This is a genomic window from Variovorax sp. ISS6 (genome assembly GCF_056523145.1).
Genome location: NZ_JAWRZC010000001.1, coordinates 6,461,272 through 6,516,972 on the forward strand (window position 1 = coordinate 6,461,272; position 55,701 = coordinate 6,516,972).

Genomic DNA, 55,701 nt, shown 5'->3' on the forward strand with positions numbered 1-55,701 from the left:
GTCCTTCCACAGCCGGCGGATCTCGGCGGTCATCGCCGCGCCCGCGCGGTTCACGAGCTGGTTGCGCGTGGCCTGGTCGCCGCGTTCGTGCAGCGCATGCAGCTCGCGCGGATCGAGACCGGCGGCGCGGCACAGGGTGCCGAAGCTGCGCTGCGCGCTCGAGAGGTGGTCGCGCGCCTCGCTCGAGAGGTAGTCGGCGATGTTCTGGCGGCCCTGCAGCGCGGGGTACTCGTCGACGAACACGAAGCGCGGCAGCCGCGCGAGGATCCAGTCCTTGGCGCGCGCGAGCGCGGGCCCGTCGCTGACGATCGACAGCGACAGCTCCTCGAGCTCGGTCACCATCTGCGCGGGCTTGTCGGCCAGCTCGGCACCGGCCGCGGCCAATGCCTGGCGCAGCGCGGCCAGGGCGAGCTGCGCGCCCTCGGACCACTTGAGCAGGTCGGGGTTGAGGATCATCGCGCCATCGAAGGCATCGGCCGCCTGCTCGAGCGGCGCGCGCAGTTCGTCGGCCAGCTTCTCGGCCGCGGCCTTCACGGCCGGCACGATCTTGCGGATCTTGCCCTTGGCATCGCCGACATCGATCGACAGGTCGCCCAGGCCCTCGAGGCCGGCCCAGCGCGCCGGGCCATAGCCGCGGCCCGCGGTCACGTGGCTCACACCGGACGCGCGCGGCAGCAGGCGCACCAGCTCGGCCTGCTCCTGCGGCTCGAGGCGCCAGCGCGTGTGGACCACGGGCGTGTCGGCCGTGCATTCGCTCAGGCGGCGATGGCGCGGAAAGTTCTTGATCGGGCTCAGCGCGCTCACCGGCCCCTCGGCCGGGTTCAGGCTGTGCAGCGCGCGCAGCAGGTTGGATTTGCCGGTGTCGTTGCGGCCGAGGATCGTGGTGATCCGGGAGAGTTCGATGGGACCGCTGTCGTTGATCGAGCGAAAGTGGGTGATCTGGAAGGACGCCAGGCGCATGCGGGAAAGTCGATTCACAAAAAAGCAGGGCCGGGGAATGTAGTGCACTCCCGGCCCCTTTCCGATCGGCGCGCGAAAAAAATCGGCGCGCGATGCCTTGCTTGCGACTCAGCTCATTCGGCCGCGCGCCGCAGCGTGTCGACCACGGGCCGGCGCAGCACCTCGCGCAGCCCCCACCAGCCCGCGCCCAGCGCGAGCACCGCACCGGCGAGCGCGCCGGCCACCGGCACGATCGGCGAGGCGGTCCAGGTGAACTCGAACACGAAGCGCGCCAGGCCCCAGCCGATCACCGAGGCCACGATGCTCGCGAGGAAGCCCGCGAGCAAGCCCACGCCCGCGAGTTCGGCGCGCTGCACCTGGCGCAGCAGGCTGGCGCGCGCGCCCACCGCGCGCATCACGGCGAATTCGCGCGCGCGCTCCTCGCGCGTGGCGGTGACGGCCGCGAACAACACCACCAGCCCGGCCGCGAGCGTGAAGCCGAACAGGAACTCGACCGCGCGGATCACCTGGTCGAGCACCGTCTGCACCTGGTTGATGGTGGCGCTCATGTCGACGTTGGTCACGTTCGGGAAGGCGCGCACCAGCGCGTTGTCGAAGCCCCGGGTCTCGGGTGCGCGGAAGGCGCCCATGTAGGTGGTGGGCACGTCGGCCAGCGTGGGCACGGTGTACATCACGAAGAAGTTGGCATGCAGCGAGCCCCAGTCGACCTTGCGCAGCGAGGTGATGCGCGCGTCGTTCTGCATGCCGCCGATGTCGAAGCGCAGGCTGTCGCCGAGCTTCAGGCCCAGGGTCTCGGCCAGGCCCTCCTCCACGCTCACCTCGCCCTGCGCGCCGGACGTCCAGCGGCCGGCCACGATGCTGTTGTGCGCGGGCGCCTCGGCGCTGTTGCTGAGGTTGAACTCGCGGTCCACCAGCCGCTTGGCGCGGTCCTCGGTGTAGTCGTCGGGCGTCACGGGCTTGTCGTTGATCGCGATCAGGCGGCCGCGGATCATCGGGTACCAGTCGAACTTGTCGACGCCGCCGCCGCGCAGCGCCTTCTGGAAGGCCTCGCTCTGGTCGGGCATCACGTTGATGACGAAGCGGTTGGGCGCATCGGGCGGCGTGGCCTTGCGCCAGCTCGCCACCAGGTCGGTGCGCAGCAGCACCAGCAGCACCAGCGCCAGCAGACCGACCGCGAGCGCGCTGACCTGCACCACCGCATAGGCCGGCCGCGCCGAGATCTGGCGCGTGGCCAGCACCAGCCAGCGCGGCGCCGTGGTTTCGTTGACGCTGCGCCGCAGCAGCTTGACCGCGAGCCAGCTCAAGAGCGCGAACACCGCCACCGCGCCCGCGAAGCCGCCGACCGCGATCAGGCCCAGCTTGATGTCGCTGCTGGCCGCCATCAGCAGCGCCGCGAAGCCCGCCACGCCGATGCCCAGCACCGCCAGCGAAGCCGGCTTGAGCCCGCCCACGTCGCGCCGGATCACGCGCAGCGGCGGCACGCGCGCGAGCTGCAGCACCGGCGGCAGCCCGAAGGCGAACAGCAGCGTGAGACCCATGCCCAGGCCGAAGGCCGCGGGCCACAGCGTGGCCGAGGGCAGCGCGGTCTCGACCAGGCCCGCCAGCAGCAGCACGAACACGTAGTGCACGCCGAAGCCGATCGCCACGCCGAGCGCGCTGGCCACCAGCCCGACCACCGCGAACTCGAAGGCATAGGCCCAGGCGATGGTGCGCTGGCTCTGGCCCAGCACGCGCAGCATCGCGCAGTCGTCGAGGTGGTTGGCCGCGAAGCCGCGCGCGGCCAGCGCCACCGCCACCGCCGACAGCAGCGCCGCCAGCAGCGCCACCAGGCTCAGGAATTTCTCGGCGCGGTCCAGCGTCTGGCGCATCTCGGGCCGGCCGCTCTCGAAGGAGTCGAGCCGCACGCCGCGCAGCTCGCCTTTCTTGATCTGCGCCTCGGACCAGTCGACGAAGCGCTTGACCGCCGCATCGGGCCCCGCCACCGCGAGCCGGTAGCCCACGCGGCTGGCCGGCTGCACGAGGCCGGTGCGCGGCACGTCGGCCTGGTTGAGCATCACGCGCGGCGAGAAGCTCATGAAGCCCGCGCCGCGATCGGGCTCGAGCGTGATGACGCGGCCCACGCGCAGGCCGGTGTCGCCCAAGAGCAGCGTGTCGCCGACCTTGAGCGCGAGCGAGTCCAGCAGCGAGGCATCGACCCAGACCTCGCCCGGCGCCGGCACGTCGCGCGTGACCGCGCCCGGCGCGCCGAGAGCGGTGGCGGTCTGCACATTGCCGCGCAGCGGATAGCCCTCGGCCACCGCCTTCAGCGCCACCAGCTTGCTCGCGCCGCCCTGCGCGTCGTCGGCCCGCGCCATGGTCGGAAATCCGTAGGTGCCGGCGGACTGCAGCCCCAGCGAGCGCGCCTGCGCCACGAAGGCCTCGGGCGTCGGGTTGTCGCTGACGATCACCGCGTCGCCGCCCAGCAGCTGGCGCGCATCGCGCTTCAGGCCGCCCTGCAACCGGTCGGCGAAGAAGCCGACGGCCGTGAGCGCGGCCACGGCCAGCAGCACGGCGACGATCAACAGGCGCAGCTCGCCGGCGCGCAGGTCGCGCCAGAGCGTGCGCCAACCCAGGCGGAGGGAGGCGTTCATGGCCGCGACGATAGCCGAGCGACCCGGCGGGCCGCGCATCCGAGGGTTATTGCGGCCCTCTCCTACCCGCCGCGGCCTTGATCGCGGACAGTTGCTGAAGCATGATGCAACAAACATCCAGCCTCCACGGACCGGCAATGGCGCCAGGTCCGGGCCGGCCGGAACAAGAAGAATCCATCGCCGGACCCCCTTCCCCCAAGGAGTCTCGATGACACGATGTCAGCGTCTGCCCACTCTCGCCCTGTGCCTCGCGCTCGGCGTGCTGCTGGCCGCCTGCGATCCCAAGCCGAGCGCGAGTGCCGCCTCCGGCGGCGCCGGCTCCGGTGCCAGTCCCACGGGCGTCACGCCTGCCGCGTCGGGCGATGCGGTCGATGCCTCCTCCGCCCACAAGGGCCCGTCCGAAGGCGGCGCGGCCATCGGCGGCATGAGCGGCCAGGGCGGCGGCTCGTCCGGGGGTGCCCCGCCCCCGACGGGCGGCGACGGCGCCGCGCCCAAATAAGAAGTTCCGTTCCGTTCCCAGCCCCACAGAAGAAGACCACGATGAAACGACAACCCACTTCAGCGCCGCCGGAGGTTCCGTCATGGACATGAACCGCCGGCAATTCTTCCGCGTGAGCAGCGCGGGGCTGGTCGGCTCCAGCATCGTGGCGCTCGGCTTCTCGCCGACCGCCGCGCTGGCCGAGGCCCGCAACTTCAAGCTCGCGCGCACCACCGAGACGCGCAACACCTGCCCCTACTGCTCGGTGGGCTGCGGGCTCATCATGTACAGCCTGGGCGACAAGGCGAAGAACGTGGTGTCCGACATCCTCCACATCGAGGGCGATGCCGACCACCCCGTGAACCGCGGCACGCTGTGCCCCAAGGGCGCGGGCCTGCTGGACTTCGTGCACAGCCCCATGCGCCTGAAGTACCCCGAGGTGCGCGAGCCCGGCGGCACCGAGTGGAAGCGCATCGGCTGGGGCGAGGCGCTGGACCGCATCGCCAAGCTGCTCAAGGCCGACCGCGACGCCAACTTCCAGACCACCAACGCCGACGGCAAGACCGTCAACCGATGGACCAGCTCCGGCATGCTCTGTGCCTCGGCCTCGTCCAACGAAACCGGCTACATCACGCACAAGGCATTCCGCTCGACCGGAATGCTGGTGTTCGACAACCAGGCACGCGTCTGACACGGACCGACGGTGGCCAGTCTGGCCCCGACGTTCGGCAGAGGCGCGATGACCAACCATTGGCAGGACATCCAGAACGCGGACGTCGTGCTGATCATGGGCGGCAATGCCGCGGAGGCGCATCCGTGCGGCTTCAAGTGGGTCATCGAAGCCAAGAAACAGAACAAGGCCCGCCTGGTGGTGGTCGACCCGCGCTTCACGCGCTCGGCCGCGATGGCCGACTACTACGCGCCGGTGCGCGCGGGGTCCGACATCGCCTTCCTCGCCGGGGTCATCAACTACCTGCTGAGCAACGACAAGATCCAGACCGAGTACGTCCGCAACTACACCAACGCGACCTTCATCGTCGGGCCCGACTACAAGTTCGAGGACGGCCTGTTCAGCGGCTACAACGCCGAGAAGCGCAACTACGACCCGAAGTCGTGGGGCTACGCGCTCGACGAGGCCGGCATGGCCAAGGTCGACATGAGCATGCAGGACCCGAACTGCGTGCTGCAGGTGATGAAGCGACACTACTCGCGCTACACGCCTGAACTGGTGAGCCGCATCACGGGCACGCCGCAGGACAAGTTCCTCAAGGTCTGCGAGTACATCGCGAGCACCAGCGTGCCCACGCGCACCATGACCATCATGTACGCGCTGGGCTGGACGCAGCACAGCCAGGGCTCGCAGATGATCCGCACCGGCGCCATCGTGCAGCTGCTGCTGGGCAACATCGGCGTGCCGGGCGGCGGCATGAACGCGCTGCGCGGCCACAGCAACATCCAGGGCCTGACCGACCTGGGGCTGCTGTCGAACTCGCTGCCGGGCTACATGTCGCTCGCGCGTGACAGCGAGCAGAACCTGCCCGACTACTACAAGACCCGCGCGCTCAAGGCGCTGCGGCCCAACCAGATGAGCTTCTGGCAGAACTACCCCAAGTTCTTCGTCAGCATGCAGAAATCGTGGTGGGGCGACGCGGCCACGGCCGACAACGAGTGGGCTTTCCACTACCTGCCGAAGATCGACAAGCTCTACGACGTGCTGCAGGCCTTCGAGCTCATGAACCAGGGCAAGCTCAACGGCTACATCTGCCAGGGCTTCAACCCGGTGGGCTCGTTCCCCGACAAGAAGAAGATCGTCGACGGGCTCTCGAAGCTCAAGTTCCTGGTCACCATCGATCCGCTGCAGACCGAGACCAGCGAGTTCTGGCGCAACTTCGGCGAGTTCAACGACGTCAAGACCACAGACATCCAGACCACGGTGTTCCGCCTGCCTTCCACCTGCTTCGCGGAGGAGGACGGCTCGCTCACCAACTCCAGCCGCTGGCTGCAGTGGCACTGGAAGGGCGCGGAGCCGCCGGGCGAGGCCAAGGGAGACATCGAGATCGTGGCGGGCATCTTCAACCGCATGCGCCAGGCCTACATCAAGGACGGCGGCGCCTTCCCCGATCCGATCGTCAAGCTGACCTGGCCCTACAAGATTCCGCACTCGCCGTCCGCGCAGGAACTGGCGATGGAATACAACGGCCGCGCGCTGACCGACCTGCTCGATCCGAAGGACCCGACCAAGCCGCCGACGGCCAAGGCCGGCGAGCAGCTCGCGGGCTTCGGCCTGCTGCGCGACGACGGCAGCACCGCCAGCGGCTGCTGGATCTACGCGGGCGCCTGGACCCAGGCCGGCAACCAGATGGCGCGGCGCGACAACGCCGATCCCTTCGGCATCGGCATGGTGCAGAACTGGGCCTGGGCCTGGCCCGCGAACCGGCGCATCCTCTACAACGGTGCCTCCACCGACCCGGCCACCGGCAAGCCCTGGATCGCCAAGCGGCCGCTGGTCGCCTGGAACGGCAAGCAGTGGACCGGCGCCGACGTGCCCGACATCCGACCCGACGCCAACCCGATGGAGGCCGACGCGGTGCGGCCCTTCATCATGACGGCCGAGGGCGTGGCGCGGCTGTTCGCGCCCACCGGCATGGCCGAGGGCCCGCTGCCCGAGCACTACGAGCCCTTCGAGTCGCCGCTGGTCAACAACCTGCTGCACCCGAACAACGAGAAGGCGCGCGCCAACCCGGCCGCGCGCATCTTCAAGGGCGACCTCGAGCGACTCGGCGTGCCGAAGGACTTCCCGTACGTGGCCACCAGCTACCGGCTCACCGAGCACTTCCACTACTGGACCAAGAACGTGCGCACCTCGGCCATCATCCAGCCGCAGCAGTTCGTCGAGATCGGCGAGGAGCTCGCGAAGGAGAAGGGCATCGGCCATGGCGACATGGTCAAGGTGTCGAGCAAGCGCGGCTTCATCAAGGCCGTGGCCGTCGTCACCAAGCGCATCGTCGGGCTGCAGGTCGACGGCCGCACGGTCCACACCGTGGGGTTGCCGAACCACTGGGGCTTCGTCGGCATCGCGAAGCCCGGGTATCTGGTGAACACGCTGACCCCGTTCGTGGGCGATGCGAACACGCAGACGCCCGAGTACAAGTCCTTCACAGTGAACATCGAGAAGGCCTGACCGATGTCCTCTCTTCAAACCCTAGACATCCTCGCCCGCTCGGCCACCACCACGCCCTCGCCCGAGGTCCGCAACCGCCCGCAGGTGCAGCAGGTCGCGAAGCTGATCGACGTGTCGACCTGCATCGGCTGCAAGGCCTGCCAGGTCGCGTGCATGCAGTGGAACGACCTGCGCGACGAGGTCGGCACCACGCACGGCACCTACGACAACCCGGTCGACCTCACGCCCTCCTCATGGACGGTGATGAAGTTCTCCGAGGTCGAGCCCGAGGCCGGCAAGCTCGAGTGGCTGATCCGCAAGGACGGCTGCATGCACTGCGACGACCCCGGCTGCCTGAAGTCGTGCCCCTCGCCGGGCGCGATCGTCAAGTACGCCAACGGCATCGTCGACTTCATCAGCGAGCATTGCGTGGGCTGCGGCAACTGCGTCACCGGCTGCCCCTTCGACGTGCCGCGCATCAGCAAGGCCGACAACAAGGCCTACAAGTGCTCGCTGTGCTCCGACCGCGTGGGCGTGGGCCTCGAACCCGCCTGCGTGAAGGCCTGCCCCACGGGCGCGCTGCACTTCGGCACCAAGGACGACATGCACGAGTACGCGTCGGAGCGCATCGTCGACCTCAAGGAGCGCGGCTTCTCGAACGCCGGCGTCTACGACCCGGCCGGCGTGGGCGGCACGCACGTCATGTACGTGCTGCAGCATGCCGACCGGCCCGGCCTCTACGCCAACCTGCCGAAGGATCCGCAGATCAGCCCGCTGGTCTCGCTGTGGAAGGGCGTGGCCAAGCCGCTCGCCATGGTGGCGATGATCGGCGCCGTGGTCGGCAGCTTCTTCCACTACATGAAGACCGGCCCGATCGAGCCCAAGGAAGACCATCCGGACGCCGACCTCGACGGCAAGCCCGACGAGGTGGTGGTGATCGAGGAACCGCCGGCATCGGCCCGAGTAGAGACCCGAGGAGAGACGCGATGACCCGCTACTACCTTCGCCGCTACCGCGATGCCACGCGCATGAACCACTGGTTCGTGGCGATCATGTTCTTCGCGGCCGCGCTCTCGGGGCTGGCCTTCTTCCACCCGGCGCTGTTCTTCCTCACCAACCTGTTCGGCGGCGGGCCGTGGACGCGCATCCTGCATCCCTTCCTCGGCGTGCTGATGGTGCTGGGCTTCGCGTTCCTGTTCTTCACGATGTGGCGCGAGAACATCCTCGACCGCGGCGACCGCGAATGGATCGCCAACGCGCCGAAGATGCTCAAGGGCGACAAGTCGAGCATGCCGCCGGTGGGCAAGTACAACGCGGGCCAGAAGCTGGTGTTCTGGGCCTTCGGCATCAGCCTGCTCCTGCTGCTGGTCACGGGCTTCATGTTCTGGAGCCCGTGGTTCGTCCACTTCTTCCCGATCCTCTTGCGGCGCATCGCGGTGGTGGTGCATGCGGCCTCGGCCGTGGTGCTGATCCTCTCGGTGATCACGCACATCTATGCCGCGATCTGGGTCAAGGGCACCCTGCGCGCGATGACGCGCGGCACCGTCACCGAAGGCTGGGCCAAGCTCAACCATCCGCTGTGGCATCGCAAGATGACGCGCGGCGAATGAGCATCCGCCCTGCATTGCGATCCGGGCGATTCGCTGTAGAGTCGTCCGGATGAGCAGCAGCCCACCGATCCGCACCACGCGCGTCCTCGAGCCCGAGCAGATCGCCATGCAGGCGGGGCGGCAGATGCCCTTCCTGCGGCTGCCGGTGCGCGCCGCGGCCTTCTCCGACCGCCAGCTGCGGCTGCGCCAGCTCGCGGCCTCGCACCCGATGCGCGAGTACCTGATCTTCATCGCCGACCTCGCGCAGGCCCAGCACCAGGTGCTGCAGGACCACGCGCCGGTCGCGCTGCCCGAGGCCGAGGCGCTCGAGGCCGCGTCGCGCGCGCTCAAGCCGCCGCTGCCGGCCTTCGGCTGGCCGCGCGATCCGGTCTGGCGCGCCGAGCTGCGCCGCCTGCTCGGCCTGTTCCGCGCGCGGCTGTCCGACGGCCCGGCGCGCGACACGCTCGACCGCGTGGTGGCCGCCGACGACGACTGGCTCGAGCAGCAGGCCGACCGGCTGTCGCGCCGCATCATGTTCGGCCTCGACCTCGCGGCCGCGCCGCTGATCGCGGCCGGCCTGCAGGTCTACTGGACACAGCTCGTGCTGCAGGTGGCGCAACGGCATGGCGAGAACATCTTCGGCCGCACCGATCCCGGCAACCTCTGCCCCTGCTGCGGCAGCGCGCCCACCGCGAGCATCACGCGCATCGGCGCCGACGAGGCGGGCTTCCGCTACCTGCACTGCGCGCTGTGCGGCACCGAGTGGCACTACGTGCGCATCAAGTGCACGCACTGCGAGAGCACCAAGGGCATCCACTTCGAATCGCTGACGCCCGAGCCCGGAATTGCACTGCCCGCCACCGGCGCGCGCGAGGGCGCGGTCAAGGCCGAGTGCTGCGACACCTGCGGCCACTACCTCAAGCAGATCGCGATGGAAAAAGACCCCGAGGTCGAACCGGTGGCCGACGACCTCGCGAGCGTCACGCTCGACCTGCTGGTGTCGGAGAACGGTCACCAGCGCAGCGGCCACAACCTGATGCTGCTGTTCGGCGACCCTGAAATCCCCGACGACGGCGGAGGCGGCTGATGGCAGCGCCCGAAGAGTCCGTGGTCCACGGCTCGACGGCAAGGCCCCAGGATCTGCCTTCTGTCGATCGACTGCTGCGCGCTCCCGCCGCGCAAGCCCTCGTGGCCGAGCATGGCCACACGCTGGTGGCTGGCGAGGCTCGCGCCTTGCTCGATGCCTTGCGCGCACGCGCCCTGGCCGGCCAGTTGCCCGCCGCCGAGGTGCAGGCCGGCGCGCTCGACACCACGCTCGCGCGGCGCATCGCGCAACGCCTCGCGCCGCGCATGCGCAGCGTGCTCAACCTCACCGGCACCGTCATCCACACCAACCTCGGCCGCGCGCTGCTGGCCGATGCCGCGCTGCAGCGGCTGCTCGAGGTCATGACCTCGCCCAACAACCTCGAGTACGACCTCGCCACCGGCAGCCGCGGCGACCGCGATTCGCTGGTGGAGGACCTGCTGCGCACCATCACCGGCGCCGAGGCCGCGACCGTGGTCAACAACAACGCGGCCGCGGTGCTGCTGACCATCGCGGCGCTGGCGCGCGAGCGCGAGGTGATCGTCTCGCGCGGCGAACTGGTCGAGATCGGCGGCGCCTTCCGCATGCCCGACGTGATGGCCAGCGCGGGCGCGCAGATGGTCGAGGTCGGCACCACCAACCGCACCCATCCGCAGGACTACGAGCGCGCCATCAACGCGCGCACCGCGCTCGTGATGAAGGTCCATACCAGCAACTACGCGGTGCAGGGCTTCACCGCCGCGGTCGACGAGGCCACGCTGGCCGGCATCGCGCATGCGCGCGGCGTGCCGCTGGCCACCGACCTCGGCAGCGGCTCGCTGGTCGACCTCGCGCACTACGGCCTGCCGCGCGAGCCGCTGCCGCAGGAGATGCTCGCGGCCGGCTGCGACGTGGTCACCTTCTCGGGCGACAAGCTGCTCGGCGGCCCGCAGGCCGGCCTCATCGTCGGCAGCAAGGAGGCCGTGGGCCGCATCCGCAAGTTCCCGATGAAGCGCGCGCTGCGCATGAGCAAGCTGCCGCTGGCCGCGCTCGAGGCCACGCTGTCGCTCTACCTGCGGCCCGAGCGCCTCGCGCAGGACCTGCCGACGCTGCGCCTGCTCACGCGCCCGGCCGATGCGATCCGCGAGCTGGCGCAGGCGCTGCTGCCCGCCGTGCACGAGGCCGTGGCGCCGCGCTTCACGGTCGAGGTGGTGCCGCTGCTCGGGCAGATCGGCTCGGGCTCGCTGCCCGTCGAACGCCTGCCCTCGGCCGGCCTCGCGCTGGCGCCGGCCGGGACCGCGAAGAAAGGCCTCGGCACCGCGCTCGATGCGCTCGCCACCGCGCTGCGCGGCCTGCCCCTGCCGGTGATCGGCCGCATCGCCGAGGACCGGCTGCTGCTCGACCTGCGCTGCCTGGAAGACAGCGCCCCCTTCTCGGCCCAGCTCGCCCTGTTGCGCGAGCGGCTCCAGTGATTTACCTCAACCCCGACCTCAGGAGAATGCGATGAACCCGCTCGACGCGCTCGCCGATATCGACAAGGAAGTCCTCCAGCCGCTGGCCCCCCGCACCGATGCCGAGGCACGGTTCCCGCGCGAGGCGATCGCGGCGCTCGGCAAGGCCGGCCTGCTCGGCCTGGTCTCGGCCACCGCGGTGGGCGGCCAGGGCCTGGGCCTGAAGGAAGCCGCGCAGGTGGTCGCGCAGCTCGCGCAGACCTGCCCTTCCACCGCAATGGTGGTCTGCATGCACTACTGCGCCACCGCGGTGCTCGAGCAGCAGGGCCCCGAGGCCGTGCGCAAGGCGGTCGCCGAAGGCCGCCACCTGAGCACCCTGGCCTTCTCCGAGGCCGACTCGCGCAGCCATTTCTGGGCCCCCACCGGCACCGCGCGCGCCGACGGCGACGGCGTGCTGCTCGATGCGCGCAAGAGCTGGGTCACCTCGGCCTTCGAGGCCGACAGCTATGTGTGGTCGAGCAAGCCGCTCGCGGCCGAGGGCGCGAGCACGCTGTGGCTGGTCGGCGCCAGGGCCGAGGGGCTGAGCCAGCCCGGACGCTTTGACGGCCTGGGCCTGCGCGGCAACGCCTCCACGCCGATCGCGGCGAAGGGCGTGCGCGTCGCCGCGAGCGATCGCCTCGGCGAGGACGGCAAGGGCTTCGACACCATGATGGGCGTGGTGCTGCCCTGGTTCTCGGTGCTCAGCGCCGCCTGCTCCGTGGGCCTGATGAACGGCGCCCTGGCGCGCGCCATCGGCCACGTGAGCCAGACGAAGCACGTGCACCTCGACAGCTCGCTGGCCGACCTGCCCACCATCCGCGCCTACCTCGCGCGCGCCCGCATCCAGGCCGACATGGCGCAGGCCCTGCTCGACGACACCATCGCCGCCATCGGCGCGGGCCGTGCCGACACCATGCTGCGCGTGCTCGAGGTCAAGGCGGCCGCGGCCGAGTCCGCGCTGACGGTGACCGACACCGCGATGCGCGTGTGCGGTGGCGCGGCCTTCCGCAAGGAGGCGGGCATCGAACGGCTGTTCCGCGATGCGCGCGCCTCGAGCGTGATGGCGCCGACCTCCGACGTGCTCTACGACTTCATCGGCAAGGCCATCACCGGCCTGCCGCTGTTCTGAGGAGGCGCCCGTGTCCGAACCGACGCTGATCATGGGCGCCGTGGCCTACGCGCCCAAGGTCGTCACCATCTGGGAAGGCTTCAAGGCCTTCTTCGCGCAGCACGGCCTGGCCTTCGACTACGTGCTGTATTCGAACTACGAGCGCCAGGTCGAGGCGCAGTTCGACGGCAGCATCCACCTGGCCTGGAACTCGCCGCTGGCCTGGGTGCGCGCCGAGCGCATCGCGCGCGCACGCGGCCGGCAGGTGCGCGCCGTGGCCATGCGCGACACCGACTGCGACCTGCGCTCGGCCATCGTGGTGCGCGCCGACAGCCCGGTGCAGTCGCTCGACCAGCTGCGCGGCAAGACCATCGGCTTCGGCGCGGCCGATTCGCCGCAGGCCACGCTGATCCCGCTCGACCACCTGCGCGGCGCGGGCCTCGTGCAATCGCGCGACTTCCAGGCCCGCCTGTTCGACGTGCTGGGCGGCAAGCATGGCGACCACATCGGCGGCGAACGCGACGCGGCCGTGGCGCTGCGCGCCGGCGAGATCGACGCCTGCTGCCTGATCGACGGCAACCTGCTGGCCTTCGGCCTCGACGGCACCCTGCCCGCGGGCAGCACGCGCGTGCTGGCGCGCACCGGCGCCTACGACCACTGCAACTTCACCACCAGTCCCGATGCGCCCGCCGCGCTCATCGAGCGCTTCGTGTCGCTGCTGATGGCGATGCGCTGGGACGACCCGCAGGTGCGCCCGCTGCTCGAACTCGAGGGCCTGCGCGAATGGCGCGCGGGCCGCACCAGCGGCTATGCGCTGCTCGAGCGCGCGGTCGACGACGAGCGTTTCTACGACGGCGATGGCCGCATCACCGCCACCGGCTATCGATATTGAGTCGCTGGGCCTCGACCAGGGCGCCCTGCTGCTCATCCGCCGCGCGCTGGCCGAGCGGCCCGTGGGCGGCGAGCTGCACGTGCGCGGCACGGCGCCGGCCTGGGAGCTGCACCTGGAGGCCTGGTGCCGCGGCCAGGGCCATCCGCTGCGCTTCGAGCAGGACGACCAGGGCATGACGCTCGCCCGCATCACGCGCGGCCCGCATGCCGAGGGCCGCTGGCGCGGCGCGCAGCCCACCGGCCATGCGCGCGGCGACACCGAGGCCGAGGCCCTGCCGGGCTGGGGCCTGGCCGCGCGCGGCGCGACGGTCGAGGCCGGCAGCCCCGATTTCTTCTTCTCGCTGCACCAGCGCCACGAGCTCTGGGCCGCCACCGCGGGCGAGCTCTACGCGCAGGCCGCGGCGGCCCAGTGGGACCCGGCCACCGCCATCGACTGGGCGGCGCCGTTCGAACTGCCGCCGGCCATCGAGGCCGCGGTGGTGCAGGTGATGACCTACCTGATCGAGAACGAGAACGCCGCGCTGCTGGTGCCCGCGCGCCACCTGGGCCAAATCCATCCGCACTTCCGCGAGGTGTTGCAGCTGCTGGCGCTGCAGTGCGCCGACGAGGCGCGGCACATCGAGGTCTTCACGCGGCGCGCCACGCTGCGCGGCCACGAGCCCGCGCTGTCGACGGCCGGCGGCCAGGCCTCGTTGCGCACGCTGTTCGAGGCGCCCGACTTCTCGATCGCCACCTTCCTGCTGGCCGTGCTCGGCGAGGGCAGCTTCGTCAACCTGCTCAACTTCCTGCAGGCGCATGCGCCCGACCCGGTGACGCGGCAGATCGCGCGGCTCGCCGCGCGCGACGAGGCGCGCCACGTGGCCTTCGGCATGGCGCACCTCGAGTACCGGCTGTCGGTGCAGCCCGAGTTCCAGGCCCGGCTGCGCAATGCGATCGAGTTGCGCTACGACGCGCTGGCGGCCACCGCGGGCCTCAACGAGGAGGTGTTCGACGCGCTGGTGCTGCTGGCCGCGGGCGCGCTGTCGCCGGCCGCCATCGCACACGGCCACGCGGCCGTGCAGCAGCTGCAGCGCGACATGGCGGCGGGCCGGCGCGCGCGCCTCGCGCGGCTGGGCTTCGCGCGCGACGAGGCCGAGCGGCTGTCCGAACTGCACACGCGCAATTTCATGTGATGCTCGCGCCATGATCATCGGAACCGCAGGCCACATCGACCACGGCAAGACCTCGCTGGTGCGCGCGCTGACCGGCGTCGACACCGACCGGCTGCCCGAGGAGAAACGCCGCGGCATCTCGATCGAGCTCGGCTATGCCTACCTGCACGCGCCCGAGGGCGTGTCGCTGGGCTTCGTCGACGTGCCGGGCCACGAGCGCCTGCTGCACACCATGCTGGCCGGTGCCACCGGCATCGAGCATGCGCTACTGGTGGTGGCGGCCGACGACGGTGTGATGCCGCAGACGCGCGAGCACCTCGCGGTGGTGGCGCTGCTCGGCGTGCGCGGCGCCACGGTGGCGATCACCAAGATCGACCGCATCGACCCCGCGCAGCGCGCGGCGCGGCTGGCCGAGGTGGGTGCCGAGGTCGAGGCCCTGCTGGCGCCGACGCCGCTGGCGGGCGCACCGCTGTTCGCGGTCTCGGCCGTCACGGGCGAGGGCATCGAGGCGCTGCGCGCGCGGCTCGTGGCCGTGGCGCGCGACGAACGCGCGCGCGAGCACGGCCTGGCCTTCCGCCTCGCGGTCGACCGCGCCTTCACGCTCGCGGGCGTCGGCACGGTGGTGACCGGCACCGCCTTCAGCGGCGAGGTGCGCGTGGGCGACGAGCTGCGCATCGCACCCGGCGACCGCGCGGTGCGGGTGCGCGGCATCCATGCGCAGAACCGGCAGGCCGAGCTCGCGCAGGCGGGCCAGCGCTGCGCGCTCGCGCTCGCGGGCGTGGCCAGGGACGAGGTGCATCGCGGCGAGTGGATCTGCGCGCCCTCGATCGCGCTGGCCACCGACCGGATCGACATCGAACTGAGCCTGTGGCCAGGGGAGGCCAAGGCGCTGCGCTCGGGCACCACGGTGCACGCGCACCTGGGCGCGAGCGACACCATGGCCTCGCTCGCGCTGCTCGACCGCGAGCTGCTGCAGCCCGGCGAGACCGCGCTCGCGCAACTGGTGCTGCGCGAGAAGATCGCCGCCTGGCACGGCGACCGCGGTGTGCTGCGCGATGCCTCGGCCACGCGCACCATGGCCGGCGCGCGCGTGCTCGATCCCTTCGCGCCGGTGCGCTACCGGCGCACGCCCGAGCGGCTGGACACGCTCGCGGCCTGGCGCCGCGATGCGCGCGACGACCGCATCGCCGCCCTGCTGCGCCATGCGCCGCTGGGCCTGGAGACCGCGCAGGTGGCGCGCGCCCTCTCGCTGGCCGACGAGGCCGCGCTGCCGCTGCCCGGCGATGCGCAGCGCGTCGGCGGCACCGCCATCGCGCGCGAACAGCTCGAAGCGCTCGAGGCCCGGATCGTGGCGCGGCTCGACGACTTCCACTGCGACGCGCCCGACGAGGTCGGCCCCGACGCGCGCCGCCTCAAGCGCCTGGCCGGCCCGCGCACCGGCGACGCGCTGTGGCGGCATGCGGTCGAGTCGCTGGTGGCGCGCGGCGCGCTGGTGCGCAGCGGCACCTGGCTGCACCGCCCCGACCATGCGGCGCGGCTCGGCGAGGCCGAGCAGAAGCTCGCGCAGAAGCTGCTGCCGAAGCTGGCCGATGGCGGTTTCGATCCGCCCTGGGTGCGCGACCTCGCCAAGGACTGCGGCGCGAGCGAGGCCGTGGTGCGCCAGACACTCGCGAGCCTCGCGCGGCGCGGCGAGGCCTTCCAGGTGGTCAAGGACTTGTACTATCCGCAGGCGACGGTCGAACGCCTGGCGGCGATCGCGCGCGATTGCCTGCGGGGGCCCGAGGGCCTGCAGGCCGCGAGTTTCCGGGACGCGACCGGGTTGGGCCGCAAGCGCGCGATCCAGCTGCTGGAGTTCTTCGACCGGGTCGGCTTCACGCGGCGCGTGAAGGACACGCATCTGCTGCGGCCCGACACGGTGCTGTTCGAGGCACGGCCGTGAAGGGCCGTGCGCATGGGAGGGGATCGTCCCTGGTGGGGCGGCCGGGCTTCAAACCCGGTGGGTGGCGCCAGTCGTCGCTTGGAAGGTTCGACTCCTTCCCCCTTCCGCCTTTTGGCGGGCATTCGCCTGCTGCGCGATTCGATCTTGCACCTGCGATGCTCGACGTACCTGAGTACGTCTGCGCTTCTCGGCGCAACCTCGAACCGCTCGCTACGGCGACTGCCCACCAAAAGCTTGGACGATGGGCAACTGTATGGTCAGGGGACGACGCGCAGCGATGGGCCGTTCGCTTCCACGCGGCCGATGACGGCGGCGCGGTCGAAGCCCTCGTCGCCGAACACCTTCAGCACGGCATCGACGGCCTCCGGCGCGCAGCTCACGAGCAGGCCGCCCGAGGTCTGCGGATCGCTGAGCAGCGCCTGCGCGGTCGGCGGCAGGCCGGCGGCGAGTTCGACCTCGGCGCCGTAGCCGGCCCAGTTGCGGCCCGAGGCACCGGTGACGAAGCCCTCGGCGGCCATGGCCTCGACGCGGTCGAGCAGCGGCACCTTCGACCACTCGACGAGCGCCGAGAGCCTGGCGCCGCGCGCGAGCTCGAGCGCATGGCCCGCGAGGCCGAAGCCGGTGACGTCGGTCAGCGCATGCACGCCCTCGAGCGCCGAGAGCGCGATGCCGGGCGTGTTGAGCTTCGTCGTGTTCTCGATCAACTGCCTATAGCCGGCCTCGGACAACTGCTCCTTCTTGAGCGCCGCCGAGAGCACGCCGACGCCCAGTGGCTTGCCGAGCACCAGCAGGTCGCCCGCCTTCGCGTCGGCATTGCGCCGCACGCGCTTCGGATGCACCAGGCCCATGGCGACGAGCCCGTAGATCGGCTCGACCGAATCGATGGTGTGGCCGCCCGCGATCGGAATGCCGGCGGCGCGGCACACGTCCTGCCCGCCGCGCACGATCTCGGCGATGACCTCCACCGGCAGCTGGTTGATCGGCATCGCGAGGATGGCCAGCGCCATGATCGGCCGCCCGCCCATGGCGTAGACGTCGCTGATGGCATTGGTGGCGGCGATGCGGCCGAACTCGTAGGGGTCGTCCACGATCGGCATGAAGAAATCGGTGGTGGCGATCAGCGCCTGCTCGTCGTTGAGCCTGTAGACGGCCGCGTCGTCGGCGGTCTCGATGCCCACCATGAGCTCGGGCGGGATCAGGCCGCCGCCATGGTTCTTCAGGATCTGCGAGAGCACGCCCGGCGCGATCTTGCAGCCGCAGCCGCCGCCGTGCGAAAAACTCGTGAGGCGCAGCGGCGCGAGCGGATTCATGAGAGTCGGGTTCATGGGCCGATTATCGAATCGGGCCCGCTTTCTACAATCCCGACCTTTCCAAAACCGCGAGCCTCCAAGGCGCATCCATGAAAAAGACACTCACACGACTGGCCCTTGCCCTGGCCTTCTCCGCCGCCAGCCTCGGCGCCTTCGCGCAGGGCGTGCTGCGCGTCTCGGCCATTCCCGACGAGGCGCCGACCGAACTGCAGCGCAAGTTCACGCCGCTGGGCGACTACCTCAAGAAGGAAACCGGCATGGACGTGCAGTTCACGCCCGTGACCGACTACGCCGCCGTGGTCGAGGGCCTCGCCACCCACAAGATCGACCTCGCCTGGCTCGGCGGCTTCACCTTCGTGCAGGCGCGCATCCGCACCAACGGCGGCGCCGTACCGATCGTGCAGCGCGCCGAGGACGAGGTCTTCACCAGCAAGTTCATCGTGCCGCTGGACAGCGGCGCGAAGACGCTCGCGGACCTCAAGGGCAAGACCTTCGCGTTCGGCGCGCCCTCCTCCACCTCGGGCAGCCTGATGCCGCGCTACTTCCTGCTGCAGGCCGGCATCAACCCCGAGAAGGACTTCAAGACGGTCGCGTTCTCGGGCGCGCACGATGCCACGGTGGCCTTCGTGGCCGCCTCGCGCGCCGAGGCCGGCGTGCTCAACGCCTCGGTGTGGGACAAGCTGGTGGAGGCCAAGAACCCCAACGCCGCCAAGGTGCGCGTGCTGGCCACCACGCCGACCTACTACGACTACAACTGGACCGTGCGCCCGGGCCTCGACGCGGCGCTCACGAAGAAGCTCACCGACGCCTTCCTCAAGCTCGATCCGGCCAACCCGGCGCACAAGGAGATCATGGCGCTGCAGCGCGCGAGCAAGTTCATCCCGACCAAGTCGTCGAACTACGACGGCATCGAGACGGCGGGCAAGTCGGCCGGCCTGATCAAGTAAGCACAAGCTAGAGAAAGCGCGCATGGGTTTCTCGCTCGACGGCGTGGGCGTGGTGCATCCCAACGGCCAGCGCGCGCTGGCCGGGGTGAAGCTCGCGGCGCGCGACGGCGAACGCCTCGCGGTCATCGGGCCCTCGGGCGCGGGCAAGACCACGCTGCTGCGCGTGCTCGGGGCCGCGCTGCGACCCGGCGAAGGCGAGGTGCGAACGCTCGACGCGCGGCCCTGGCAGTTGCCGGCCGGTGCGCTCAAGAAATTGCGCGCGCGCATCGCCACCGTGCACCAGGCGCCGCCGATCGCGCCGCGGCTGCGCGTGGTCACGGCCGTGCTCGCGGGCCGGCTGGGCCAGTGGTCGAGCTGGCGCGCGCTGGCCTCGCTGTTCCATCCTTCCGACATGGCCGGCGCGCACGAGGTGCTGGCGCGCCTGTCGCTCGAGGACCGCCTGTTCGAGCGCTGCGACCGGCTCTCGGGCGGGCAGCTGCAGCGCGTGGGCATCGCGCGCGCGCTCTACCAGCGGCCGGCGCTGCTGCTGGCCGACGAGCCCGTCTCCGCGCTCGACCCCACGCTGGCCGATGCCGCCGTGGGCCAGCTGGTCGCGCAGAGCGAAAGCACGGGCGCCACGCTGGTCGCCTCGCTGCATGCGGTGGACCTGGCGCTGCGCTGGTTTCCGCGCGTGGTCGGCATGCGCCACGGGCAGCTGATGTTCGACCTGCCGACCGCCGAGCTCACGCCCGCGCTGCTCGACGCGCTCTATGCCAGCGAAGGCGGCGTGGCAGTGCAGCGCGAGCCGCAACCCGTGGCGGCCGAGGCGGCCTTCCAGCGGCCGGGCTGCGCTTGAGCGCGAGCGCCGTCCACCGCGATCCGCAGGCGCGGCGCCGGCTCGGCTTCGGACTCGCCGCGCTGGTCGTCGCCTGGCCGATGCTGACGCTGGCCGAGTTCAAGCCGTGGGCGCTGTTCGGCAGCGGCAACCTCGCGGTCATCGGCGGCTTCCTCGCGGGCTTCCTTCCGCCCGACGGCTCGCCCGCCTTTCTCGCGCTGCTCGCCAAGGCCACGCTCGAGACACTGGCCATGGCCACGGCCGGCACCGCGCTCGCGCTGCTGATCGGCGCGCCGCTGGCCTTCGTGACGACGCGCGCGCTGTCGATCTCGCGCATCGGCCCCGGGCCGGGCCGCGTGCGCGCGGGCATCGTGCGGCAGGCGGCGCGCTGGCTGCTGATGGTGCTGCGCGCGATCCCCGAGATCGTCTGGGCGCTGCTGTTCGTGCGCGCGCTGGGCCTCGGTCCCGCGGCCGGCGTGCTGGCGCTGGCCATCACCTACGGCGGCATGCTCGGCAAGGTCTATGCCGAGATCCTCGAATCGACCGACACCCGCCCCGCGCGCGCGCTGCTCGAGGCCGGCAGCGGCCGGCTCGCGGCGCTGTGCTATGGCCTCTTGCCGCACACGGCGCAGGAGCTGGCCTCGTACACCGTGTACCGCTGGGAGTGCGCGGTGCGCGCCTCGGTGGTGATGGGCTTCGTCGGCGCCGGAGGGCTGGGCCAGCTGATGGACCAGTCGATGAAGATGCTCAACGGCGGCGAGGCCAGCAGCATCCTGCTGGTGTTCCTGCTGCTGGTGCTGCTGGCGGACGCGATGAGCAACGCACTGCGCAGGCTGCTGGCATGAACCTGCCGCCACGTCCTCCGCCCTGCGTGCGCTGCCGGATCGCGCTGCTGCTGATCGCGGCGGCGGTGGTCGCGAGCTTCGTCTACCTCGGCATCGACTACCGCGCGCTGGGCTCGGCCGAGTCGCTCGCGCTCATGGGCAAGTTCATCGCCGAGTTCTTCCCGCCCGACCTCTCGGGCGGCTTCCTCGCCAAGGTCGGCCATGGCGCGCTGCAGACGCTCGCGGTGTCGGCGCTCGGCACCGTGCTCGCGGCGCTGGCGGGCGCCCTGCTCGCGCTGCCCGCTTCGGGCCGCGCCGGCTGGCTGCCGCGCCACACCGCGCGCTTCGTCCTCAACCTGCTGCGCAGCGTGCCCGAGCTGGTCTGGGCCGCGCTGATGGTGCTGGCCGCGGGCATCGGGCCCTTCGCGGGCGCGCTCGCGCTGGCGCTGCACACCACGGGCGTGCTGGGCCGCCTGTTCGCCGAGGCGCTCGAGAACGCGCCGCGCGAGCCCGAGCACGCGCTGACGCTCGCGGGCGCCGGCCCGGTCGCGGCCTTCAGCTACGCCAGCCTGCCGATCGTGCTGCCGCAGTGGGTGGCCTACACGCTCTACCGCTGGGAGATGAACATCCGCATGGCCGCGGTGCTGGGCTTCGTGGGCGGCGGCGGGCTCGGCCAGCTGCTGTACTTCCACCTCTCGATCTTCCAGCAGCAGCAGGCGATGACGGTGCTGATCGCGATGTTCGCGCTGGTCACGCTGGTGGACTTCGCGAGCGCTCGCCTGCGGCGCGGGCTGGGGTCGGCCTATGCTTGAAATGAAACACGAACAGCCGGACGCAGAGGACGCGAAGGTTGCGCGAAGAACGCGAAAGGAATGCAGGAAGAAAAATTTTGAATTTCTCTTTCGCGCCCTTTGCGAAATCTTCGCGTCCTCTGCGTCCGGAGGTCCGCTCCCGTATTCAAATCCACACGTCGTCTCATGCGATGACAATCGAGGCATGAGGTTCCCGCCATGAGTCACCGCCAGCCCGTGCGGGTCGTCGATCGCCACGCCTTCGACACGATCATCGATGCCCGTTCGCCGGCCGAGTTCGCGCTCGACCGCATTCCCGGTGCCATCAACTGCCCCGTGCTCGACGACGAGGAGCGCCACATCGTCGGCACCGTCTACGTGCAGACCGGCGCCTTCGAGGCGCGGCGCATCGGCGGCGCGATGGTCGCGGCCAACATCGCGCGGCACCTGCGCGACACGCTGGCCGACCGGCCCGAGAAGTGGAAGCCGCTGGTCTACTGCTGGCGCGGCGGCATGCGCAGCGGCTCGATGGTGACCTGGCTGCGGCTGGTGGGCTGGGACGCCCAGCAGCTCGCGGGCGGCTACAAGAGCTTCCGGCGCCACGTGATCTCGCAGCTCGATGCGCTGACGCCGCGGCTCGACCTGCGCGTGGTCTGCGGCGCCACCGGCAGCGCCAAGACCCGCGTGCTGCATGCGCTGGCCGCGCGCGGCGAGCAGGTGCTCGACCTCGAGGACTTCGCGCACCACAAGGGCTCGCTGCTGGGTTCGCTGCCGGGCGTGGCGCAACCCTCGCAGAAGCATTTCGAGACCCGCATCGCGACGGTGCTCGAAGGCATCGACCTGCAGCGCCCGCTGTACGTCGAGGGCGAGAGCATCCGCATCGGCCGGCTCTCGCTGCCGCTGTCGCTGGTGGCGAAGATGCGCGCCGCGCCCTGCATCGAGGTGGTGGCCACGCCCGAGGCGCGGCTGGCCTACCTGCTGCGCGACTACGCCTACCTCGGCGACGACCGCGCGGCGCTGGCCGGCCAGCTCGGCCTGCTCAAGGAACTGCAGGGCAAGGAAACGGTGGCGCGCTGGCAGCAGTGGGCGCACGAGGCGCAGCTGCCGCTGCTCTTCGCCGAGCTGATGGCGCTGCACTACGACCCGCACTACGAGAAGTCGCAGGAGCGCCATTTCAAGACCTGGGCCGCCCGGCGCCGCGTGGCCGCGGCCGACCTCGGCGATCAGGGCATCGAGGCGCTGGCCGATGCGGTGCGCGCGCTCGAGGGCGACGCCAGCCCGTCGGCATAGAGCACGCCGCGCGGCGCGCGGCACAGCCCCCACAGCCGCAGCCCGCTGAGCTCGGCCATGCGCACGCCCATCGCGGTGGGCGCCGAGATGGTGGCCATGGCCGCGATGCCCAGCCGCGCGCACTTGCGCACCAGCTCGTGGCTGCCGCGGCTCGACAGCACCACGAAGCCCGGCTCGCCGAGCCGCCCGGTGCGCGCGAGCCGGCCCAGCAGCTTGTCGAGCGCGTTGTGGCGGCCCACGTCCTCGAGCACCTCGACCAGCTCGCCCTCGAGCGTGGCCCAGCCCGCGGCATGGATCGCGCCGGCGCTGGCATTGAGCAGCTGGCGCGCGGGCAGCGCCGCGAAGGCGCGCAGCACGGTGGGCAGGTCGATGCGCGCGAGCCAGTCGTGCGCGGGCAGGCGTTCGGACGCGAGGTCGAGCGCCGCAAAGCTCTCGACGCCGCAGACGCCGCAGCCGGTGCGGCCCGCGAGGCTGCGCCGGCGGCCCTTGAGGCGCTCGAAGGCGCGCGTGGAGATCTCGAGCCGCACCTCCACGCCGGGCATGCCCTCGGGCAGGCCGGCATCGTGCGCATCGACCGCCTCGACCTCGATGCCGCGGCAGTCGTCGGCGGCGTCGAGGATGCCCTCGCTGAGCGCGAAGCCCAGCGCGAAGTCCTCGAGCTCCTGCGGCGTGGCCATCATCACGGCGTGCGAGATGCCGTTGAACACCAGCGCCACCGGCACCTCGGCCGCGAGCGTGTCCTCGCGCGCGATGCCGGCGGGTGGCGCACCGGCCTCGCCGTAGACGCGCACGCCGAGGCGCGAGATCGAGGGCAGCGGTGCGAGTTCGGTGTCGGTGGACATGGCGCTGGGGCGAAGGAGTGAGCGCCTATTGTGGGCCTGCCCGCCGCGGCGGGCCAGGCGTTCAGGCGGCGGGCGCGTCGCTGACGAGGGATTCGGCCAGCGCGCGGCCGGCGTCGCTCAGGCGCGCCAGCCAGCGCTCGCCGTCGCGCTCGACCGCGACCCAGCCCGGCCCCGGTACGCCGCCGATGGCCGCGTCGCCCATCAGCGCGAGCTGGCGCATCAGCACGCTCGCGCCCTGGCCCAGCCGCTTGCCCAGGCGCGGCAGCGAGACGCTCTCCAGGCCCTCGGCCTTGAATTCAGCCAGCGCGAGCAGGATCGCGGCGGGCAGCGGCAAGGCGTCGTTCGCTTCGTCGGACATGGCGCGCACGCAGCTCAGGCCGCGACTTCCTCGCCCGTGACCGAGGCCGGACCTTCCTCGGCCTGCGCAACGTGCGCCACCAGCATCACGGGAATCGACTTCGAGGTCGGCGTGCCCGCGTTCTCGGCCACCGAGGACAGCGGCACCAGCGGATTGGTCTCGGGGTAGTAGGCCGCGAGGTTGCCGCGCGGAATGTCGTAGGCCACCAGCTTGAAGCGGTCGGCGCGCCGTTCCTGGCCGTCGTCCCACACCGTGAGGATGTCGACCCAGTCGCCGTCCTTGAAGCCCAGCGCGCGGATGTCCTCGGCATGGATGAACACCACGCGGCGCTGGCCGAACACGCCGCGGTAGCGGTCGTCCATGCCGTAGATGGTGGTGTTGTACTGGTCGTGCGAACGCGTGGTCAGCAGGGTGAAGACCTTCGCGTCGCCCTTGCGGCCGTGGCGCGCGCGTGCGCGGTGCACCGGCGTGTCGGTCGGCACGGCGTGGGTGAAGAAAACGGCCTTGTGCTGCGGCGTGTTCCACACCCGCTCGCTCGCGGTGTTGCGCAGGCGAAAGCCGCCGGGCACTGCCACGCGCGTGTTGAAGCCCGCGAAGTCGTCGAACACGGCCTCGATCTTGTCGCGGATGCGCGCGTAGTCCTCGATCATCCAGAGCCACGGCGTGCGGCTGCGCGCACCGAGTGTGGCGGCCGCGAGGCGCGCGACGATGGCAGGCTCGGACAGCAGCTGCTGCGAGGCCGGCGGGTTGATGCCCATCGAGATGTGCACCATGCTCATCGAGTCCTCCACCGTCACGCCCTGCGCGCCGGCGGCCTGCATGTCGATCTCGGTGCGGCCCAGGCAGGGCAGGATCAGCGCCTCGCGCCCGTGCACCACGTGGCTGCGGTTGAGCTTGGTCGCGACGTGCACCGTCAGGTCGCACTGGCGCAGGCCCTTCCAGGTCTGGTAGGTGTCGGGCGTGGCGGCCGCGAAGTTGCCGCCGAGCGCGAAGAACACGCGGCCGCGGCCGTCGAGCATGGCCTGGATCGCCTCCACGGTGTCGAAGCCGTTCTCGCGCGGCGGCTCGAAGCCGAACACCTGCTGCAGCCGGTCGAGCAGCGCGGCCGGCGGCTTCTCCCAGATGCCCATGGTGCGGTCGCCCTGCACGTTGCTGTGGCCGCGCACCGGGCAGGCGCCCGCGCCCTCGCGGCCCATGTGGCCGCACAGCATCAGCAGGTTGAGGATCATCTGGATCGTGGCCACCGAATGCTGGTGCTGCGTGATGCCCATGCCCCAGCAGGCGATGACGCGCTTGGCGCCGAGGTAGACCTCGGCCGCGGCGCGGATGTCGGCCTCGGACAGGCCCGACTCCTGTTCGAGCAGCTCCCACGACTCGGCGCGCAGGTCGGCGGCCAGCGCCTCGAAGCCGGTGGTGTGGATGGCGATGAACTCGCGGTCGAGCAGCGAGGCGCCGCTGGCGGCGATGCTCCGGTCGTCGCGCTCGATGACGTGCTTCATCATGCCCTTGAGGGCCGCGAAGTCGCCGCCCACGCGCAGCTGGTAGTAGTGGGTGCTGATCGGCGTCGAGCCCAGCGTGGCCATCTCGATCTTGCTCTGCGGATCCTGGAAGCGCTCGAGGCCGCGTTCGCGCAGCGGGTTGAAGCTCACGATGCGCGCGCCGCGCTTCGAGGCCGCGCGCAGTTCGCCGAGCATGCGCGGATGGTTGGTGCCGGGGTTCTGGCCGAAGATGAAGATCGCGTCGGCCTTGTCGAAGTCGTCGAGCGTGACCGTGCCCTTGCCCACGCCGATCTGCGGCCGCATGCCGCTGCCGCTGGGCTCGTGGCACATGTTCGAGCAGTCGGGGAAGTTGTTGGTGCCGTACTCGCGCACGAACAGCTGGTAGAGGAAGGCGGCCTCGTTGCTGGCGCGGCCCGAGGTGTAGAAGATGGCCTGGTTGGGATCGGGCAGCGCGTTGAGATGGCGCGCGATCAGCTCGAAGGCCGCGTCCCATTCGATCGGACGGTATCTGTCGCTCGCGCGGTCGTAGACCATCGGGTGCGTGAGCCGGCCCTGGTCCTCGAGCCAGAAGTCGCTCTGCTGCATCAGCTCGGTCACCGTGTGCTTCGCGAACAGCTCGGGCCCGGCGCGGCGCGCGGTGGCCTCGGCCGCCACGGCCTTCACGCCGTTCTCGCAGAACTCGAAGGTCGAGGCATGGTTGCGGTCGGGCCAGGCGCAGCCCGGGCAGTCGAAGCCGTCGGGCTGGTTGGCCGACAGCAGGGTCTTCGCACCCTTGAGGGGAATGTCCTGCCGCAGCAGCGTGTTCTTCACGCTGCGCAACGCGCCCCAACCGCCCGCGGGGCCCTTGTAGAACTCGATCTTCTGTTCGCCGATATCGCCAATGCTCATGCGACCGAGTGTTCGCCGCGCGCGCCGGGAGCGTCAAATTGAATCGGGACATGCTCCGATTCAAAACGGAAATGACGGGGACCGCGCCGGGCCGGTTCAGCCCGCGGCGCGCGGCGCCAGCACCTCCTCGACGAAGCCGATGAAGGCGCGCACCTTGGCGGCCGGCAGGTGGCGCGAGGGATAGAGCACATGCAGCGAGAAGCGCTCGTCGGGCCAGTCGGGAAAGAGGTCGACCAGCTGCCCGGCGTCGAGCAGTTCCTGGATGCCCAGCGCCTTGATCTGCGCGATGCCCGCGCCCGCGATGCAGGCGCCAAGGATCGTGCCGGGATCGGTCAGCAGCAGCCGGCCCGCGGTCGGCACCTCGATCGACTTACGGCCGCGGCGGAACTCCCAGGCGAAGGGCTGGCCGGTCAGCGGATCGCGCACCTGGATGCAGACATGTCGGGCGAGCTCGGCCGGCTTCGCGGGCCGGCCGTGGCGCGCGAGGTAGCCGGGCGCGGCCACGGTCGCGACGCGGGTCTCGATCAGCTTGCGCGCCACCAGCGAGGAGGCCGGCGGCGTGCCGAAGCGCAGCGCGATGTCGAAGCCCTCGCCCACCAGGTCGCCGAGCTGGTCGCGCGCGATGAGCTCGAGCGAGAGCTGCGGATGCCGCTCGACGAAGCGGTGGATGTGCGGCGCCAGCAGCAGCCGCGAGGTGAAGGCGTCGACGTTGACGCGCAGCCGGCCCTGCACCGCGCCCGCGGAACCGCTGGCGCGCGTCACCGCGTCCTCGATGCCGAGCACCAGCGGATTGATGCTGGCGTAGAGCTCGCGGCCCTCGTCGGTCAGGCCCAGCGAGCGCGTGGTGCGGTCGAGCAGCCGCACGCCGATGCGCGCCTCGAGCCGCGCGATGGCCCGGCTCACGCCCGAGGGCGTGACGCCCAGCGCATCGGCCGCCTTGGCGAAGCTGCCGCTGTCGACGACGGCGGCGAGCACGCTGACGTTGGAAAGCAGTCGTCCGTCGAGAGCCATGGATTCATCCGTGATTTGGAGTCACGAATGATATGAGCTACCCGGCATTTACTCAAAGGCCTGCGATTCCTAGCATCCACCCCGTTGCATTCGTTCAAGGAGAAATCACATGCATGCCATCACTGGAGTCACGGGCAAGGTCGGCGGCGCCGCCGCGCGCGTCCTGCTCGCTTCGGGCCAGAAGGTCCGCGCCGTCGTGCGCGATGCCGACAAGGCCCGGCCCTGGGCCGCGCTCGGTTGCGAGGTCGCCGTCGCCGAGATGGAAGACGCCGACGCGCTGGCGCGCGCCTTCGCCGGCTGCACCGGCGTGTTCGTGCTGCCGCCGCCGTGCTTCGATCCGCTGCCGGGCTTTCCCGAGGCACGTGCGTCCATCGCGGCCGTGCGCCAGGCACTCGAGGCGGCGCGGCCCGCGCGCGTGGTCTGCCTCTCGACCGTCGGCGCGCAGGCCACGCAGCCGAACCTGCTGAGCCAGCGCTCGCTGATGGAAGAAGCGCTGTCGCCCCTGCCGCTGCCGCTCGCGCTGCTGCGGCCGGCCTGGTTCCTCGACAACCTGGCCTGGGACGTGGCACCGGCACGAGAACGCGGTGTGCTGCCCGGCTTCCTGCAGCCGCTCGATCGGCCGGTGCCGATGGTCTCGACGCTCGACGTGGGCCGCGTGGCCGCCGAGCTGCTGCAGGAGGACTGGCAGGGCCGGCGCGTGGTCGAGCTCGAGGGCCCGGCGCGCGTGACGCAGCACGAGATCGCCGCCACCTTCGCGCGCGTGCTCGGCCGGCCGGTGCAGGCCGAGGCCGTGCCGCGCCAGACCTGGGGCGCGCTGTTCCGCGAACAGGGCATGCGCGACCCGGTGCCGCGCATCCAGATGCTCGACGGCTTCAACGAAGGCTGGATCGCGTTCGAGGGCGACGATGCCTCGGTGCGCAAGGGGCGCGTGACGCTCGAGGACGTGGTGCGCCAGCTCGTGGCCGGCTGAGCCAGCTCAGGCGCCCGGCGCGTCCTGCATCAGCAGCCCGCGCAGCTTGCTGCGCAGCGGCGTGTCCTCGACGGCCGGCACGCCGGCCGCCTCGCGCAGCGAGATCTCGCGGCTCTCGGCGGTGTGCAGGTCGATCTCGCGCACCACCTGGCCGTCCTTGTAGACGAAGGCCACGTCGGCCAGCGCGAGCACGTCCTCGATGTCGTGCGTGATCATCAGCACCGGGATGCCCCAGGCGCGGCGCACCTCGGCGAGCTCCTCGCGCAGCTCGGCGCGCAGCATCGGGTTGAGCGCGGCGAAGGGCTCGTCGAGCAGCAGCACCTGCGGCCGGCAGGCCAGCGCGCGCGCGAGCGCCACGCGCTGCTGCTGGCCGCCCGAGAGCTTCTGCGGCCGGCTGTCGGCCAGCGCGGCCAGGCCGAAGCGATCGAGCAGCGACTGCACGTTGTCGGCCTCGTCGGGCGGCAGGCGCCGGCGGCGCCAGGAGGTCAGGCCGAAAGCCACGTTCTCGCGCACCGTGAGGTGCGGGAACAGTGCGTAGTTCTGGAACAGGTAGCCCACGCGCCGCTCGGAGGCCGGCACGTCGATGCCGCTGGCGGCGTCGTAGAGCGTGCGGCCGTCGAGCCGCACATGGCCGCCCGCGGGACGCAGCAGGCCGGCGATGGCCTGCAGGGTCAGCGACTTGCCGGCACCCGAGGGACCGTAGAGCGCGGCGAAGGGAACGTCGGTCGAGAAGCGCGCGGCCAGGTCGAAGCGGCGGCTGCCGTCGGTGACCGTGAGCTTCAGATCGACATCAATCATGGTTTGCCGAAACCATAGCGCGTGAGCACCTCCTGCGCCGCGTCGGTCGAGAGGAAATCGATGAAGTCCTTGGCGGCGGCCTTCTGCTTGCTCTCGGCCACCACGGCGATCGGGTAGGTCACGGGGCTGTTGCCGCTGGGCGAGAGCACGATCTTGACCTTGTCGCCCATCACGGCGGCGTCGGTGCGGTAGACGAAGCCGGCCTCGACCTCGCCGCGGCCCACGTAGTCGAGCACCTGGCGCACGCTGTCGGCCTGCACGAACTTGGGCTCGAGCGTGGTCCAGAGGTTGGCGGCGTCGAGCACCTGCTTGGTGTAGCGGCCGACCGGCACGGTGGCGGTCTTGCCGACGGCGATCTTCTTCACGGCCGGGCCGGCGAGGTCCTGCAGGCTCTTGACGCCCACGCCGTCCTTCGACGGCTCGATCAGCACCAGGCTGTTGCTGACGAAGTTCTTGCGCGTGTCGGTGTCGATGTGCTTCTGCTCGACGCCGCGGTTCATGGTCTCCTGGTCCGCGCTCGCGAACACGTCGACCGGCGCGCCCTGGCCGATCTGCTGCAGCAGCACGCCCGAGGCGGCGAAGTTGAAGCGCACCGTGGTGCCGGCCTTGGCGGCCTCGAACTTGGGACCGATCTCCTTGAAGGCATCGGTCAGGCTGGCCGCGGCCGACACGGTGATCTGCTGCGCGGCCGCGCCCAGCGGGATCGCGAGGGCGAGGACGGAAGCGAGGGCGAGGGACGACAAGGCGCGGATGGAACGCATGCGAAGCTCCTGGATGAATCAGCGAAGGGAAAAGAAACGGTTGGACAGCACCAGCACGGTGATCGACAGCAGCGAGGTCACGATCACCAGCAGCAGCGCGAGCTCGTCGTGGCCGGCCTGCACGGCGTCGTAGATCGCCATCGACAGGGTCTGGGTCTGTTGCGGGATCGAGCCGGCCACCATCAGCGAGGCGCCGAACTCGCCCATGGCGCGCGCGAAGGCCAGCAGCGTGCCGGCCAGGATGCCGGGCCAGGCCAGCGGCAGGGTGACGCGCAGGAACACCGAGAAGCGCGACTGGCGCAGGGTGCTGGCCGCGGCCTCGAGCGAGCGGTCGACGCCCGCGAAGGCGGCGCTGGCCGACTTGAGCACCAGCGGCAGCGCGACCACGGCCGAAGCCACCACGGCGCCATGCCAGCTGAAGATGATGGTGTAGTCGAAGTGCTCGCGCATCCAGGCGCCGAGCGGGCTGCGCCGGCCCGCCACCACCAGGATGCCGTAGCCGATGACGGTGGGCGGCAGCACCAGCGGCAGCATGAACACCGCCTCGAGCACGCTGTGGCCCCAGAAGCGCTTGCGCGCGAACAGCCAGCCCAGCGCCAGCCCGACGACCAGCGCCAGCAGCGTCGCCACGGTGGCGACCTGGATCGACAGCACCAGCGGATGCCAGTCGGTCTGCGTGATGAGCGATTGCGTCGTGTTCATGAAGATACGGCGTAATTGTTGCATGACGCGCCGGCACGGCTCGGCGATGGAACACGGGTTCCAGGTTTTATTAGGGTAAATCCAGTGTGCGCCGGAAGCGCGACGGGTGCATATCCCGGGCCTCCTCCATATACTGGCAGATACAGCGTCGAGGACTCTTCACCCCCAGGGCCGCGGCGCGAGATCCACCCCATGTCCCACGAGGACCAGGACCGACCGCCGACCATGCGCTCCTCCGCCCACGACACCGTTGTCCGCTCGATCTCCGGCCGGCCCGAGCTGCGCCAGGTGACGCAGGTCCAGGAATGGCGCGTCGAGCGCACGCTCGAGGGCGACGGCGGCGTGGTGCTGTCGATCGTGGCACCGGGCGGCGAGAGCCAGTCCTTCCTGGTCGGCCAGGCCGACGCGCACGACATCGGCGAGGTGCTGCGCCGCAAGGCCGCCTGGGTCGAGCGGCTCGAACACGGGGATCCGCAGCGCCGGCCATGAGGTGGCGCCACATGACGGGTGCCGAGCGCATCCTCGAGGTGCTGCTGACGCGGCGTTCGGTCTCGCCGCGCCGGCTGCAGCCGCCCGGCCCCAATCCCGAGGAACTCGACGGCCTGCTGCAGGCCGGCCTGCGCGCGCCCGACCACGGCGCGCTGCATCCCTGGCGCGTGATCGAGTTCAGGCCCGCGAGCCGCGAGGCGCTGGCCGATTGCTTCGAGCAGGAGAAGCTGCGGCGCGACCCGCTCGCGAGCCCCGCCGACCTGGGCCGCGCGCGCGAGCACGCGACCCAGCCGCCGCTGCTGCTGGCCTTCGTGGTGTCGCCGCTCGCGCGCAGCCAGGTGCCCGCGCGCGAGCAGTGGCTCAGCGCCGGCGCGGCGCTCGGCAACATCCTGAGCGCGGCGCACCAGCTCGGCTACGGCGCGATCGTGCTCAGTGGCGAGCGCTGCTTCGACGAGACGCTAGCACGCCAGCTCGGCGTGCAGCCCGGCGAGGAACTGGCCGGCTTCATCAGCGTGGGCACGATCGCGCAGGCGCCTCCGCAGCCGCGCGAGACGCTGTCGCAGAACGTGTGGTCGTGCTGGCAGGGCGAGGCGCCGTGGGTGGCGTCGCCCGGCGCGCTACCGCCGCCGCCGGAAGCCAGCTAGCGCATCCGGTCGTCGGAGCGCGTGTCGGGCAGCCGCTCGAGCCGCGCGCCGAACCAGCCCACGCGCCCGGTCTCGCGCACGTCGAAGCGCGGCACGTAGGGCTTGATGTCGAGCACCGGGGTGCCGTCCATCATGTCGTTGCCGCTGAAGTGCAGGATGCCGCCCTCCACCGCCGTGAGCCGCACGATCGACAGCCCGAGCCGGTTGGGCCGCGCGGGCGCGCGCGTGGCGAAGACGCCGTGCGAGGCATCGTCGAGGAAGGGCACGACCTCGAGCTTCTCGTTCTCGCAGGCATGCAGCCGCGTGATCAGGATCAGGTAGTCGAAGCCCTCGATGTCGCGCAGCCCCGGCACGAATTCGGGGTGGACCTCGACGCGGCCCGTCTCCTCGGGCGCGCCCGCGGTCTGGATCGGCATGCCGGTGGCCTCGGTGAAACGGCTGCGCACCACGCCCACGGGGCGCAGCACGATCTCGTCGCGCGCCGGCGCGTTCATGGCGCGAGCAGCCGCGTGAGGGCGCGGATGTCGGCGGCCGTGGCCAGCCGCGCGGCATTCTCGATCGCGCGGTAGTGCTTCACGATCTCCTCGCCCACCGGCGTGAGCGCCGTGCCGCCGCCGTGCGAGCCACCGGCGGCGGTGTTCACCGCGGGCGAGCTCAGCGCATGGTTCATCTCGTCGATCAGCATCCAGGCACGGCGATACGACATGCCCAGCAGCCGGGCCGCGCCCGAGATCGAGCCGGTCTCGGCCACGGCCTCGAGCACGGCGATCTTGCCGGGGCCGATGGCGATGACTTCGTCGCGGTAGACGCGCAGGCGGAACTGGACTTTGGATTTCATGGCGGACGGAAAAAGCGCGGGCGTGGGCGAGAAGGGTAAACGATGCGGTGGCCGGACCGGCCGCCGGATTACCCGATGGCCCGGACTCGCCCGTCGAAGTCGTCATGTCAGAATGAACACAGCGCCAGGGCCGGGCCACGCCGGCCCGCCATCGGATGAGGAATCGAACCATGCGCCCCCTGTCCCTCGAAGCCCCCGGCAGCACCGCGCGCCGGCTGCTCGGCATCGCCGCAATCGTCGCCCTGCTCGCGGGCTGCGCCGACACGCCCCCCGCCGCGCCGGCCGCGGCCTCGGGCCATGGCCCCTCGGCCAGCGACGAGGCCTCGCCGGCCTTCACGGTCTCGGGGGCGGTACTGAAGCGCGCCCGCTTCGATCTCGCCGAGCTGCGTGCCATGCCCGCGGCCACGCTCACGGTCGGTGCCGACACCTACACGGGCGTGAGCCTGTGGTCGCTGCTCAACGATCCCGCGGTCGGGCTGCAGGCCGATGCGCGCGTGCGCAACCCGCTGCTGTCGATGTACGTGGTGGCGATCGGCAGCGACGGCTATCGCGCGGTGGTGTCGCTGGGGGAGATGTCGCCGGAATTCGGCAACAAGACGGCGCTCTTGGCCTATGCGCGCAACGGCACGCCGCTGGGCCGCAACGGCGCGGCGCGCCTGGTGGTGGCCGGCGACCAGAAGCCGGGCCGTTCGGTGGCGCGGCTGGCCGCGATCGAGGTGTTCGCGGCGCAGCCTTCGGGGCGCTGACGATGCAGCCGGGGCCGCGGGCCCCGGCAAGGTTTCAGTGGAAGAACTTGGCCGCGCTGATCAGCGTCTTGTAGACGCCCCAGGCCAGCGGAATGCCCACCGCGGCCCAGGCCAGCACCACGACCACGGGGCTCACGGTGTCGGCACGGCCCGAGCCCTCGCCCACTTCGGAGGCCGCGGCCTTCTCGTGCGCGAGCTTCTTCTCGATGGCGAGTTCGGCATCGCTCATGAAGTGCTTGTCGGCCACCGGGCGCACCAGCAGGTTGGCGATGAAGCCGATCGCCAGCATGCCCACGAGGATGTACATGGTCTGGTTGTAGACCTGCTCGCGCGGCAGGCCCAGGCCGAGCTGGTACTCGCGCATGTAGTTCACGACCACCGGGCCGAGGATGCCGGCCGTGGCCCAGGCCGTCAGCAGGCGGCCGTGGATGGCGCCCACGAACTGGGTGCCGAACAGGTCGGCCAGGTAGGCCGGCACCGTGGAGAAGCCGCCGCCGTACATCGAGACGATGACGCAGCAGGCGCCCACGAACAAGAGCTTGCTGCCCGCGCCGGCCGACGAGGGAATGCTCGCGTAGAGCACCGCGCCGAGCACGAAGAACACGGTATAGGTGAGCTTGCGGCCGAGCTTGTCGGACAGGCTGGCCCAGACGAAGCGCCCGCCGATGTTGAACAGCGACAGCAGCGCGGTGAAGCCGCCGGCCACGACCGCGATGGCCGCGAGCTGGGTCTTGTCGAGTTCGCCGAACTTGCCCGGCAGGTCGATCAGCGCGCCGCCGAACACTTCCTGCAGCATCGGCGAGGAGATGCCGATCACGCCGATGCCGGCGCTCACGTTCATGCACAGCACCAGCCACACGAGCCAGAACTGCGGAATGCCCCAGACCTTCTTCACGTGCACATGGCGCTGCGTGATCATGGCGTTGCCGGCCTGCGCGGGCGGTGGCGTCCAGCCGGCCGGCTTCCAGCCCGTGGGCGGCACGCGGTAGCCGAGCGCGCCGGCCATCATGAAGACGAAGTAGCCGATCGCCATCACGACGAAGGTCTGCATCACGCCGACGTCGTGCGCATCCGAGAAGCGCTTCATGAGGTCGACCGCGAGCGGCGAGCCGATCATCGCGCCGCCGCCGAAGCCCATGATGGCCATGCCGGTGGCCATGCCGCGGCGGTCGGGGAACCACTTGATCAGCGTGCTGACCGGCGAGATATAGCCCAGGCCCAGCCCGATGCCGCCGATGACGCCCGAGCCGAGGATCATGAGCCAGAACTGGTGCAGGTGGATGCCCAGCGCCGACAGCAGCATGCCGCCGCACCAGCACACGGCCGACACCACGCCGGCCTTGCGCGGACCCGCGCGTTCGAGCCAGCCGCCCCACAGGGCCGCCGAGCAGCCGAGGAAGACGAAGAACAGGGTGTACATCCAGCCCAGCGTGGCGACGCGCCAATCGCAGTTCGTGGCGAACAGCTCGGCGAAGAAGCTCATCTCGCGCGCGCAGGCCTGGGCGCCGGTGCCGGCGGTGGCGAGCGCCTTCGACAGCGGCAGCCAGAACACCGAGAAGCCATAGGCCATGCCGATGCACAGGTGGATGGCCAGCGCTGCAGGCGGTACCAGCCAACGGTTGTAGCCGGGGCCGGCGATGATGCGTTCCTTGTCGAGGAAGCCGGGCGCGGCGCCCGAGCCTTGGATGCGATCTCCCTCGAGAACGCCTGCAGTTGAACCTGCCATATCACTCCTAAATTGCCGGATCTGGAAAAACGGACTGTTGAAAATTTCCGGCGGCGGAGTGTGGGCGGCACGGCCATGCGCCGTCAAATTCGATCGGCGCATGGGCCGATTCAAGAACTAAATGGCGACCGCCATCCGCACTATTCGCCCAGCGTGCCGCTGTGCAGCGCGGCCTGGGCGAGCCACTCGGGCGTCTGCAGGAAGGCCAGCGCGGCCTCAAGGGCGCGCGAGGCACGCACGCCGTCCTGGGTCATGAAGCCGATGGGGGTGCGAATCTCGGGCGCCACCAGCGGCAGGGCCTCGAGCTCGCGGTAGCTGCGCACGGCCGCCACCATGGCGCCGGGCAGCACGCTGCTGACCTTGCCCGCGGTGACGGCGAGCACGAGCGCGAGCACGGAGTTGGTCTCGATGGCCGGCGCCACGACGGTGCCGACGGCCTCGCGCAGCGCCTGGTCGACGATGGCGCGGTTGTGCATGTCGGGCGTGAGCAGGCACAGCGGCAGCGTCGCGGCCTCGGCCCAGGCCAGGGGCTTGCCGATGCGCAACTGGTCGTCGGAGGGCACGGCGGCACGCCGCAAAAGAAAGTAGTGCTCGATGCTCTGCGGCCAGGCGGTGAGCTTGATGCCGGGCATGTGCATGCGTTCGGTGTAGCCGAGCGCGAGGTCGACCGAGAGGCTCTCGAGGCCGGTCTCGAGCTCCTGCGAACTCATGGAGATGACGCCGGGCACGATGCCCGGATGGCGCTGGTGCAGCATGGCCGCGAAGCGCGAGAGCATGGGTATCGCCGTGGGCACGGCCGCCATGCGCAGGCTGCCGCGCGGTTCTCCGGCCTCGCTGCGCAATTCCTGCAGCAGCACTTCGTTGTCGCGCAGCATGCGTTGCGCGGTGGCGAGCACGCGTTCTCCCTCATGCGTGAGGCCGACGTAGACGCGGGCGCGCTTGACGATGACGACGCCGAATTCGGACTCGAGCGCGCGCAGGGCGTTCGACAGCGCGGGCTGGGTGATGTGGCAGGCGGCGGCGGCGCGGCCGAAATGCTTGTGTTCGCTGAGGGCTACGAGGTAGCGCATGGAGGCGAGTAGGTTCATCCCGCTGTCCTTGCTTCGAGGCGCTGTTGTTCGGGGCGCGGCGGTGGTGCGAGCGGTTCAACCACGATTGCGTCCCGGCTCACGTCGATGGGGTACTCCCCGCAGCGAAATAAAGGAGGAGCCCGAAGGGCGGGGGACATTCGCGGAGGGGAGTACCCCTTCGGCGTGAGCCCACCCCCGCCCACAACTGATCGACCCCCCGAATCCCATCCTAGGTACTCTTGCTGACCGTGATGGTCGGAAACTTGCCCGAGAAATCCTTGGCCTTCTCGGCGATGCCCACCGCCACCTGCAGCGCCACGGCACGGTAGAGCCCCGCGATCTCGCCCTCGGGCGCGGCCACCACCGTGGGCTTGCCGCTGTCGGCCTGCAGCCGGATGTCGATCGACAGGGGCAGCGCGCCCAGGTAGGCCATGCCGTCCTGTTCGGCCAGCTTCCTGCCGCCATCAGCGCCGAAGATGTGCTCGACGTGGCCGCAGTTCGAGCACACGTGCACCGCCATGTTCTCGACCAGGCCGAGGATCGGCACGCCGACCTTCTCGAACATCTTGATGCCCTTCTTCGCGTCGAGCAGCGCGATGTCCTGCGGCGTGGTCACGATCACCGCGCCGGTCATCGGCACGCGCTGGCTCAGCGTGAGCTGGATGTCGCCGGTGCCCGGGGGCATGTCGACGATCAGGTAGTCGAGGTCCTTCCAGTTGGTCTGGCGCAGCAGCTGCTCGAGCGCCTGCGTGGCCATCGGGCCGCGCCAGATCATGGCCTGGTCGGCGTCGACCAGGAAGCCGATCGACATCACCTGCACGCCGTGGTTCTCCAGCGGCTCCATGGTCTTGTTGTCGGTGCTCTCGGGGCGGCCCTCGATGCCCATCATCATCGGCTGGCTCGGGCCGTAGATGTCGGCGTCGAGCAGGCCCACGCGCGCGCCCTCGGCCGCCAGCGCCAGCGCCAGGTTGGCCGCGGTGGTGCTCTTGCCCACGCCGCCCTTGCCCGAGGCCACGGCCACGATGTTCTTCACGTTGGGCATCAGCTGCACGCCGCGCTGCACCGCATGGCTGATGACCCTGGTCGCGATGTTGACCGACACGTTGTCCACGCCCGGCACCGTCTTGGCCGCGGCCACCAGCGCCTTGCGCAGCGCCGCGTGCTGGCTCTTCGCGGGATAGCCGAGCTCGATGTCGAAGGACACGTCGCCCTCCGAGACCTGCAGGTTCTTGAGCGCGCGGGTGGACACGAAGTCCTTGCCGGTGTTGGGGTCTGCGACGCTCTTGAGCGCGTTCGAGACTGCCTCGGGGGTGATGGCCATTGATCTAACTCCTGGAAGGCGGGTAGTCTAGTGCGCCCCACCCGGGGCGACCTCCAACGCCTCGAATAACCGAAAAATGCCAGAGACAAGCCCCCCGACGACCGGCCTGCTGCTCACCGGCGGCGGCGCCCGCGCCGCCTACCAGGTGGGGGTGCTGCAAGCCATCGCCGAGATCCGGCGCGTGGCCGGCGCCGCGGGTGGCGGCAACCCCTTCCCGGTCATCACCGGCACCTCGGCCGGCGCCATCAACGCGGCCGTGCTGGCCTGCGGCGCCGACGACTTCGACGCCGTGGTGGCCCACATCGCGCAGTTCTGGGGCGAGTTTCGCGCCGGCCAGGTCTATCGCGCCGATTCGCTCTCGGTCATCGGCAGCGGCGCGCGCTGGCGCATGCTGCTGGGCCTGGGGCGCTTCGCGGCCAACTGGATGCGCGTGAAGCCGCGCTCCCTGCTCGACAACACGCCGCTGTCGCAGATGCTCGAGCGCATGGTGCCGCTGGACCGCCTGCCCAAGCTGATGCAGCAGGGCCACCTGCGGGCGCTGGCGGTCACGGCCTCGAGCTACAGCTCGGGCGAGCACGTGACCTTCTTCGAATCGGGCACGCCGATGGCGCCCTGGGTGCGCTCGCAGCGGCTGTCGGTGGGCTGCCGCATCTCGCACGCCCACCTGCTGGCCTCGGCCGCGATCCCCTTCGTGTTCCCGGCCACGGCGCTGCCGATGGAAGGCCACACCGAGTACTTCGGCGACGGCTCGATGCGCCAGTCGGCCCCGATCGCCGCGGCCATCCACCTGGGCGCGCAGCGCATCGTGGTGATCGGCGCGGGCCGCATGCACGAGCCGCGCGAGGCGCCCGCGCCCAACACCCACAGCGGCTATCCGACCATGGCGCAGATCGCGGGCCATGCGCTGTCGAGCATCTTCCTCGACGCGCTGGCGGTCGACATCGAGCGCCTGCGCCGCATCAACCACACGCTGGGCCTGATCCCCGAGGAGGCGCGCGCCGAGAGCGCGCTGCGACCGATCGACCTGCTGGTGATCTCGCCCTCGGAACGCCTCGACGTGATCGCCGCGCGCCACGTCGACGCCCTGCCCGGCGCCGTGCGCCACCTGCTCGGCGGCTCGCAGGTCGCGGCCGACGTCAAGGGCGGCGCGCTCGCGAGCTACCTGCTGTTCGAGTCGGGCTACACGCGCGAACTGATGGCGCTCGGGCATGCCGACGCGATGAAGCAGCGCGAGGAGGTGCTGCGCTTCTTCGGCTGGGAGGAGGCGCTGCAGCCGCAATCGACGGAGGCCTGAGCGCCGGCCGTTCAGCCGGCGTCGGAAATCCCGAGCTCCGAGCACACCCGCCCGAGCAGCGCCTTGAGCTGCGCCACCTCGGCCTCGAGCCGCGCCACGTTGGCCTTGAGCGCCGCCACCTCGCCCAGCGAGACATCGTGCGCGGCGCGCGGCGCCTCGTAGCCGCCCGCGGGCGCGGCCTCCTCGGCCGGCGTGCCGCTCAGCAGGTGCGCCCAGCGGCTCTCGCGCGCGCCGGGCAGGCGTGCGAGCTTCACCACCAGCGCGCCGGCCGAACGCTCGGACAGCTCGTCGAGGAAGCCCTCGACCGAGGAGATGTCGGCGAAGTTGTGCATGCGGTCGCAGGCGATGCGCAGCTCGCCCGCGGTCTGCGGGCCGCGCAGCATCAGCACCGTGAGCAGGATCACCGACTGCGAGGGAATGCGCAGCACGCGGTCGATGTTGTGCTCGTAGCGCCAGGCGCGGCCGCCGCTGGTCTCGGCCACCAGGCTGTAGCCCTTGAGGCTGTCGATCGCGGCCTGCACCTGCGACTCGCTGAGCTCGAGCACCGGGTTGCGGCTCGTCTTCTGGTTGCAGCCCGACACCAGCGCGTTGAGCGTCAGCGGATAGCTGTCGGGCACGGTGCGCTGCTTTTCGGCCAGCACGCCGAGGACGCGGGTTTCGACTAGGGACAGGACGGGCAGCGCAGTGGTCATGGCTCGGCGGGAAAACGAAGGGGAACGGGATTCAGGGCGAAACGACCGCGAGTATGGGCCCGAGCTCGCGCACGAAGTCGCTGCGCCCGAGCGCGGTCGAATGCAGGGCCGAGACGGTGCCGTCGAGATAGAGCGCGTCGCGGCAATGCAGCACGTCGCGGAAGTAGAGCGCGAACTCGTGGAAGTTCACGGGCGTCTCGCTGAGCACGAAGATCGCCGTGTGGCCCGACACGCCGACGCCGTTGCGGATCTTGCGCGAGGGCGAGTCGACGATGAACGAGCGATGCACCGCGCCATGGCGCAGCAGCAGCGGGCCCGACTGGGTGGCGATCGACAGGCCGCGCAGCCGCGGCGCGAGCGCCGGGTATTCCGACGACTCGATCACGCGCGGCCCCTCGTCCGAGACCAGGAACACGCCGTTGGGCCGGAGGAAGAAATTGCCGGCGCCGGCCTCGAGGTTGAGCGGCGACTCCTCGCGGCCCTCGCGCACCAGGAGGCCCACGGGCGCGAAGTCGGCGTGGTACATGCCGGCATTCACCGCGAAGTCGAGCCGGCGCCCGCGCTCGGCCAGCCAGGCCTGCAGCCGGTCGAAGCGCTTGAAGGCGGTGCCGCTGTCGTCGTTGAGGAACAGCGAGAGCCGGTCCTTGCGCAGGTCGACGCGCACCACCGTGTAGCGCGCCGGCTCGGCGCGCGCCGACGCTGCCAGGCCCAGCACGAGCCCCGCCACCAGCATCGACAGCCACAGCAGGCGCCTGGGCATCGGGATCGTCGCCGGTGCGCGTGCCTCAGGCGTTCTGGATGCGCGCCACCAGCGCCTTCGTGAAGGCCCCGGTGCCAGCGCTGCCGCCCAGGTCGCCGGTGCGCACCTGGTCGATGTTGAGCGTGTCGTCGATGGCCTGGCGCAGGCGCGTGGCGAGCTCGGGCAGCTTGCAGTGATCGAGCATCAGCGCGGCCGCAAGCATCAGCGCGATCGGGTTCGCGATGCCCTTGCCCGCGATGTCGGGCGCCGAGCCGTGCACCGCCTCGAAGATCGCGGCGTTGGTACCGATGTTGGCGCCGGGCGCCATGCCCAGGCCGCCGACCAGGCCCGCCACCAGGTCCGACAGGATGTCGCCGAACAGGTTGGTGGTGACCAGCATGTCGAACTGCCAGGGGTTGAGCACCAGCTTCATCGCGCAGGCGTCGATGATGACCGTGTCGAGCTCGAACTGGCCCTTGTACTTCTTCTCGTAGAGGTCGAGGCCGGTCTCGAGGAAGATGCCCGTGAGCGCCTTCATGATGTTGGCCTTGTGCACGATCGTGACCTTCTTGCGGCCGGTGGCCACGGCGGTCTGGAACGCGTACTCGAGGATGCGGCGGCTGCCCTGGCGCGTGTTGATGCCGGTGGCCATGGCCACGGCGTGCGGGTCGCCGTCGATCGGCACGTAGTGCTCGTGGCCGATGTACAGGCCCTCGAGGTTCTCGCGCACCACCATCAGGTCGATCTTGTCGAAGCGCCCGCCCGGGATGATGGTGCGCGCCGGGCGCAGGTTGGCGTAGAGCTCGAACTCCTCGCGCAGCCGCACGTTCGACGAGCGGTAGCCGCCGCCCGAGGGCGTCTCGAGCGGGCCCTTGAGCGCGAGCCGGGTGCGGCGGATGCTGTCGAGCGTGGCCGCGGGCAGCGGATCGCCCGAGGCCTTGACGCCGCCCAGGCCGGCGATCTGGCGGTCCCATTCGAAGGGCGCTTTCAGCGCGTCGAGCGCGGCCAGCGTGGCGTCGACGATCTCGGGGCCGATGCCGTCGCCGGGGATCAGGGTTGCGGGAATGGGGGTGGTCATGAAGGGCGCCCTTGGTCGAGGAATGGGGAGTCGCGGCCGCCGGGGCGCGCGGAGGCCGAAGAATAACGCCGGGCCCATGGCACCGCCTTGACGAGGCCCGGCGCCGCGAGGGTCATTCGCGGGCCAGCCAGGCCAGCGCCTCCTCGCGGCTGTCGAGGAAGCGGCAGTAGCGGCCCTGGCGGGCCTCGCGCAGGTATTCGGCGAAGCGCTCGCCATGCTCGGCCGCCGGCGACACCACCACGGCCGCGCGCAGGCGGTAGGTCTGCAGCTTCTCGAGGAATTCGCCCGCGAAGCGGGTGCGCAGCGCGAAGAAGGCCGGCGGCAGCACGGCCTCGTCGAGCAGCAGGCGGTCGGTGTCGTGCTCGAAGCAGGCGCCGACCACGTCGGTGGCCTCGCGGGCGTCGGTCAGCGGATGGGTCCACTCGACGATGCGCGCCGGGCCGTGGACCAGCAGCGCGTGTCGGGCGGGCGGAAATTCGGGGTCGTCAAGCTGCGGCATGGGGTCGATGCTGCCATCGAACCCGCCGGAACGCGGCGCCACCTAAAATGCCCGGTTCTCCCGCCGCGTCGCTTCCGACGCTCCCGCAACTCCGAAAGCGCCTCCCCCGATGTCCGCCCCGCGCAAGCTCTTCGTCACCACCGCCCTGCCGTACGCCAACGGCAAGTTCCACATCGGCCACATGATGGAGTACATCCAGGCCGACATCTGGGTGCGGAACCAGCGAATGAACGGTGCCGACGTCAACTTCGTCTGCGCCGACGACGCGCACGGCGCGGCGATCACCATCGCGGCCGACAAGGCCGGCGTGACGCCGCAGGCCTTCGTGGCCGAAATCGCCGCGGGCCGCAAGCAGTACCTCGACGGCTACCACATCGCCTTCGACAACTGGCACTCGACCGACGGCCCCGAGAACCACCAGCTGGCGCAGGACATCTACCGCGACCTGCGCGCCAACGGCCTGATCAGCACCAAGAGCGTCGAGCAGTTCTACGACCCCGAGAAGGGCATGTTCCTGGCCGACCGCTTCATCAAGGGCGAGTGCCCGAACTGCCACTCGAAGGACCAGTACGGCGACAACTGCGAGGTCTGCGGCGCGGTCTACGCGCCCACCGAGCTGATCAATCCCTACTCGGCGCTCTCGGGCGCCAAGCCCGAGCTGCGCAGTTCCGAGCACTTCTTCTTCAAGCTGTCGGACCCGCGCTGCGAGGCCTACCTCAAGGAATGGACCGCCGCGCCCGGCCACGTGCAGCCCGAGGTGCAGAACAAGATCCGCGAGTGGCTCTACAAGGACGACGAGGGCAAGGGCGGCCTCGGCGACTGGGACATCAGCCGCGACGCACCCTACTTCGGCATCGAGATCCCCGATGCGCCGGGCAAGTACTTCTACGTCTGGCTCGACGCACCCGTGGGCTACCTGGCCTCGCTCAAGAACCTGCTCGACAAGCGCTGCATCGAACTGGGCGGCGACGGCATCTCGTACACCGAGTACATGGCCGATCCCGAGCTCGAGCAGGTGCACTTCATCGGCAAGGACATCATCACCTTCCACACGCTGTTCTGGCCCGCGATGCTGCACTTCAGCGGCCGCAAGGCGCCCGACGCGGTCTACGTGCACGGCCACCTGACGGTCAGCGGCGAGAAGATGAGCAAGAGCCGCGGCACCGGCATCGACCCGCTCAGGTACCTGTCGCTCGGCCTCAACGCCGAATGGCTGCGCTACTACATCGCGGCCAAGCTCAACGGCCGCAACGAGGACATCGACTTCAACCCCGAGGACTTCGTCGCGCGCGTCAACAGCGACCTGGTGGGCAAGTACATCAACATCGCGAGCCGCGCGGCCGGCTTCATCGGCAAGCGCTTCGGCGGCAAGCTGGGCGAGGTGTCGGCCGATGGCGACGCGCTGCTGTTCGCGCTGCGCGAGGCGGCCGGCCAGGTCCATGCGCTCTACGACGGCCGCGACTATGCGCGCGCGCTGCGCGAGGTGATGGCGCTGGCCGACAAGGTCAACGAGTACGTCGACCAGAACAAGCCCTGGGAACTGGCCAAGAAGGAAGGCGCCGAGGCGCGGCTGCACGACGTGTGCACGGTCTGCATCGAGGCCTTCCGCCTGCTCACGCTGTACCTCAAGCCGGTGCTGCCGGCGCTGGCCGCGAACGTCGAGGCCTTCCTGAAGATCGCGCCGCTCGCCTGGACCGATGCCGCGCAGGCGCTGCCGGCGGGCCATGCGATCGGCGAGTACAAGCACCTGATGCAGCGTGCCGACGCCAAGGTGGTCGACCAGCTGTTCGACGCGCCCGAGCCGGTGGCGGCCCCCGCCGCCGAACCCGCGGCGGATGCGCTGCCCGGCGGCGAGGCCATCGCGCCCACCATCGGCATCGACGACTTCGTGAAGATCGACTTGCGCATCGCGAAGATCGTGGCCTGCGAGAGGGTCGAAGGCTCGACCAAGCTGCTGCGCCTCACGCTCGACGCCGGCGAAGGCAAGACGCGCAACGTGTTCAGCGGCATCGCCTCGGCCTACCAGCCCGAGCAGCTCGTGGGCAAGCTCACGGTGCTGGTCGCGAACCTCGCGCCGCGCAAGATGAAGTTCGGCGTCAGCGAAGGCATGGTGCTCGCCGCCAGCCACGCCGACGAGAAGGCCCAGCCGGGCATCCACGTGCTCGAGCCCTGGCCCGGCGCCACGCCCGGCATGCGCGTGCGCTGAATCCCGCGTTCTTCCGAAGAGGTCCCGCCATGACGACACCGCTGCCGATGTTCTTTCGCGCCACCCTCGCGGCGGCGCTGCTGGCCGTGCTCGGCGGCTGCGCGGTGGTCTCGGTCGCGAGCACCGCGGTCAGCGTGACCGCGGGCGCCGTGGGCCTCGCGGCCGACGCGGCGATCGGCACCGCGCGCATCACCGGCAAGGCGGTGGGCGCGGCGGCCGATGCGGTGATTCCCGACGGCGACAAGTAGATAGGCGCCGCGTTCGGGCCTATGCGGCCTGCGCGCCCACCAGCCGCGCCATCTGCACCTTGCTCGTGACACCCAGCTTGGCATAGACCTGCCGCAGGTGATGGCGCACCGTGGCCGGCGAGCTGCCGAGCGTGCGCGCCACCATCTTGTAGCTCTGCCCCTGCGCGAACAGCCGCGCCACCTCGGCCTCGCGGCGGCTCAGCAGCGTGAGGGCAGCCGGCGCCGGCACCGGCGCCTCGTGCAATCCCAGCCCCTGCACCAGCACCAGGTGCGGCATCAGCAGCTCGACCAGCGCCTGCGCGCGCGCCCCGAGGCCGGCCGCCTCGCGGCTGTAGAGCGACAGGTGCATCCACCACGGCGAACCGGGCGCGGGCACGATCACACTGAGCGCCTGGCCGATGCCGTGGTCGGCCGCGAAGGCGCGCATCGAGGCCACGGGCGGCAGCTCGTGCGCGGCCAGCGCGACGCGATGGCCGGGCTGCGCCATGGCGGCCGGCACCACGGGATCGATGTGCCGCACGCGGCACCAGTCGTTCACGAAACCGGGCGCCAGGCCGCGCGTGTGGCCGCCCTGCGGCCGCAGGGTGCCAGCCTCGAACAGCGAGCGGCCGAACCAGGCGCCGTCGAAGGCGATGTGGCGCGCCAGCCAGTCGAGCAGCGCGCCCGCGCCCAGCCGCTCGGGCTCGGCCGCCAGCGGATAGAGGCCGAGCAGCATCGCACCGAGCTGCTCGGCGGGAACGCCCGACACCGACGGAAAAGCCTGCTGCGCCATGCGGCGCGATCTTAGGCGTGCCCCGCGCCCCTGGGGCACGGAGATTCCCGCATCGTTCATCTGAACGACTGCCGCGACGGGCCACGCCCACCTACGCTGCGGGCGGCCTTTCACTCCAACGAAGACACAGGACCCCGCCATGCATCTCGCCGACTACAGCCGCCTCGACGCCACCGCGCTCGCCGACGCCATCCGCCGCAAGGAGACCACCGCCGCCGAGGCGCAGCGCTGCGCGCGCGAGGCCGCGGCCGCGCTGAATCCGCAACTCAACGCCATCATCGAGCTGTTCGACGCGCCGCTCGCGCACGAGGCTCAGGGTCCGTTCGGCGGCGTGCCCTTCCTCATCAAGGACCTGGTGCTGCAGGCCGAGGGCGTGCGCTGCCAGGCCGGCAGCCGGCTGTTCGGCCCGGGCCTGCCCGCGCCGGCCGACAGCGCGCTGATGGCGCGCTTCCGCCGCGCGGGCTTCGCCACGCTGGGGCGCACGCACACGCCCGAGTTCGGCTTCAACGCCACCACCGAGAGCGCCTTCGGCGGCGCCACGCGCAACCCCTGGAACCCGGCGCACAGCACGGGCGGCTCCAGCGGCGGCTCGGCCGCGGCGGTGGCCGCGGGCATCGTGCCGGTCGCGCATGCCAACGACGGCGGCGGCTCGATCCGCATCCCGGCCGCGGCCTGCGGCCTGGTCGGGCTCAAGCCCAGCCGCGGCCGCGTCAGCGCGGGCCCGGGCTACGGCCTGCCGCTGATGGGGCTGGGCATCGAGGGCGTGGTGTGCCGCACGGTGCGCGATGCCGCCGGCGCGCTCGACGCGATGCACGGCCCCGAGCTCGGCGATCCCTTCCTGATGGCGCCGCCCGCGCAGCCCTATGCGCAGGTCATCGGCGCGCCGCCGCGCCGGCTGCGCATCGCGGTCACGACGCAGTTCCCGGGCACGCAGCCGGCCGCGCGCGCCTGCGTCGAGGCGGTCGAGGCCACGGCGGCGGTGCTCGCCGACCTGGGCCACGTCGTGGAATGGGACACGCCCGCCTATGCGCACGAGGCCTTCCTCGCGGCCACGCGCACCTTCTGGTCCTCGTTCCTCGCGGCCGGCGTGGCGGGGGTGGCGCAGGCGCTGCAGATCACCGTCGACCAGGCGCTGGCCCAGGTGCAGGCCTGCACGCGCGCCACCGCCGAGCACGGGCTGCGGCTGAGCGCGCTCGACCTGGAACTGGCGCTGATGCAGATGAACGCGGTGTCGCGCGAGGTCGCGCCCTTCTTCGCGCGGCACGACATCCTGCTCTCGCCCACGATGCGCACGCCGCCGGTGGCGCTGGGCGTGCTCGACCAGGACGATGCCGCGCGCGACGCGCAGGGTTTCTTCGACCACCTGTTCGACTACGCCGCCTGCACCCCGCTGGCCAACCTCACGGGCCAGCCCGCGATCTCGCTGCCGCTGGCGATGGCCGGCGACCTGCCGATCGGGGTGCAGTGCATGGCGCCGATGGGCGACGAGGCCACGCTGCTGCAACTCGCGGCGCAGCTCGAGCAGGCGATGCCCTGGAGCGCGCGGCGGCCGGCGCTGCACGCGGCGGCCTGAGTCCTCACCAGCGCACGTTGATCCCCGCGCTCGCCTGCACCGAGGCGCGCGAGCGCAGGTTGCCGCCGAGCGCGAAGCGGCGGCCCAGTTCGCCGTAGACGCTGACCGCGGGCCCGAGGCGCCACGAGAAGCCGCCCGCGAGCTCGGCCGAGGTGCCGCTCGCGCCGCTCGCGATGTCGGTGGAGGCGGCCGGCCCCGCGAAGCGCGCGATGTCGTGGCCGGCCGAGGCCTTGTAGACGTTGAGCCGGCCATAGGGCTCGACCACGCCATCGCCCGCGGCGATGCGGCCCTTCAGGCGCAGGCCGGCGCGCAGCAGCCAGCCGTTGGCGCTGTCCTGCGACACCACCGCGGCGGGGATCAGCGCCTCGTCGATCGAGCGGCTCTGGTGGATCAGCTGCAGCTGCGGCTCGAGCGCCCAGCCGGCGCCGAGCTCGAAGGGCTGGCCGATCTCCACCGAGGCCACGGTGCTGCGGCCCTTGCCCTCGACCGGCAGCGCGGCCAGCGGACGGGCCGTGTAGTCGTGGCGGCCGAACTGCAGCACCGCGTCGACATAGAAGCCCGCGGCATTCGCATAGGTGGCGTAGCCGCCGAGGTAGCGGCTGCGCAGGTCGGTGCGGCCGATGGCGCCCCACATGCCGCTCGCGAAGCCCTGCACGTCGGCCTTGCCCTCGAGCTGGCCCACGTAGACGCCGGCGCGCCACCCGGCGCCGGCCCAGAGGTCGGTGCCGGCCTGGAAGCCGCCCAGGTGCATCTCGCTGCGCGGGTCGACCGCGCCGCGCTGCGCCAGCGTCGGGTCGGCCACGATGACCCGGCCCCAGGCGCGGCGCAGGGGCGGGCCGTCGCCGGCGGCCGGCAGCGCGCCGCTGCGCTGGTGCAGGTTCGACAGCATCGTGAGGTCGCTCTCGCGCAGCTGCGCGGGCAGCGCGGCGAGCATCGGCACCTGCACGCGATAGGCCGGGCGCTCGACCGGCACGGGGGCCGGCGGCAGCGTCGGCGGGGGCGCGGGCGGCGGCTCGGCGCTGCCGCCGCCGGACGAAGGCGGCGCGGGGGGCGGAGGGGGTGGCGGCGGAGGTGGCGGCGTCACCCCCACGCTCGAGCGCAGGTACCAGTTCTCGCCGAGCCCCTGCGCATCGGCCGCGTGCAGCCGGTATTCGAAGGCGCCCGCGTCCACGTGGCCGCCCACGAGCGCGAAGGCGTCGCGCGTGGTCTGCGCGGTGGTGGTGGCACCATTGATCGCGCTCACGACCTCGATGCCGTCGCCGGTGGTCAGCGCGCCCAGGCCGCCGAGGTTGACGATCTGCACCTGGGTGCGGCCCGTGACGCTGGCGGCGGCATTGGCGCGCAGGCCGGTCGCGGTGGCGCTCACGGTGCCGGCCTTCAGGGCGAGGGTCTCCTCGCGGACGCCGCCATCGATCACCAGCCGGTCGCTGAGGCTGCCGCTGTCGCCGAGCCGCGTGCCCAGGCGCAGGGTGCCGTCCTGCCCCACATAGGGACCGCGCACGGTCAGCCGCGTGCCGGGCTCGGTGCCGACCAGCGACACCGTGCCCGCCACCGTGAGGCCGGCCACGGTCTGGTCGTGGCCCGCGAGGTCGAGCGTGCCGCCGCGGCGCACGTCGTGGTGCGAGGCCTCGCTGAAGGTGTTGGCGCGGCCCGCGCGCAGCACGCCCTCGTCGACCGCGGTGACGCCGCCGTGGTCGTTGCGGCCCGCGAGCACCAGCGTGCCGGGGCCGGTCTTGAGGATGCCGCCCGGGCCCTCGATGCCCACGTTGAAGGTGGCGGTGACGCCCGCATCGACGCGCACCGGCGCTTCGTCCAGCTGCGGCACCAGCCGCCCGGGCAGCGAGCCCTCGGCATGCGAGCCCTCCTCGAGCCGGTAGCCGTCGCTGCGGAACTGCATGCCCTTGAAGTCGAACAGGCCGTCGATGGTGACCGCGCCCGCGCGGCCCTGGAAGATCGCCATGTTGCCGTTCCAGGCCTCCGCGTTGCGCCCCGCGATGTCGGTCCATTGCGGCTCGAGATAGCGCCAGTTGCCGTCGCCGCCCGCGACCACGCCGTCGCCGGCCGTGCCGCCGCCGTCCCAGAACTGGTTGGTGCCGACCGCGCCGCCGCTGACCTCCAGCTCCACCGTCGAGCCGCGCACATGCACCGCGTGCGTGAAGCCCGTGGGCATGGCGCCGAGCTCGAGGCCGTTGTCGGCGATGCTGCCGTCGACCCGCATCAGGGTCTGCACGCCGTTGCCGTAGCCCACGCGCTCGCTGACGTCGAGGCTGCCGTCGAGCGTGAGGTTGCCGGCCACCGTGACGAGGTCGCCGGCGCCCGGCACGCCCGGCGTGCCGAGGTCGTAGTGCAGCCGGCTGCCGGGGTCGAGTGTCAGGTCGCCGAGCACGGCGAAGGTGCCCACGCCGCCGTCGCCGGGCGCCAGTGTGCCGCCCGCGCGCACGGTGGCCGACCTGACCTGCCCGAGGCCGCCCAGCGTGGCGCCGCCGGCCACCTCGACCGTGCTGCGCGGCAGCGCACCGTTGACCAGCAGCGTGCCGCCGAGCACGCGCGTGCGGCCGTCGGTGTCGTGCGCGCCGCCGAGCGCCAGGGTGCCGGCGTTCTCCTTGTCGATCGCGATGCTGCCGCCGATGGCGCCGTCGTAGGCCACGCGGCCCGGGCCGCGGTCGAACACCACGCGGCCGAAGCCCGAGAGGTTGCCCGTGATGGAGCCCGCGTTCGCGCCGTCGCCCACGCGCAGCGTGCTGCCCAGCACGATGTCGCCGCCCTGGGTGTTGTCGCCGGTCAGCGTGACCGGGCTCGAGACCTCGAACCGGCCCGGGCCGGAGATCGCCGCGCCCAGCACCAGCGGCGCCGTGCCGGCGCGCGAGATGGCCAGCGTCGAACCGGGCGTGGCGAGCACGATGCGCTCGGCCACCAGCGCATCGACCGGGGTCTCGCCGATCACCAGCACATGGCCGTCGGCCATGCCCGCCTGCCCGAGCTGCAGCGTGCCCGCGCTCACGCGCGCGCCCTCGTCGAGCTGCATCATCCCGGTGCCGCTGCGGCCGATCTGCAGCTCGCCGGCGACGTTGAGCGCGCTGCCCGCGCCGCTCAGCGACACCGTGTTCTCGGTGCCGCCGCCGCCCTGCGAGACGAAGCGCGCGGCATTCACGATGCCGCCGTTGCCGATGCGCAGCAGGGTCTGCACGTCGCGGCCGTCGCTGCTGCCGAGGTTGAACAGGCCCGTGTCGAGCCGGCCCGCGCCCTCCACCACCATCAGCGTGCCGTTGGAGGCATCGACCGAGGCCGCGCTGGCCGGGCCCGAGACGATGCCGACGACGGTGCCCGGCACGAGGTTCACGGTCACGGCCGTGCCGGCGCCGGGCACGCCCGCGCTCCAGTTGGCGGCGTTGAACCAGTCGGCGCGCGCCATGTCGGCATAGGGCGGCGCGGAGGTCCACGCGCTCTGCGCGAAGGCGCGCGGCAAGGCGGATGCGCACACCAGGCCGGCGACGGCGGCGGCGATCAGGGTCGGCGTGAAGACGGCACGCGGCCGAAGAACAGGTGTCATGGCGAGGAGGCGCAAAGGGGTGGAACGACCCGTGCGCGCGGGGCCTGGCGGGCCTGTGCGAGACGCAGCGGGGGCTGCGTTCGAATCTAGGAAAACGGGGCGCGCGGCGCGCCCCATAAAGATGGCGGTCGCTACGCCAGCGGCAGCCGCAGCACCACGCGCGTGCCGGGCTCGGCCTTCTCGATGCGCAGTTCGACGCCGGCCTGCGCGGCGCGCTGGCGCATCGAGCGCAGGCCGTTGCCGCGCGCCTCGCCGAGGCCGCAGCCGTCGTCGCGCAGCACGATCTCGATGGCATCGCCACCGACCGTCGTGCTGACCGCCGCGCTGACCGCGAGCACGCGTGCGCGCGCATGCTGCAGCACGTTCGAGATCGCCTCCAGCAGCATGTACTGCAGGTGCCGCGTGGCCTCGTCGGAATCGCAGCGCCAGCGCGGCAGGTTCGCCACCGACCAGTCGAGCGCGAGCCCCGCGGCCTCGATGCGCGGCTGCAGCCGGAAGCGCATGCTCGCGAGCAGCGCGTTGGCGTCGCCGGCCGGCAGGTTGATGGCATCGATCGACAGCCGCAGCTGGTCGAGCGATTCGCGCAGGGTCTGCATCACCTCCGACTTGGTGGCCACGCCGCGCTCGAGCTGCAGCATGGCGGTGATCAGGTGCGCGCCGGCGCCGTCGTGCATGTCGCGCAGGATGCGGGCGCGCTCGGCCGCCACCGCGCTCGCATGCTCGAGCCGGCGCAGCTCGGCATGCTTGTCGGCCAGCTCGGATTCGCGCAGGCGGATGCGGTCCTCGAGCGACAGGTGCAGCTGGCGCAATTCCTCGCGCGTGCGCTGGAAACGGATGCCCACGATGGCGAGGATCGCGAGGCTCACCAGCACGGCCGCGAACTTGGTCCAGCCGGCCTCGTCGAAGCGCTCGACCAGCAGCCGCGCGATCACGCTGTCGCGCACCAGCGCGACCCAGCCCGCGACCAGGATCAGCAGCATCCAGGCGCGCTCGCCAGCCCGCTGGCGCCAGGTCTCCCAGCCCAGCCGCAGCGACAGCGCGAGCCAGCCGGCCACCAGCAGCAGGATCCAGCCGAGCACCCAGTTCTGCGTCTGCTGCAGCGTGCCGAGCGCCAGCGCCACCGGGCCCAGGCCCAGCACGCCCCAGACCAGCCATTGCTCGCGCCGCGGCCGGCCGTGCCAGACCTCCCGGATCACGAGGTAGGTGGCGATGTGGCCGAGCCAGAACACCGCGAGCACCACCTTGAACCAGCTCGGCCAGGCGAGCAGGCCCTCCTCCCACCAGGTGGCGGCGATGCGCAGGCTCCACAGCGCCTCGCACAGCGCGGCCCAGCCGTAGACGGCCTCGCGCTGCTGCGCCCACAGCATCAGGCAGAACACCGCCACCAGCAAGCTGAACAGCGTGATCACGCGCGGCAGGGTGACGTGGCGCCATTCGAGCGCGTCCCACTGCGGCTGCAGCAGGCGCTCGGCGCCCAGGCGCACCGGCGCGATGCCGGCGCGGCGCGAGGGATCGGCGCGCACGGCGATCTCGAGCAGGTTCTCGCCGTCGCGCAGCAGCGAGGGCGGCACGCGCAGCCACAGCGGGCGGCGGTTCGACCAGCCGTCGTTGATCTGCTCGAGCTTGCCGGCGGCCGCGATCACCTGGCCGTTGAGCTTCACGCGGTAGGCGTTGCCGATGCGGCTGACGAGCAGCGCCTGCGGCTCGTCGGCATGGCCCGCGGGCGCGGCGAAGCGGATGCGCACCTGGGCCCAGCCGACGGCGCGCGGCCAGTGGGCGTCCCAGTGCAGCGGCAGCGTGACCTCGGCCGGCGGCGGCGAAGGGCGGCCGACGAAGCGCAGCTGCAGTTCGCCGCGGTCGAGGGCGAGCACCTCGTTGGCGGCCCCCGCCGTGGCGGGCATCAGCAGCACAGCCACCAGCACGAGCACCGGCACGAGAGCGGCGAGCAGCAGGCGGCGCATCAGCCCAGCATGCGCCCCAGCAGCCCCATGCGGCTGGCCTCGAACACGGCCTCGCCGCGCGAATGCACCGCGAGCTTGCTGTAGAGGTTCTTGATGTGGCCCTGCACCGTGTGCTTGGTCACGCCCTGCAGGCGCGCGATCTCGCCGTACGAGTAGCCGCGCGAGATCAGCTCCAGCACCTCGGTCTCGCGCGGGGTCAGCATCATGGCGGCCGCCGGGTCGGGCGCGGCCGCGGGCCGGGCGTCGGCGCCGCCGCGCACGTGCAGCAGCAGCTTGCGCGCGATCATCGGCGAGATCGGCGAGGCGCCGTGCTTGATGTCGACGATCACCTGCGCGATGTCGGCCGGCGAGGAGTCCTTCTGGATGTAGCCCACCGCGCCCGCGCGCACGCAGTCGAGCACCGTGTCCTCGTCGCCGAAGACCGAGACCACCAGCACCTCGCAGGCCGGCTGGCTGCGCACCACCTGGCGCAGCAGCTCGAGCGCGTGGCCGTCGGGCAGCGCGAGGTCGGTCAGCAGGATGTCGGCCTGGTGGCTGTCGAACCAGGCCACGGCCTCGGCCATCAGGCCCAGCGAAGCGACCAGCTCGAGCTCGGGATGGGCCGCGATGCAGGCCTCGAAGAAATGCCGGACCTCGGCATCGTCCTCGAGCAATGCGACGCGCCAGCGCAGCGCGGAGGAGGAAGCGGCGGGGATGGCGGCGGCGTCGGGCATGGCGGTGGCGCCGAGCTTAGTCGGCGCCGCGCGCTTCGCGCCCCCCATTTTCATGGGGTGACCGGGGCGCGTTTCCCGGCCTCAGGGCGCCTCGGTGCCGCGGTCGGGCGACGAGCCGCTGCGCACCACGCGCTGGTCGTCGTTGAGCACCGCGGTGAACACCATCGGCGAGTTGGGCGGCTGCAGCCAGCGCCATTCCCATTCGTACTCGCGGCGCAGCGGATAGGGCGTGACCTTGGCGGGCTTGCCGAGCATCTTGCGCAGGTCCTCCATCGCCATGCCGTTGGTCACGCGCGCGAAGTTCTCGGGCGTGAGCACCTGGCGCAGCGCGCTCATCTTTCCGTCGGCGCCGATGGTGATCATGTAGTTCTTCTGGCCCTGGGGCTGGCGGTTGTATTCGAGCACCCGGCCGCCGGGCGCGTCCCAGACGTTCTCGGGTTCGCCGAAGCGCGCGCGCACGTCGGCCTCGGTCGACACGCCCTCCTCGAGCTGCTCGATGCGCTGCGAATCGCAGCCCGCGACGAGGGCCGCCACCACCGCCAGCCACACGGCCGCCACCCCGATCCGCCAGACTCGTACCTGCCCCATGCCGTCCCCCGGTAAAATTCGCGCCCACAAAGGTTCAGTCTATGTCCATCTTCCGCCGCCCCCACTACACCTCCGAGATCACCAGCTTCATCGACGAGATGAAAACCAAGAAGCCGACGCTCGAGGCGGAACAGCGCGCGGGCCGCGCCCTGCTCTGGGACAAGCACCTCGACCGCGGCCTGCTCGAGGAATACGCGGAAGCCCGCGTACCGCAGCAGCCCTACGTCTACCAGACCCAGGCCAAGTAAGAACATGATGCCGATACGGCATCCGTCGCCCGCCAATGCTGGGCACGGCGCTACTTTTTCGATAGCGCCTGCCCGATGAGCGGACCGCGCGACGAGGACAGCGACACGCTGGTCGTGGCCATGCCGGAGGTGGTCGACCAGGTCGCGCTCGCCCGGCTCTACGGCGAGCCGCTGTTCGCGATGCCGAAGGACCTGTACATCCCGCCCGAGGCGCTGCAGGTCTTCCTCGAGGCCTTCGAGGGCCCGCTGGACCTGCTGCTGTACCTGATCCGCAAGCAGAACTTCAACATCCTCGACATCCCGATGGCCGCGCTGACGCGGCAATACCTGAGCTACGTCGACGAGATCCGCCAGACCAACCTCGAACTCGCGGCGGAATACCTGCTGATGGCCGCGATGCTGATCGAGATCAAGTCGCGCATGCTGCTGCCGCCCAAGAAGGCGGCCGAGGGCGAGGAAGCCGAGGACCCGCGCGCCGAGCTCGTGCGCCGGCTGCTCGAGTACGAGCAGACCAAGCTGCAGGCCGCCTCGCTCAACGCGATGCCGACCTACGGGCGCGACTTCTGGCGCGCCCAGGTCTACATCGAGCAGTCGCTCAAGCCGCGCTTCCCCGAGGTGGCGGTGGTCGACCTGCGCGATGCCTGGGCCGACATCATGAAGCGCGCCAAGCTCGTGCAGCACCACAAGATCTCGCGCGAGGAGCTCAGCGTGCGCGAGCACATGAGCATCGTGCTGCGCCACCTGCAGGGCCAGCGCTTCGTGGAGTTCGAGAAGCTGTTCGACGTCTCGCGCGGCGCCCCGGTGATGGTCGTGACCTTCATCGCGATGCTCGAGCTGGCCAAGGAAACGCTGATCGAGATCACGCAGGCCGAGGCCTTCGCGCCGATCTACGTGCGGCTGGCCTACTCGCCCGCCTGACACGCGCATGAAGGCTCCCGCCCTCGCGCGCCGTCCGGCGCGGCACCTCCCTCTCACCCTGCCGTCGGGCCGGACCGGTGCGCTGCCGCACCACCGATCCTGACCCTCCTCCCTTCCCGCGCGCCATGGCCTCCTCCCTCGATTTCGACGTCCTCATCGTCGGCAGCGGCCTCGCCGGGCTCTCCGCGGCCCTGCTGCTGGCGCCCGCGCACCGCGTGGCGGTGCTGACCAAGCGCGCGCTGGCCGACGGCTCGAGCGGCTGGGCCCAGGGCGGCATCGCGGCGGTGCTGGCCGCGGGCGACAGCTTCGACGCCCATGTCGACGACACGCTGGTGGCCGGCGCCGGACTGTGCGATGCGGCCGCCACGCGCTTCGTGGTCGAGCATGCGCCCGAGGCCATCGGCTGGCTGCGCGAGCTCGGCGTGCCCTTCTCCGAGGAGGACGGCGACCTGCACCTCACGCGCGAGGGCGGCCACAGCCAGCGCCGCATCGTGCACGTGACCGACGCCACCGGCGCGGCCGTGCAGCAGGTGCTGATCGAGCGCGTGCGCCGCACGCCCAACGTGACGCTGTTCGAGCACCACACGCTGGTCGACCTGGTCGCCGGCGAGCGGCTCGGTGCGCCCGAGGCGGGCTGCGCGGGCCTCTACGCGCTCGACGACGCCAGCGGCGAGGTGCTGGCCTTCCGCGCGCCGCACACCATCCTGGCGACGGGCGGCGCGGGCAAGGTCTACCTCTACACCACCAACCCCGACACCGCCACCGGCGACGGCATCGCCGCCGCCTGGCGCGCGGGCTGCCGGGTGTCGAACATGGAGTTCATCCAGTTCCATCCGACCTGCCTCTACCACCCGCATGCCAAGTCCTTCCTGATCAGCGAGGCGGTGCGCGGCGAAGGCGGGCTGCTCAAGCTGCCCGACGGGACCCGCTTCATGCCGCGGCACGACGAGCGCGCCGAACTCGCGCCGCGTGACGTGGTGGCGCGCGCGATCGACTTCGAGATGAAGAAGCACGGCCTGGACTGCGTGCACCTCGACATCTCGCACCAGAGCCCGGATTTCCTGCGCGCGCATTTCCCGAACATCCTCGCGCGCTGCGCCGAGCTCGGCATCGACATCACGCGCGAGCCTATTCCCGTGGTGCCGGCGGCCCACTACACCTGCGGTGGCGTGGTGACCGACCTGGCCGGCCGCACCGACCTGCCGGGCCTCTACGCGATCGGCGAGACCGCCTGCACCGGGCTGCACGGCGCGAACCGGCTGGCCAGCAATTCGCTGGTGGAGTGCATGGTGTTCGCGCGCGCGGCGGCCGCGGCCATCGGCGCCGCGCCGGCACGCGCGCCGGTGGCGCTGCCGGCCTGGGATGCGAGCCAGGTGACCGATGCCGACGAGGCGGTGGTGATCTCGCACAACTGGGACGAGCTGCGCCGCTTCATGTGGGACTACGTGGGCATCGTGCGCACCAACAAGCGCCTGGAGCGCGCCAGCCACCGCATCGCGCTGCTGCAGGCCGAGATCCACGAGT

The 55,701-nt window shown here is 71.3% G+C and carries 50 protein-coding genes and 1 tRNA gene (2 of these 51 cut by a window edge); 27 read left to right on the plus strand and 24 right to left on the minus strand.

Annotation, left to right across the window (positions count from 1 at the left end; genetic code table 11):
- Positions 1-960: the 5' portion of an AAA family ATPase gene (locus AC1HIL_RS29775; protein ID WP_479670686.1), read on the minus strand. Its footprint begins 504 nt before the window's first position; only the first 960 of its 1,464 coding nucleotides appear in the window; the start codon lies at positions 958-960; its stop codon lies off the left edge, out of view.
- Positions 961-1,073: 113 nt separating this feature from the next.
- Positions 1,074-3,590 (minus strand): ABC transporter permease, encoded by a 2,517-nt coding sequence (locus AC1HIL_RS29780; RefSeq protein WP_479670687.1) that lies wholly within the window; start codon positions 3,588-3,590, stop codon positions 1,074-1,076.
- Positions 3,591-3,798: 208 nt separating this feature from the next.
- Between AC1HIL_RS29780 and AC1HIL_RS29785 the strand changes: the two genes are divergently transcribed.
- From AC1HIL_RS29785 to AC1HIL_RS29835, 11 genes are all read left to right on the plus strand, one after another.
- On the plus strand, positions 3,799-4,089 hold the full coding sequence (locus AC1HIL_RS29785; RefSeq protein WP_082321945.1) for a hypothetical protein: 291 nt from the start codon (positions 3,799-3,801) through the stop codon (positions 4,087-4,089).
- Positions 4,090-4,171: 82 nt separating this feature from the next.
- Positions 4,172-7,249 carry a formate dehydrogenase-N subunit alpha gene (gene fdnG, locus AC1HIL_RS29790; protein WP_479670688.1) on the plus strand — a complete coding sequence of 1,026 codons (3,078 nt, stop codon included), beginning with the start codon at positions 4,172-4,174 and terminating at the stop codon, positions 7,247-7,249.
- A 3-nt stretch (positions 7,250-7,252) separates the two neighbouring features.
- Positions 7,253-8,218: a formate dehydrogenase subunit beta gene (gene fdxH / locus AC1HIL_RS29795; RefSeq protein ID WP_479670689.1), complete on the plus strand. Its 966-nt coding sequence runs from the start codon at positions 7,253-7,255 to the stop codon at positions 8,216-8,218.
- Entirely contained in the window at positions 8,215-8,838 is a 624-nt protein-coding gene (locus AC1HIL_RS29800) for a formate dehydrogenase subunit gamma (RefSeq protein WP_057592953.1), read from the plus strand. Before fdxH ends, AC1HIL_RS29800 begins: the two co-directional genes overlap by 4 nt.
- A 49-nt stretch (positions 8,839-8,887) precedes the next feature.
- Positions 8,888-9,904 (plus strand): formate dehydrogenase accessory protein FdhE, encoded by a 1,017-nt coding sequence (gene fdhE / locus AC1HIL_RS29805; RefSeq protein ID WP_479670690.1) that lies wholly within the window; start codon positions 8,888-8,890, stop codon positions 9,902-9,904.
- Positions 9,904-11,352 (plus strand): L-seryl-tRNA(Sec) selenium transferase, encoded by a 1,449-nt coding sequence (gene selA / locus AC1HIL_RS29810; RefSeq protein ID WP_479670691.1) that lies wholly within the window; start codon positions 9,904-9,906, stop codon positions 11,350-11,352. Before fdhE ends, selA begins: the two co-directional genes overlap by 1 nt.
- Positions 11,353-11,383: 31 nt before the next feature.
- Entirely contained in the window at positions 11,384-12,499 is a 1,116-nt protein-coding gene (locus tag AC1HIL_RS29815) for an acyl-CoA dehydrogenase family protein (protein WP_057592950.1), read from the plus strand.
- Positions 12,500-12,509: 10 nt separating this feature from the next.
- Positions 12,510-13,370 (plus strand): phosphate/phosphite/phosphonate ABC transporter substrate-binding protein, encoded by an 861-nt coding sequence (locus AC1HIL_RS29820; protein WP_479670692.1) that lies wholly within the window; start codon positions 12,510-12,512, stop codon positions 13,368-13,370.
- Positions 13,336-14,541 (plus strand): ferritin-like domain-containing protein, encoded by a 1,206-nt coding sequence (locus tag AC1HIL_RS29825; protein WP_479670693.1) that lies wholly within the window; start codon positions 13,336-13,338, stop codon positions 14,539-14,541. The genes AC1HIL_RS29820 and AC1HIL_RS29825 overlap by 35 nt, the downstream gene beginning before the upstream one ends.
- Positions 14,542-14,551: 10 nt before the next feature.
- Positions 14,552-16,459 carry a selenocysteine-specific translation elongation factor gene (gene selB / locus AC1HIL_RS29830; protein WP_479670694.1) on the plus strand — a complete coding sequence of 636 codons (1,908 nt, stop codon included), beginning with the start codon at positions 14,552-14,554 and terminating at the stop codon, positions 16,457-16,459.
- Between the two features lie 14 nt (positions 16,460-16,473).
- Positions 16,474-16,566 (plus strand) — tRNA-Sec (locus tag AC1HIL_RS29835).
- 150 nt (positions 16,567-16,716) lie between these two features.
- On the opposite strand, the gene selD is transcribed toward AC1HIL_RS29835, so the two are convergent.
- Entirely contained in the window at positions 16,717-17,784 is a 1,068-nt protein-coding gene (gene selD / locus AC1HIL_RS29840) for a selenide, water dikinase SelD (protein WP_479670695.1), read from the minus strand.
- Positions 17,785-17,858: 74 nt separating this feature from the next.
- Here selD and AC1HIL_RS29845 point away from each other — a divergent pair, with 74 nt between their 5' ends.
- The 5 genes from AC1HIL_RS29845 (at position 17,859) to mnmH (ending at position 22,435) form a co-directional block, all read left to right on the plus strand.
- Positions 17,859-18,716, plus strand: a complete 858-nt coding sequence (locus AC1HIL_RS29845; protein ID WP_479670696.1) for a putative selenate ABC transporter substrate-binding protein — start codon at positions 17,859-17,861, stop codon at positions 18,714-18,716.
- Positions 18,717-18,738: 22 nt separating this feature from the next.
- Positions 18,739-19,551 carry a phosphonate ABC transporter ATP-binding protein gene (locus tag AC1HIL_RS29850; protein ID WP_479670697.1) on the plus strand — a complete coding sequence of 271 codons (813 nt, stop codon included), beginning with the start codon at positions 18,739-18,741 and terminating at the stop codon, positions 19,549-19,551.
- A complete protein-coding gene (locus tag AC1HIL_RS29855; RefSeq protein WP_409976575.1) occupies positions 19,542-20,375 on the plus strand; it encodes a PhnE/PtxC family ABC transporter permease in 834 nt (277 codons plus the stop codon). Before AC1HIL_RS29850 ends, AC1HIL_RS29855 begins: the two co-directional genes overlap by 10 nt.
- Positions 20,372-21,166 carry a phosphonate ABC transporter, permease protein PhnE gene (gene phnE / locus AC1HIL_RS29860; RefSeq protein ID WP_479670698.1) on the plus strand — a complete coding sequence of 265 codons (795 nt, stop codon included), beginning with the start codon at positions 20,372-20,374 and terminating at the stop codon, positions 21,164-21,166. The genes AC1HIL_RS29855 and phnE overlap by 4 nt, the downstream gene beginning before the upstream one ends.
- Positions 21,167-21,364: 198 nt before the next feature.
- Positions 21,365-22,435: a tRNA 2-selenouridine(34) synthase MnmH gene (gene mnmH / locus AC1HIL_RS29865; RefSeq protein ID WP_479670699.1), complete on the plus strand. Its 1,071-nt coding sequence runs from the start codon at positions 21,365-21,367 to the stop codon at positions 22,433-22,435.
- On the opposite strand, the gene fdhD is transcribed toward mnmH, so the two are convergent.
- The 4 genes from fdhD to AC1HIL_RS29885 form a co-directional block, all read right to left on the minus strand.
- Positions 22,369-23,277, minus strand: a complete 909-nt coding sequence (fdhD, locus tag AC1HIL_RS29870; RefSeq protein ID WP_395350430.1) for a formate dehydrogenase accessory sulfurtransferase FdhD — start codon at positions 23,275-23,277, stop codon at positions 22,369-22,371. The genes mnmH and fdhD overlap by 67 nt on opposite strands.
- Before the next feature lie 61 nt (positions 23,278-23,338).
- Positions 23,339-23,635 (minus strand): hypothetical protein, encoded by a 297-nt coding sequence (locus AC1HIL_RS29875; RefSeq protein ID WP_413762507.1) that lies wholly within the window; start codon positions 23,633-23,635, stop codon positions 23,339-23,341.
- Between the two features lie 14 nt (positions 23,636-23,649).
- Positions 23,650-26,007 (minus strand): FdhF/YdeP family oxidoreductase, encoded by a 2,358-nt coding sequence (locus AC1HIL_RS29880; RefSeq protein ID WP_479672449.1) that lies wholly within the window; start codon positions 26,005-26,007, stop codon positions 23,650-23,652.
- Positions 26,008-26,118: 111 nt separating this feature from the next.
- Positions 26,119-27,033: a LysR family transcriptional regulator gene (locus AC1HIL_RS29885; RefSeq protein WP_296728863.1), complete on the minus strand. Its 915-nt coding sequence runs from the start codon at positions 27,031-27,033 to the stop codon at positions 26,119-26,121.
- Positions 27,034-27,142: 109 nt separating this feature from the next.
- Here AC1HIL_RS29885 and AC1HIL_RS29890 point away from each other — a divergent pair, with 109 nt between their 5' ends.
- Positions 27,143-28,003 (plus strand): NmrA family NAD(P)-binding protein, encoded by an 861-nt coding sequence (locus AC1HIL_RS29890; RefSeq protein WP_479670700.1) that lies wholly within the window; start codon positions 27,143-27,145, stop codon positions 28,001-28,003.
- A 6-nt stretch (positions 28,004-28,009) separates the two neighbouring features.
- On the opposite strand, the gene AC1HIL_RS29895 is transcribed toward AC1HIL_RS29890, so the two are convergent.
- The 3 genes from AC1HIL_RS29895 to modB are packed head-to-tail and all read right to left on the minus strand — an operon-like array spanning position 28,010 to position 30,264.
- Positions 28,010-28,801 carry an ABC transporter ATP-binding protein gene (locus tag AC1HIL_RS29895; RefSeq protein ID WP_479670701.1) on the minus strand — a complete coding sequence of 264 codons (792 nt, stop codon included), beginning with the start codon at positions 28,799-28,801 and terminating at the stop codon, positions 28,010-28,012.
- On the minus strand, positions 28,798-29,562 hold the full coding sequence (gene modA, locus AC1HIL_RS29900) for a molybdate ABC transporter substrate-binding protein (RefSeq protein WP_057592936.1): 765 nt from the start codon (positions 29,560-29,562) through the stop codon (positions 28,798-28,800). The genes AC1HIL_RS29895 and modA overlap by 4 nt, the downstream gene beginning before the upstream one ends.
- 18 nt (positions 29,563-29,580) lie before the next feature.
- On the minus strand, positions 29,581-30,264 hold the full coding sequence (gene modB, locus AC1HIL_RS29905) for a molybdate ABC transporter permease subunit (protein WP_057592935.1): 684 nt from the start codon (positions 30,262-30,264) through the stop codon (positions 29,581-29,583).
- 225 nt (positions 30,265-30,489) lie between these two features.
- On the opposite strand from modB, the gene AC1HIL_RS29910 reads away from it, so the two are divergent.
- Complete coding sequence (locus tag AC1HIL_RS29910) at positions 30,490-30,753, plus strand: hypothetical protein (RefSeq protein ID WP_057592993.1); 264 nt, start codon at positions 30,490-30,492, stop codon at positions 30,751-30,753.
- The gene (locus AC1HIL_RS29915; protein ID WP_479670702.1) at positions 30,750-31,397 is read left to right on the plus strand and encodes a nitroreductase family protein; all 648 of its coding nucleotides are present in this window, start codon (positions 30,750-30,752) and stop codon (positions 31,395-31,397) included. The genes AC1HIL_RS29910 and AC1HIL_RS29915 overlap by 4 nt, the downstream gene beginning before the upstream one ends.
- Here the strand turns inward: AC1HIL_RS29915 and tsaA are convergent.
- Complete coding sequence (tsaA, locus tag AC1HIL_RS29920; RefSeq protein WP_057592933.1) at positions 31,394-31,891, minus strand: tRNA (N6-threonylcarbamoyladenosine(37)-N6)-methyltransferase TrmO; 498 nt, start codon at positions 31,889-31,891, stop codon at positions 31,394-31,396. The two genes, AC1HIL_RS29915 and tsaA, sit on opposite strands and share 4 nt — an antisense overlap.
- Positions 31,888-32,235 (minus strand): winged helix-turn-helix domain-containing protein, encoded by a 348-nt coding sequence (locus AC1HIL_RS29925; RefSeq protein ID WP_479670703.1) that lies wholly within the window; start codon positions 32,233-32,235, stop codon positions 31,888-31,890. The genes tsaA and AC1HIL_RS29925 overlap by 4 nt, the downstream gene beginning before the upstream one ends.
- A 170-nt stretch (positions 32,236-32,405) precedes the next feature.
- Between AC1HIL_RS29925 and AC1HIL_RS29930 the strand changes: the two genes are divergently transcribed.
- Positions 32,406-32,981, plus strand: coding sequence for a hypothetical protein (locus tag AC1HIL_RS29930; protein WP_479670704.1), 576 nt, complete (start codon positions 32,406-32,408; stop codon positions 32,979-32,981).
- Positions 32,982-33,015: 34 nt separating this feature from the next.
- Here the strand turns inward: AC1HIL_RS29930 and AC1HIL_RS29935 are convergent, their stop codons facing one another.
- The 3 genes from AC1HIL_RS29935 to apbC all read right to left on the minus strand — a co-directional run bounded on the left by AC1HIL_RS29935 (position 33,016) and on the right by apbC (position 37,098).
- Positions 33,016-34,707, minus strand: a complete 1,692-nt coding sequence (locus AC1HIL_RS29935) for an OFA family MFS transporter (protein WP_422096047.1) — start codon at positions 34,705-34,707, stop codon at positions 33,016-33,018.
- Positions 34,708-34,847: 140 nt separating this feature from the next.
- A complete protein-coding gene (locus AC1HIL_RS29940; RefSeq protein WP_479670705.1) occupies positions 34,848-35,795 on the minus strand; it encodes a LysR family transcriptional regulator in 948 nt (315 codons plus the stop codon).
- A 211-nt stretch (positions 35,796-36,006) separates the two neighbouring features.
- Positions 36,007-37,098 carry an iron-sulfur cluster carrier protein ApbC gene (gene apbC / locus AC1HIL_RS29945; RefSeq protein ID WP_057597507.1) on the minus strand — a complete coding sequence of 364 codons (1,092 nt, stop codon included), beginning with the start codon at positions 37,096-37,098 and terminating at the stop codon, positions 36,007-36,009.
- A 76-nt stretch (positions 37,099-37,174) separates the two neighbouring features.
- Between apbC and AC1HIL_RS29950 the strand changes: the two genes are divergently transcribed.
- Positions 37,175-38,392 (plus strand): patatin-like phospholipase family protein, encoded by a 1,218-nt coding sequence (locus AC1HIL_RS29950; protein WP_479670706.1) that lies wholly within the window; start codon positions 37,175-37,177, stop codon positions 38,390-38,392.
- 11 nt (positions 38,393-38,403) lie between these two features.
- Here the strand turns inward: AC1HIL_RS29950 and AC1HIL_RS29955 are convergent, their stop codons facing one another.
- The 4 genes from AC1HIL_RS29955 to AC1HIL_RS29970 form a co-directional block, all read right to left on the minus strand.
- A complete protein-coding gene (locus AC1HIL_RS29955) occupies positions 38,404-39,084 on the minus strand; it encodes a YceH family protein (protein ID WP_261213931.1) in 681 nt (226 codons plus the stop codon).
- Positions 39,085-39,115: 31 nt separating this feature from the next.
- Positions 39,116-39,844, minus strand: coding sequence for a phosphodiester glycosidase family protein (locus AC1HIL_RS29960; protein WP_413762498.1), 729 nt, complete (start codon positions 39,842-39,844; stop codon positions 39,116-39,118).
- Positions 39,845-39,869: 25 nt separating this feature from the next.
- Complete coding sequence (locus tag AC1HIL_RS29965) at positions 39,870-40,901, minus strand: isocitrate/isopropylmalate dehydrogenase family protein (RefSeq protein WP_413762497.1); 1,032 nt, start codon at positions 40,899-40,901, stop codon at positions 39,870-39,872.
- A gap of 112 nt (positions 40,902-41,013) precedes the next feature.
- Positions 41,014-41,400: a DUF4180 domain-containing protein gene (locus AC1HIL_RS29970; RefSeq protein WP_413762496.1), complete on the minus strand. Its 387-nt coding sequence runs from the start codon at positions 41,398-41,400 to the stop codon at positions 41,014-41,016.
- Positions 41,401-41,509: 109 nt separating this feature from the next.
- Here AC1HIL_RS29970 and metG point away from each other — a divergent pair, with 109 nt between their 5' ends.
- Together metG and AC1HIL_RS29980 are read left to right on the plus strand one after the other, a co-directional pair.
- Positions 41,510-43,606, plus strand: coding sequence for a methionine--tRNA ligase (gene metG, locus AC1HIL_RS29975; RefSeq protein ID WP_479670707.1), 2,097 nt, complete (start codon positions 41,510-41,512; stop codon positions 43,604-43,606).
- A 29-nt stretch (positions 43,607-43,635) separates the two neighbouring features.
- Entirely contained in the window at positions 43,636-43,854 is a 219-nt protein-coding gene (locus AC1HIL_RS29980) for a hypothetical protein (RefSeq protein ID WP_177239243.1), read from the plus strand.
- A gap of 19 nt (positions 43,855-43,873) precedes the next feature.
- Here AC1HIL_RS29980 and AC1HIL_RS29985 read toward each other — a convergent pair whose 3' ends face one another.
- Positions 43,874-44,626 (minus strand): response regulator transcription factor, encoded by a 753-nt coding sequence (locus AC1HIL_RS29985; protein WP_479670708.1) that lies wholly within the window; start codon positions 44,624-44,626, stop codon positions 43,874-43,876.
- 139 nt (positions 44,627-44,765) lie between these two features.
- Here AC1HIL_RS29985 and AC1HIL_RS29990 point away from each other — a divergent pair, with 139 nt between their 5' ends.
- Positions 44,766-46,199 carry an amidase gene (locus tag AC1HIL_RS29990; RefSeq protein WP_479670709.1) on the plus strand — a complete coding sequence of 478 codons (1,434 nt, stop codon included), beginning with the start codon at positions 44,766-44,768 and terminating at the stop codon, positions 46,197-46,199.
- Positions 46,200-46,203: 4 nt separating this feature from the next.
- Here AC1HIL_RS29990 and AC1HIL_RS29995 read toward each other — a convergent pair whose 3' ends face one another.
- The 4 genes from AC1HIL_RS29995 to AC1HIL_RS30010 all read right to left on the minus strand — a co-directional run bounded on the left by AC1HIL_RS29995 (position 46,204) and on the right by AC1HIL_RS30010 (position 53,011).
- On the minus strand, positions 46,204-49,749 hold the full coding sequence (locus AC1HIL_RS29995; protein ID WP_479670710.1) for an autotransporter outer membrane beta-barrel domain-containing protein: 3,546 nt from the start codon (positions 49,747-49,749) through the stop codon (positions 46,204-46,206).
- 131 nt (positions 49,750-49,880) lie between these two features.
- The gene (locus AC1HIL_RS30000) at positions 49,881-51,710 is read right to left on the minus strand and encodes a sensor histidine kinase (RefSeq protein WP_479670711.1); all 1,830 of its coding nucleotides are present in this window, start codon (positions 51,708-51,710) and stop codon (positions 49,881-49,883) included.
- A complete protein-coding gene (locus AC1HIL_RS30005; protein WP_413762491.1) occupies positions 51,710-52,423 on the minus strand; it encodes a response regulator in 714 nt (237 codons plus the stop codon). Before AC1HIL_RS30005 ends, AC1HIL_RS30000 begins: the two co-directional genes overlap by 1 nt.
- A gap of 81 nt (positions 52,424-52,504) precedes the next feature.
- On the minus strand, positions 52,505-53,011 hold the full coding sequence (locus AC1HIL_RS30010) for an outer membrane protein assembly factor BamE (protein WP_479670712.1): 507 nt from the start codon (positions 53,009-53,011) through the stop codon (positions 52,505-52,507).
- A 41-nt stretch (positions 53,012-53,052) separates the two neighbouring features.
- On the opposite strand from AC1HIL_RS30010, the gene AC1HIL_RS30015 reads away from it, so the two are divergent.
- From AC1HIL_RS30015 to nadB, 3 genes are all read left to right on the plus strand, one after another.
- Positions 53,053-53,259: a DUF3460 family protein gene (locus tag AC1HIL_RS30015; protein WP_057597652.1), complete on the plus strand. Its 207-nt coding sequence runs from the start codon at positions 53,053-53,055 to the stop codon at positions 53,257-53,259.
- 75 nt (positions 53,260-53,334) lie between these two features.
- On the plus strand, positions 53,335-54,177 hold the full coding sequence (locus tag AC1HIL_RS30020; protein ID WP_261213953.1) for a segregation and condensation protein A: 843 nt from the start codon (positions 53,335-53,337) through the stop codon (positions 54,175-54,177).
- A gap of 125 nt (positions 54,178-54,302) precedes the next feature.
- A protein-coding gene (gene nadB / locus AC1HIL_RS30025) for an L-aspartate oxidase (RefSeq protein WP_057598114.1) crosses the window boundary here: on the plus strand, positions 54,303-55,701 show its 5' portion. 182 nt of this gene lie beyond the right edge of the window; 1,399 of the gene's 1,581 nt are visible here — the first part of the coding sequence; its start codon is at positions 54,303-54,305; its stop codon lies beyond the right edge, outside the window.

Coding starts and splice junctions, on each gene's coding strand:
- AC1HIL_RS29780 (WP_479670687.1), bottom strand. CDS start 3,590: ATGAACGCCTCCCTCCGCCTGGGTTGGCGCACGCTCTGGCGCGACCTG.
- AC1HIL_RS29785 (WP_082321945.1), top strand. CDS start 3,799: ATGACACGATGTCAGCGTCTGCCCACTCTCGCCCTGTGCCTCGCGCTC.
- fdxH (WP_479670689.1), top strand. CDS start 7,253: ATGTCCTCTCTTCAAACCCTAGACATCCTCGCCCGCTCGGCCACCACC.
- AC1HIL_RS29800 (WP_057592953.1), top strand. CDS start 8,215: ATGACCCGCTACTACCTTCGCCGCTACCGCGATGCCACGCGCATGAAC.
- fdhE (WP_479670690.1), top strand. CDS start 8,888: ATGAGCAGCAGCCCACCGATCCGCACCACGCGCGTCCTCGAGCCCGAG.
- selA (WP_479670691.1), top strand. CDS start 9,904: ATGGCAGCGCCCGAAGAGTCCGTGGTCCACGGCTCGACGGCAAGGCCC.
- AC1HIL_RS29815 (WP_057592950.1), top strand. CDS start 11,384: ATGAACCCGCTCGACGCGCTCGCCGATATCGACAAGGAAGTCCTCCAG.
- AC1HIL_RS29825 (WP_479670693.1), top strand. CDS start 13,336: ATGGCCGCATCACCGCCACCGGCTATCGATATTGAGTCGCTGGGCCTC.
- selB (WP_479670694.1), top strand. CDS start 14,552: ATGATCATCGGAACCGCAGGCCACATCGACCACGGCAAGACCTCGCTG.
- selD (WP_479670695.1), bottom strand. CDS start 17,784: ATGAACCCGACTCTCATGAATCCGCTCGCGCCGCTGCGCCTCACGAGT.
- AC1HIL_RS29845 (WP_479670696.1), top strand. CDS start 17,859: ATGAAAAAGACACTCACACGACTGGCCCTTGCCCTGGCCTTCTCCGCC.
- AC1HIL_RS29850 (WP_479670697.1), top strand. CDS start 18,739: ATGGGTTTCTCGCTCGACGGCGTGGGCGTGGTGCATCCCAACGGCCAG.
- phnE (WP_479670698.1), top strand. CDS start 20,372: ATGAACCTGCCGCCACGTCCTCCGCCCTGCGTGCGCTGCCGGATCGCG.
- mnmH (WP_479670699.1), top strand. CDS start 21,365: ATGAGTCACCGCCAGCCCGTGCGGGTCGTCGATCGCCACGCCTTCGAC.
- fdhD (WP_395350430.1), bottom strand. CDS start 23,277: ATGTCCACCGACACCGAACTCGCACCGCTGCCCTCGATCTCGCGCCTC.
- AC1HIL_RS29875 (WP_413762507.1), bottom strand. CDS start 23,635: ATGTCCGACGAAGCGAACGACGCCTTGCCGCTGCCCGCCGCGATCCTG.
- AC1HIL_RS29885 (WP_296728863.1), bottom strand. CDS start 27,033: ATGGCTCTCGACGGACGACTGCTTTCCAACGTCAGCGTGCTCGCCGCC.
- AC1HIL_RS29890 (WP_479670700.1), top strand. CDS start 27,143: ATGCATGCCATCACTGGAGTCACGGGCAAGGTCGGCGGCGCCGCCGCG.
- AC1HIL_RS29895 (WP_479670701.1), bottom strand. CDS start 28,801: ATGATTGATGTCGATCTGAAGCTCACGGTCACCGACGGCAGCCGCCGC.
- modA (WP_057592936.1), bottom strand. CDS start 29,562: ATGCGTTCCATCCGCGCCTTGTCGTCCCTCGCCCTCGCTTCCGTCCTC.
- modB (WP_057592935.1), bottom strand. CDS start 30,264: ATGAACACGACGCAATCGCTCATCACGCAGACCGACTGGCATCCGCTG.
- AC1HIL_RS29910 (WP_057592993.1), top strand. CDS start 30,490: ATGCGCTCCTCCGCCCACGACACCGTTGTCCGCTCGATCTCCGGCCGG.
- AC1HIL_RS29915 (WP_479670702.1), top strand. CDS start 30,750: ATGAGGTGGCGCCACATGACGGGTGCCGAGCGCATCCTCGAGGTGCTG.
- tsaA (WP_057592933.1), bottom strand. CDS start 31,891: ATGAACGCGCCGGCGCGCGACGAGATCGTGCTGCGCCCCGTGGGCGTG.
- AC1HIL_RS29925 (WP_479670703.1), bottom strand. CDS start 32,235: ATGAAATCCAAAGTCCAGTTCCGCCTGCGCGTCTACCGCGACGAAGTC.
- AC1HIL_RS29930 (WP_479670704.1), top strand. CDS start 32,406: ATGCGCCCCCTGTCCCTCGAAGCCCCCGGCAGCACCGCGCGCCGGCTG.
- AC1HIL_RS29935 (WP_422096047.1), bottom strand. CDS start 34,707: ATGGCAGGTTCAACTGCAGGCGTTCTCGAGGGAGATCGCATCCAAGGC.
- AC1HIL_RS29940 (WP_479670705.1), bottom strand. CDS start 35,795: ATGAACCTACTCGCCTCCATGCGCTACCTCGTAGCCCTCAGCGAACAC.
- apbC (WP_057597507.1), bottom strand. CDS start 37,098: ATGGCCATCACCCCCGAGGCAGTCTCGAACGCGCTCAAGAGCGTCGCA.
- AC1HIL_RS29950 (WP_479670706.1), top strand. CDS start 37,175: ATGCCAGAGACAAGCCCCCCGACGACCGGCCTGCTGCTCACCGGCGGC.
- AC1HIL_RS29955 (WP_261213931.1), bottom strand. CDS start 39,084: ATGACCACTGCGCTGCCCGTCCTGTCCCTAGTCGAAACCCGCGTCCTC.
- AC1HIL_RS29960 (WP_413762498.1), bottom strand. CDS start 39,844: ATGCCCAGGCGCCTGCTGTGGCTGTCGATGCTGGTGGCGGGGCTCGTG.
- AC1HIL_RS29965 (WP_413762497.1), bottom strand. CDS start 40,901: ATGACCACCCCCATTCCCGCAACCCTGATCCCCGGCGACGGCATCGGC.
- AC1HIL_RS29970 (WP_413762496.1), bottom strand. CDS start 41,400: ATGCCGCAGCTTGACGACCCCGAATTTCCGCCCGCCCGACACGCGCTG.
- metG (WP_479670707.1), top strand. CDS start 41,510: ATGTCCGCCCCGCGCAAGCTCTTCGTCACCACCGCCCTGCCGTACGCC.
- AC1HIL_RS29980 (WP_177239243.1), top strand. CDS start 43,636: ATGACGACACCGCTGCCGATGTTCTTTCGCGCCACCCTCGCGGCGGCG.
- AC1HIL_RS29985 (WP_479670708.1), bottom strand. CDS start 44,626: ATGGCGCAGCAGGCTTTTCCGTCGGTGTCGGGCGTTCCCGCCGAGCAG.
- AC1HIL_RS29990 (WP_479670709.1), top strand. CDS start 44,766: ATGCATCTCGCCGACTACAGCCGCCTCGACGCCACCGCGCTCGCCGAC.
- AC1HIL_RS29995 (WP_479670710.1), bottom strand. CDS start 49,749: ATGACACCTGTTCTTCGGCCGCGTGCCGTCTTCACGCCGACCCTGATC.
- AC1HIL_RS30000 (WP_479670711.1), bottom strand. CDS start 51,710: ATGCGCCGCCTGCTGCTCGCCGCTCTCGTGCCGGTGCTCGTGCTGGTG.
- AC1HIL_RS30005 (WP_413762491.1), bottom strand. CDS start 52,423: ATGCCCGACGCCGCCGCCATCCCCGCCGCTTCCTCCTCCGCGCTGCGC.
- AC1HIL_RS30010 (WP_479670712.1), bottom strand. CDS start 53,011: ATGGGGCAGGTACGAGTCTGGCGGATCGGGGTGGCGGCCGTGTGGCTG.
- AC1HIL_RS30015 (WP_057597652.1), top strand. CDS start 53,053: ATGTCCATCTTCCGCCGCCCCCACTACACCTCCGAGATCACCAGCTTC.
- AC1HIL_RS30020 (WP_261213953.1), top strand. CDS start 53,335: ATGAGCGGACCGCGCGACGAGGACAGCGACACGCTGGTCGTGGCCATG.